This is a genomic window from Clostridium swellfunianum (assembly GCF_023656515.1).
GTDB lineage: Bacteria > Bacillota > Clostridia > Clostridiales > Clostridiaceae > Clostridium_AT > Clostridium_AT swellfunianum.
Genome location: NZ_JAMOFV010000006.1, coordinates 292,672 through 350,342, shown reverse-complemented (window position 1 = coordinate 350,342; position 57,671 = coordinate 292,672). Strand labels below are relative to the sequence as shown.

The window sequence follows — 57,671 nt, the reverse complement described above, 5'->3', positions numbered from 1 at the left end:
CGCAAACTGCGCAGATGAAGTATTGCTTAATTTACGTAGATATGAAAGAGAAGCAGCTGATGGTATCATTACCTATGAGCAATATGAAGAGGTTTTTGAAAAGGTTGTTGAATACTATAAAAATCTATGCCCTAACATCACATACATTGAATGCTGCAATGAGGTTGAGCTAGTTCAATTTGGGAACTTGAATATGAAGGAATATTACAGGCTTTATAAATGCGCTTGCAGAGCAGTCAAAAGATTAAACCAAAAACATGATTATGAAAGACCTCTTAAAATTGGGGGATTTGGGCTATCACATGGGATTACCCATTGGAATTACTGGCAGGAGTTTTTAGAACTGTTGAGCAAGGATGATGGCAGAATTATCGACTTTTATTCTATGCATGAGTATCATACAAACCCATATCGCATAATGGAATTTTACATGCGTCATCAGGAAACTATTAAAGAGCTTAATCTTCCTGAACATCCTCTCTTAATGACTGAATATGGGCTTAGAGTTGGAATTGGAGATGCAGGACGCCCAACTAATATTCAAAACGCATCTGGTGAAATTGCCGGCATGATAATTGGTTCCCATTGCTCTAATTTAAAGATATTTCCTTGGTGCACCTTCCACAATCCCAATCAGCAAATAGGCAGAACCATGTTCATTCTCAACAAAGATGATGAATATATACCAACTCCAAGCGGCCATACAATGACAATGTTTAAAATGCTTGGCAATCATGAGCTTATTATTGAAGAATATCTTGAAAATAAGGCTGTTGCAACTATAGACGATGAAAAAATATGTGTTTTAGTTTCAAACCCTGGACTAGTGGAAGATAAGATAGAACTAGTAGTCAATAATTTAGAAAATAGAAAATACTTAGTTGAGCAGTTCATGGTAGATGATAATACTAATAATTGTTTGACTGATGCTAATTCTAGATTTTTAAAATCTACAAAAAAATTTGATACTTTGGTTGAAAATAACACATTAGTTATAAATGATAGTATGATAGGAAATGCATTTTGCTTATGGATCTTTAAATCAATTATCTAATTCATATTCGCAAAACTGGCGACTCAAGCCTTGTCTTATTGAACTTGGCTAACAGCTATTTATTGTATAAACTTATTAAACAACTATAGATAACATTGAAATGAACTTCTCCCCGTCAGGTAGACGGGGAGAAGTTCACTTTCTTAATTATTATTTATGACTATGATGCTGATCCTTGACTAGTATATGCTCACTTATCCAATCTGAAAGAAAACTCATTATATCCATTATGTACGAATCCTGTCCATTATCAATTCTACGTAGGTCTATATCGTTAAACTTCTTAATAAAATCATCATGCTCTACCTTATGAGCTAGAAATCCTTTATATCCTATCTTTAAAAGGTACTCTTCCTCTGAAGCAAAATGAAACGCAGTATAGTTCTTTAATTCCTGCACGATATCTAAAATTTTATCATATTTATCTGTTACAAAATTATTTTTTAAAAGTTCATAAACTTTGTTGCCAATTTCAAAAAGTTTTTCATGCTGTTCATCAATAAAACCTACTCCAGTTTCAAAATCAGGCTTCCACTTAAACATAAATCCATCCCCCTTGCATTTCTTTTTTGTACGTAAGAATTATCAATTCTTACGCCCCTTGTATTGTTAGCACATAAAGATTATTATTCCTTACGTACCTTAATCTCCAAATTTTCATTACTCTTAAAATACTATATCATAAAACTCTTTTAATTTCAGCAATCTAAATAACAATTATTAGCATGAACTTTATAGAAATAAAAAATAGGCAGCTGCAATTTACTGCATACTCCCTATTCCATAAAAGTACTGATTTTTCACCACAGGGAATCCCTTCCAATCACTGCAGCTACAGGCATCCATAGTGTTAATATCGCAAAACCCGTCATCACAGCCGCACTTCCCCTGTTCATCTCTAGCTTCTATATATTCAAACTCTACGCCTCTTTTACCTTTCCAGTAAATACATGTAGCACATACCTTCTCTTGCTTTCCATAGGTAGACATAATAACCTCCAGCATATTACGTATTGCAGTAAATTATATGCTGAAGATTTCTTAATAATAACCTATTTTTTATTGTTTTCTACTTCATTAAATTTCGAATTCATAATAAGTATGTCTACTCTTCTATTAGAAGCTCTACCAGCCTCCGTATTATTTTCTGCCTTTGGTCTAAACTCACCATAACCTGCTGCTGATATTCTTTCAGGTTTTATGCCAGATTGGTTTATTAATACTTGAGCTACGTTACTAGCCCTGATAACAGATAAGTCCCAATTGGATTTGTATAAATAAGTGTTTATAGGCCTATTATCTGTATGTCCTTCAACTCTAATATAACTTCCATTTATAATAGGCTGATTTAATAGCTTACCTATTTCAACTAGCTTTTTAGCCTGCTCTGGCTTTATATCAGCTTTTCCACTATCAAAAAACAAAGAATCCCTAAAACTTAGTACAAGGCCTCTCTCCTCTACTTTAGTTTCAACGCTCCCACTTAGACCACTATCCTTTAAGTATTTATCGACAACATCCTTAACATGTTCAAGCTTTTGTTCTTCAGTGGTTTCTACTACGCCATTATCAACAGGTGTACTTTGTTGTATATCTACCTTACCATCTACACCTATTATATTTGCGCCTCCACCGCCGCCCATAGCCTTATTAAGGCTAGAAGCAACCTGTTGATACTTTTGTTTATCTAAATTACTCATAGAGTACATTATAATAAAAAATATCATTAAGAGTGTGATAAAATCGGCATAAGAAAGAAGCCAACGTTCATGATTCTCATGAGCTTCCTCGTGTTTTTTCCTTCTACTCATGCTTCCACCTTCTTTTCGGCTTCTTCATATCTAACTAATTCTTGTTTATTTAAAAAGCCTTTAAGCTTTTCAGATAATGTATTAGGGTTTACTCCTTCCTGAATTAAAAGAATTGCTTCAATTATAAGATTCTTTTCTGCTTGTTCATGCTTGTCTATATTTTTGAGTCTAGTTCCTACTGGAAGGAAAATTAAATTAGCACTACCAACGCCATATAAAGTAGCTAAGAAGGCTGCAGCAATACTCTCACCAAGCTGATCTTGACTGCTGGTTGCAAGTCCTCCTAAAACATGGACAAGTCCCATAACTGTACCTATAATACCTAAGGTTGGTGAAAATCCACCAGCTGAATCGAACATAGCTGAACCAGCTCTATGCCTTTCCGATGTCATATCTGCTTCCAATTCAAGAATTTCTCTAACTGCTTGAGGCTCAACACCATCCACAATCATCTGAAGTCCTTTTTTTATAAATGGATCCATATTGCTATCTGCTGATATTTCTCCTTCAATACTTAGCAATCCATTTTTTCTTGTCTTAAATGCTAACTCTTTAAAATAATGAATTAATTCTACAAAATCCTTATTCTTTGCTTTAAAGGCTACTCCCATAATCTTTCCTATTCTTTTCAAATCCTCAATAGGAAAAGACAGCATTACTGCACCTAGTGTTCCTCCAAAAACTATTACTGCTGGAGTCCATTTAAAAAGCGCAACTAAATGTCCACCTTCACCTATGAATGCAATAACTAAAGACGCAAAACCTATTATTATAGCAATTATACCAGTCAACTTTATTTCCTCCTTCGTACATTAGCATATATGTATAATAATCGTATTTAAAATAACTTTCTTTATATGATGGTTTAATGTTATAATTTAAGTATTAGTATATATTTATACCTTTTATGGTCATTTCTGTAAATATAGCACTGTTTTCTATTTGTAAAAATATAATATTAAAAGGTTTTTTATTTCTCAGTGTTTGTAAACGATAACAGGTACTTAATTCTACTTTTAATAAAAGTATATGGGGGTATGGTAAATGATTTATTTAAGTCATGGGTATATTGATATTTTTAACCATGAACTTCGTCAAAAGAACACAAATAATCTTATACTAGTCACAAAACCCAATGGAGTCATTTTTCAGAGCAATAACTCTAACAATTATAATTCTTACGAACTTACAAATAAAGTATTAGAAAAAGTTATACAAGATTTAAAGGTTCAAAAAATTTCTTACAAGAATCTTGAGCTTAGAACTAGCATTTTAAAATTCTCAAATAAAATTCAACCTAATATTTGTGATAACTTCAATGAACACAAGCTTGAAGTAAAGCTTAGACCATCAGAGGATACTGCTCATATATTAATTGAAGGGCTTGATATTGTAGGAGTATTTAAAAATGAATTAAGACTAGTAAGACAAGATTATATTATAAAAAAGAACGTTATCTTGGAAGAAAATTATTCTAAACTTATAACAATTCCTCAACATGGATTTCAGATTTCGTTGAATCATTGCTCTAGTTATAATGAGTTTAAAAGCATACTTCTAGATGCTTTATATGAGGATATTTCAAATCATATAATAAATGAACTTAAAAAAACTACCTTGCAAAAGTGGAACTTAGATTTAGGTAAAACCAATATAGATTTTAAAAATATTGTTAATGATAATATGAAAATACTTATAGCTTAATATATAAAGGCATGCTTGTCAGCATGCCTTATTTTATTTGGCTTTGTAAGTTAAAACTTCATCATTTCCTGCTTTAACAATAGCACCAATGTTTCCTTCTATATCTTTAAATATATCTGGATTAGTTACTAATACAGGAGTTATTAATGAATACCCTTTTGAAGTAATCTCTTCTCTATTTATCTTTATAATAACATCTCCAGCTTTTACTTCCTGACCTTCCTGGGCAATTCTTTCAAATCCGGCTCCCTCAAGGGCAACTGTATCTAAGCCAATGTGAACTAATATCTCTGCTCCATTACTTAAGGTTATGCCAAAGGCATGATTAGTCTTGAATATCATGCTTACTTTACCATCAGCAGGAGCAACTATTGTATCTCCTGTGGTCTCAATAGCAACACCGTCTCCAGCCATCTTTTCTGCAAATACTTGATCTGGGACTTGTGAAAGATCTACTACTTTTCCATCCACTGGAGCAACTAACTTATAATTTTTCTTTAAAAAACCAAACATATTTATCATCCTCCATAATTCTAGGTTATGTATTATTAATTATCAATATACAGCAAAAAAAGCATGAGCGTTTCAAACTCATGCCTGATTTAACAGTAACACGTTACTTTAATATTATAAAGCCTTATAATATTTATGTCAACGATTCATGATTAATTAGCACCTCCATATTTTCCCCCACTAGCCCTAGTTGGTTATTATTATTTATATAGCAGGCTGCTTCTGAATGAGCAATAATCCACTTATTTTTTGAATATAGTAGGGAAGCTTCATTATTTTTTTCACTAAGCGAACTACCAGTACCTTTAGGTTGAATAATTATAGACTTAAACCCTTTTTCCTCCATTTTACATGGTGCAGAACACAGTGCTGTACTATATAGCTCAACAGCAACTCCCTCTGGTATAAAAAAAATTTCTGCCTTACTGCTATCATATTGTTCTTCTTTTATATCCTGAACCCTCCCAATGAAAACTATCAAATCTGTAACAGCAATAAGAATCTGATTAGATTTATGATATTCTAAATAATTAAGCTTTGAATTCCTTCCACTGAGATAGCCTATTTGTATATCTACTTCTCCAAAAATAGTGCGGCTAATCTTCTTTGAAATATCAAGTAACTCCATACTGTTTACTGAATTAACACATAATATACCTTCTTCTGGTATTGGGGTTTTCTTTTCTACATACTTTATCATTTCAGTAAAATCATATCCGGTAACTATTCTTCCATATTTCACAAAAGACTTATTAGTTATGCCTTTAATCTTTATATTCTTATTAATTCTCCTTAGCTGATTTAAGGTCATAGACACCCACCTCACCTAATAACGAAATATATATTTTATTATCTTCAAGTCTTTATCTTTTAATTCTGTTCAAAATAAAAAGACTGCTATAAAGCAGTCTTTTTATATAATATTATTCTGCAACAGGTGCTCCTACTGGGCAAACATTAGCACAATTTCCACAGTCGATACAGCTATCTGCATCAATTACGAATATGCTATCTCCTTCGCTTATACAGCTAACTGGACACTCAGCAGCGCATGCTCCACAGCTGATGCAAGAATCAGTAATTTTGTATGCCATAATCCCACACCTCCTAAAATATTAGACATGATTGTCCATCACTATTTTACCACTTTTCTAAACATTTTCAAATAGTTTTTAAATAGTAGTATAACCTAAGTCTTCTAGGCATTGTATAAGGTCATCTTCATTTAAGAAGTAGCTGTCGTAAATAACATTTACTTCTTGCTTCTCTCTATTAATTTGGCAGGCTATAATCCCCTCATTATTAGATATAGCCTCTCTTATGGTACTAACATCTGCTAAGGTACGCATATTAGCAATTCTGATTACTGATTTCATAATTTTACGTCTCCCTAGTACTTCTTAGTTTTCTTTAAATAATTCCTTTATTTTTTTCACATCTATTTCAGGGTCCTGAATCTCTATTTCAATTTCCTGATCATCAATAGTTCCTTCATAGCCTCCAGAAACTAAGGTAACTTCATCCATATTATATTCTCTTATGGTTTCTTCTCCATCTCTAGTCTTTATTTTCACCTTGACTAGCTCCTTAACCACACTGTTTGCAACAACTTCTCCCTTTCCGTCTGGTGTATTTACTATAGCACCCACTCTCGGAAGTCTCTTTCTAGTGTACTCGTAAGTATCCTGCTCGTAATTTAAGCAGCACATAAGCCTTCCGCATATACCTGAAATCTTAGTCGGATTTAAGGATAAATTTTGTTCCTTCGCCATCTTGATAGAAACAGGCACGAAATCTCCTAAAAAACTTGAACAGCAAAGAGGTCTGCCACAAGGACCAAGACCACCAACCATTTTTGATTCATCACGAACGCCAATTTGCCTAAGCTCAATTCTAGTTCTGAAAATTGTAGCTAAATCCTTTACAAGTTCTCTGAAATCAACTCTTCCATCTGCTGTAAAATAAAATATAACCTTATTGTTGTCAAAGGTATATTCCACATCTATAAGCTTCATAACAAGGTTATGCTCTTGTATCTTTTCAAGGCATACATTAAAAGCTTCCTTTTCTTTTATTTTGTTTTCTTTATGTTGATTTTCATCCTGCTCAGTAGCCTTTCGTATAACGCTTTTAAGAGGAGATACTACATCCTCTTCACTGATACTCTTAATACCTGTAACACACTCGCCAAATTCTACACCTCTAGCTGTCTCAACAATAACATTGTCACCTTTATTTATTGCTAAATTACCTGGGTCAAAATAATATATCTTTCCTGCTTTTTTAAAGCGGATACCTGCAACGTTTATCATAGTGCCTCCTGTAAGAACAACCAATTCTATGTATCTAAAAATTTTAAAAGCATATTGCTGAAGGTCAGTGATGGATTAACATTTCGTTCCAACCTCTGCCTAGTTTCATTTACTATCTCTATAATATCATTTAATCTATTAAAAGAAAACAAGGAAGAAATATCTTTTATCTTATTAGCTTTATCTATATTGACTATAAGCTCTTCAATACCTGTTTCCTTATATACTAAGACATCTCTTATGTACGATAAAAGCCATGTTAGAACTTCTTGCCAATTGTTTTTATGCTTTGTAAAAAAAAGTTCATACTTCAAGAACTCTCTTGGACTCTTAGTTCCTATATCTAAGAGAACACCTATGGCAGTATCTCTAATCTCCTTAAAGGTATCATCCTCAATAAACCTTTCAGCTCTTCCAGGTATTCCATCGCTAAAAGAAGTTATAGTCTTAACTTCTTTTGAGTTTAGATGAGCATATTTGATATTTAAAAATTGCTGAAGCTCATTCATGTTAAGCCTTTGAAGTTTATGAATTTGGCACCTTGACCTTATAGTCTCAAGAATAGACTCCAGTTTTTCACAAAGAAGTAGAATAAAGACGCCCTTTGGTGGTTCTTCTATAGTTTTAAGAAAGGCATTTTGCGCATCAGTAGTCATTTTATGCGCATCATAAATTATAATAACCTTTCTATCTCCTTCATAAGGCTTCTTATTTATTTCATCTATTATTTCTTCTACCACATATTTTATTCCAATTGTCTGTTTATTATCTGGCACCCTAAACTCTATTAAATCTGCATATTCTCTATCTACAGTTTTTCCAAGCAGTTTTAGTCCTATACCCCTAGCTAGAAGACTTTTTCCAATACCATCTTCGCCTATAATAAGATGAGCGTGTGCAAATTTACCAGATTCTATCGAGGCTTCTATCTGTTTTTTTATATTATCATGACCAATTATTCTATCAAAATTCAAAACTATCGCCCACCTTAACTAAATTAAACCGACTACAATTCATGTAGTCGGTTTAATAATAACTTATCATATTTTAATAAATTTATCTACATCTACAACAAATACTGTTGCGCCACCTACTTCAACTTCTATTGGGTAAGGTACATATACTCCTGTAGAACCTGCTACTGGAGAAGGTGAAGTAACGACTTGATCTCTAGTCTTACATACCTCTTCAATGACACCTAAAACTTTATCAACCTTTTCTACCTCAACACCTATCATTAGCGTTGTATTTCCTGCCTTTAAAAATCCACCGGTGGTAGCAAGCTTTGTAACTCTGAATCCCTCATCATTTAATACGTCAATAAGTTCACCTGCGTCATCGTCTTGCACTATAGCTATTATAAGTTTCATGGCAATACCTCCTTGTGTTCCTACAAGCACATAACAATAAATAATTGTTATACTCCTTGTATTTATATTATATTCTCCCCTGTTGATTTTCGTTATGATTATATTTAATTTACAACTATTTCTAAATATTTGCAAGAGAAATATTGTAAATATTTCATTATATTTATAAATACTCTTTATATTAGTTCAATTTATTCTTTTATCTTAAACCCTTTAGCCTTAAAAGTCATCTTGACAGTATCAATATCAATTCCCTTGCTTGCGGCTCCTTTTGTTATAGTCATAAATCTTCCTACAGTATTTAACATGCCTGGCATTACAATTTGATTAAATCCTAATTCTTTCATTATTTCAATAATATCAGGATACTCTTTTGTAAGCTCTAACAAGCTTTTGTTAAGATCAATTACTTTCTCCATAATATTCTCCTTGTAACATGTAAGTATTTATACTTTATTCTCTTATAAAAGACATACTTATAGTCTTAATACTTGATAATTATATTATTTTATTTTTTATAATAAATCACAAATATCTCTATAGTGAATATATTGGAATTAAGATGCTAAGGATGAAATCTTGATTAAACCTATATAATATGAGGAGGTGTGCTTATGAGCAGAAAGCACTATAAATGTGAACAAAATAATTTAGGCGGATTATTTGGTGGTTCCAGAACACCAAGCCTTCCAACACTAATTATCCTTATACTAATACTTTTGCAATTTAATGGAGGAAATTTGTTTGGAAAAGGCGGCTATGGAAAGGGTGGTTTCGAATCAGTTGATAACGGAATACTCTTTATTATAGCTCTATTCTACCTAAGTTGCTGTAATCCATGCAAATCTGAATGCTGCTAATGATTAATTATTAAAAACACTTGGCTTTGCTTGGCACTTATAATGCTAAGCAAAGTCTTTATTTTTTGTGGGAATTTATTGATTTTGTACCATTGATTTTATAGTTTAATTGAAAATAATTCGCACATAATACTAATACAAAAACAAAATTAATTAACAACAAAGGAGGATTTTATTATGGCAAGCAGAAGTAACAGAGTATTAGTACCAGAAGCAAAGGAAGGACTAAACAGATTTAAAATGGAAAGCGCTAAGGAAGTAGGCGTTAACCTAAAAGAAGGCTATAATGGAGATCTTACTTCTAGAGAAGCTGGGTCAATAGGCGGCCAAATGGTTAAGAAAATGGTTGAAGCTTACGAAAAGAATTTATAATAAATAAAAACGCCCCTGTAGACAGTTAACCTGTCTACAGGGGATTTATTATTTAAGCATTTCTTCAATTATATTCACAATATCTTTATGTATATTCTCCACTGCTCTATTAGCGTCAACTACCTTAATAAAGTCAGCTGAATCCAACAAACTCATGTACCCATCATAAACTCTTCTATGAAAATCATCTCCGCCATTTTCAAGTCTATCTAACACCTTTTGTTTTGATTTCCTTTCAAGACCTTCTTCAAAAGGTATTGTCAGCATAAAGGTTATATCTGGTTTAAGGCCTTCTGTTGCAGCCTCATTTATACTTCTTATTTTATCTACACCAAGGTTTCTTCCTATGCCTTGGTAAACAATGGAAGATTCGACAAACCTATCCATAACTACAATCTTCCCGTCTAAAAGGGCAGGCTTTATAACTTCATGTACTAGCTGAGCTCTTGAGGAAGCATATAAAAGGGCCTCACACATATCAGACATTTCGCTATTCTTATTATCTAATATAATATCTCTAATTTTCTCGCTTATATTTGTTCCGCCTGGTTCCCTTGTATATATAACTTCTAACCCTTTACTTGATAAATATTGCCTAAGAAGAGATATCTGAGTAGTCTTTCCTGAGCCGTCAGGACCTTCGAAGGTTATAAGTAATCCTTTCTTCATCATAGTATTCCTTTCATTCCACCACTGTTATTTTTCTGTTTTCTATCCCAAGTACAGTAACTCCGTAATCCAAATAGTATTTTATCATATTAAGAGATGTATTATCTATAATTTCTCCCAAATTTAAAATAGGAACTCCTGGTGGATAAGGAACTACAGAAGAGGCGCAAATTCTTCCACAAGCTTCTTCTAAGCTTACCCGCACCTTCTTTCTTTCAATCACTTCAAAAGGTAGTAGTTTTGTTTCTGGTATATATGTCTCCATTAAAGAAATACCTTCTTCCCTTAATGTTTCCAAATTGCATTCTTTAATAGCATTATAAAGCTTCTCAAAGTCCTTTTCACTATTAAACGTAGAAAATATAAGTACTACATTTGAACCATCGCTCATCTCACACTGAATTCCTCTGCTCTTTAGATAATCTAGAAGCTTATATCCACTGAGGCCCTCTTTAACGTTAATAACGAATCGACTTAGGTCTATATTAAAATAACTACTCTTATCACTTTCCAACACCTTAAGAAAATCAAATTCTCTAAATTTATATCTGTATTTGTTTGCTCTTTCAATTAAATCTTCATAAGCTTGTACTCCATATTCCTCCAAATAGTATCTAGCGTAATCCATAGAAGCCATAAGCATATAAGAGGGACTTGTACTTAAAAAGCTGCTCACATAAAAATCTACTTTCTCTATATCAGCATTATCTCCGACATGAAGATAAGCAGTTTGGGTAAAACTCGAAAGAGTTTTATGAGAACTCATTACTACCATATCAGCGCCAAGCTTAACTGCACTTTCTGGTAATTTTTCATTTACTCCGAAGTGAGCTCCATGTGCTGAATCTACAAGGACCATCATGTTATATTTTCTGGCACAAGAAATAATAGTTTTTAAGTCACTACATATTCCATAATAGTTTGGATACGTTACAATAATTCCTTTAGCATCTTTATGCTGTTCAAGCAAGCATGAAAAATGCTCCATATCTATGGATATGGGAGCATTATATCTTTTACTTATTTTATTCTTTATATATATAGGCTTTAGTTTTCGCATTATTATTCCATTAAAAATACTTCTATGGCAGTTTCTTTCTACTATTATTTTATCGCCTTCATTAAAGCTCGAAAAGATCATAGCAAGGTTCCCGCTTGTACTTCCGTTTACTAAAAAATATGACTTTCTGCTTTCATAAAACTTGCTTAGTAGTTGTTGTGCTTCTCTAATAATACCCTCAGGGTGATGAAGATTATCTACCCCATCTACCTCCGTTATGTCAATTTTAAATAAGTTTTCATATAGCTTTCGGCCCTCTCTTGTGCTTAAGAAGCCTGCTCCATTCTTATGTCCAGGCATTGTAAACGAAACATTACCTTCCTCTGCATATCTAAGCAGACCTTCTACAAGTGGTAGTTTTGACACCGACTATCCTCTCCCTTAAGTTCTGTATAAACTATAGTTTTTTTAATACAGTTCTTATAATATTCATAGAAATCTGTACCTATCTCTGCATTTATCAATCTTTCCTCGCAGGATTTACAAATTCTTTTACCGTTCACTATTATACCACTATTTAGAGGCTTTCTACATATAATACATGTATGTCTTTTCATATTATCCCCCTACGCATTACTAATAAATCCATGATGATTGCTAATTGCCATGCCTTATGCATTATTTACAAGGTTGTATTGATTTATAATCACTACGTTTACCTTGATTCTTGCCTCATATGATATATTTTATTCACCTATCCTCTGATATTTATTTTGTCCACTCAAATATTTAAATTTTGTTCAAATATATAATTCAGTATTTGGAAACACTACTATATATGGTTTGTTTTATCACACGATTGATATTAAAACCTTAAGTATATTTTAGCAAACAGAAGCAAATATTCTTTAGTTGCTTTGTATCCCGACTAAAAGGAGGAATTTTTATGAAACAAGAAATGATAAGCTATCTTCATACTATAAAAGACGATATATTTAACCTATCAAAATATCTTTATGAAAATCCCGAAGAAAGCTTTTATGAATATAAAGCCTGTAATTACATAGTCAATATGCTTAAAAACAATAATTTTAAAGTTACTGAAAAATACCTAGATATCCCGACTGCCTTTTACGCTGAATACGGAAGCGGTCATCCAAAGATTTGTCTTATTTGCGAGTATGATGCTGCTGTAAAGGAAGGTCATATTACAGGTCATAATTTAATTTCTTCAATATCCATGGGCGCAGCTTTATCTATTTCAAAGGTGTTAGATAACTTTAAAAATGGCACTGTGATTGTTCTAGGATGCCCAGGTGAGTTTGCAAGCGGGGCAAAGGTTACAATGGCAAAGCAAGGAACCTTTAATGATATTGATTCTGTTTTAATGGTTCACCCTGACATAGAATACTATGAAACCGGAACCTCAATGGCTCTTTTACCTATCAAAATAAAATATACAAGTGAAGGCTCTCATTCTTGTTTGGATGCGGCTATTTTTACTTTTAACGCTTTAAGCTCTTTAAAAAATAATTTTGACCTCAACTGCTCACTAGATAGCATAAATATTAAACATTGTGATTCCTCCAGTCTTTATTTAAAAGAAGCAGAATTATCTCTGTACATAAAAGCACCTAAAATGATTCAAGCTTGTAAAATTGAGAAGAAAATTAAAATACTATGTAAAGCTACAGAAGATTTAACTGAGGTAGCTTGTGAAATGTCAATGCATGAACTTCCGTATGATGAACTTATTCCCAACCATGCACTTTCAAGAATTTTCTCTCATAACCTTAAGGAAATTGGAATAATAGATACTGTAGAACCCAAAAATATTTTTACTGGATTAAGTCTTGGAACTGTAAGTCATCTTGTGCCCTGCCTTCACCATTACCTAAAAATTACAGATGATAGTTCTATAAAGTATGGTACTTTAGCCTTTGCCAAAGCAACAATCTCTAAATTTGCTGAGGAAAGCGTCTTAAAAGCTGCTATAGCACTTGCTAGCACTGCTATTGATTTGATTGAAAAAGAAGAACTTCTTCAAGAAATAAAGGTGGAATTTTACGAAACAATTAAAAATCACCAAGAAAAGCCTTGCGAAGCTTAAGTTTGGGTAGACAATAACCCCTAATAGTTTATAATAAGAATTAAGAATATAAAATGAAGGATAAAGAGTTTTTTAAGAAAATCCCGTAAGGGATTTTCTTAAATTTAAATTAATTGAAGCCCCAAAGAACTTTTTCCACTCATTATAAGTTCTTCATTTTTAATTCTTCATTTCATTCACTTGGAGGGTTATATCATGATTTCAATTTACAAACATTTAGACGAATCATCCACACAGCTGCAAAAACTCGATACTGTTGAACCTGGCTGTTGGATTAATATAATTGCACCATCCGATCAAGAACTTTTACTTGTATCCAAGAAAACAGGAGTTCCTATAGAATTTTTAAGAGCTGCCCTTGACGAAGAAGAAACTTCACGTATTGATATTGAAGGAAGTAACCTGCTTTTTGTTATGGATATTCCATTCAGTGAAATGGAGGAAAATTCCTTGACCTATGATACATATCCATTAGCAATCATACATACAGAAAAAGAAATAATAACGGTATGCTTAAAAAATAGCAAAATACTTTCAGATTTTATTGAAAGTAAAGTTAAGTCGTTCTTTACCTTTAAACGTTCAAGATTCATTCTTCAAATCCTATATAAAATATCAACCTACTATCTTCTATATTTAAGACAGATAGACAAAAAGAGTTTAATGATTGAGAGAAGATTGCATAAGTCAATGAAAAACAAAGAACTTATTCAGCTATTATCTCTTGAAAAATCTCTAGTATATTTTTCAACCTCATTAAAGTCTAATGAAATTACACTCGAAAAAATGCTTAAGCTGGAAATAATGCAAAAGTATCCCGAAGATACAGATGTGCTTGAGGATGTTATTATAGAAAATAAACAAGCAATTGAGATGGCTAATATATACAGCAACATTTTAAGTGGAACAATGGATGCTTTTGCTTCGATTATTTCAAATAACTTGAATATAGTTATGAAATTTTTAGCATCTACAACAATAGTTATGGCTATACCTACCATGATAAGTGGTCTGTTTGGTATGAATGTACTTGTGCCTTGGAATGAAGCTGCAACTCCTTATGGGTTTTGGTATATACTAGCGACAATAGTAGCTGCTTCAGTTGTAGCTATTATAGTATTAAAAAGAAAAGACTTATTCTAACAAGGTGGTGAAAGGCTTGGGACGAAAAGCCTCCATATTTACTCACCCGTTTGATTATTTCACTAAACATCATATAAAGTCTTATGCCAAGGAAAAAGATATTATCTACAAAGATAATCTTGAATCTCATATTTGGATATACGAGCTTCATTCTCAAATTCAAAAACGCTGCGGGGATAGAGTTGTTTTAAAGGGCGGGGCCTCCGCCCAGATTCATCTACCAGTTAATCTCCAAAGACTTTCTAATGATATTGACTGTGCTACGGATCTTTCAAGAAGAGATTTATTTGATGTTATGAAGGATATTAGAGAATCCTATATTAAAGCAAAATTTTATACAAGCTATGAGGAATACATACCCAAATCTATTAGGAGAGATGGTAGGACTATCCCCATGATGACCTTTATATATGATGTGCCCTTTGTTTATCAAACTAAAATGCGCCAAAGGTACCCTGGAATGAAGCTAGATTTCTTATTTCTTGACACAAAAGCTCTTCATGCAGTTACCTTGAAATCTGCTGAAACTATTGGCTTAAAACTAAAATATAATCCTATATGTATAGACAAATATTCAACAACCAGTGATAAACTACTTACTCTAGCTACCCATACACTAGGACTTGAGGCCAATAAATTAGATGCACTTTATAAAAATATTTATGATTTATCCTGCCTCCTAAAGGTTGTTGATGATATTGAAAGCTTTAAAATCATTGCAGAGAGGCTTAAAGAAAGTATTCAACATGAAATTGAAGTTAAAAATGCTCACAATGTTACCACCGAGGATTTTTTTAAGGATTTGCTTAGTTCTATCTTTTATCTTTCATTAACAAATATGAGTACAGAATATAACCGAATTCTTCTTAACCTTGCATGGTTTAGCCAGCAGACTCTTCCTGGTGAAACTCGCTCAATACTTTCTGCAGATTTATGGAGTATACTTTCTCTACATTTATATGTATGGATTTATTCACTTGGGAACTATATACTGTCAAAAGATTACTCACGGCTTATTGGAATCGATGTTATATTATCTGAATATGAATATTATATTACATTATTTAAAAAAGAAAGACGCAAATACAAAGCTGAACTAAAAAGAAGAATCCTTGAAAAGGAACCATCTTTGAACGTTGACGCAACTGGTAATCCACTAAGATTGATGTATCTTGATTATATACTAACTTACTGTGATATTCGATTAGGCTATTAGCACTTAAAAATAAAGTTTAGTTATAAAAATAAGCACTGAGAAAATCTCAGTGCTTTATTATTTAATTATATATTGTTTATTGGGGTCATCTACAATGTGTCTTTTCTTACCTGTCACATTAATTTTACCACTAACAGAAACCTACTATAAATAAAAAAACGCTAAGTGATAAACTTAGCGTTTTNCTTCAAAAGAATTGCTGGTCATTTACCTTTATATTCTCTGTTTAATTTTCAAAGACCAATTTGTTCGCCGTCATCTGACAGCTTTTATAGTTTATCACTTAGTTTTGTCATTGTCAACAACTTTTTTGTTGATAATTTATTTTTCTAAGTGATTGCTACCGTTTGTTCTGGCAACGTGTTATATAATATCACATATATTCGCCCATAATACACAGTATTTAACCGCTATAATTGATTAAATCGTTTTTTCTCTAAATATCTCCTATTTATTCTAAATACCACATACAGACACACCAGGGTGAGTATGTGGTTATATACTCTAGTAAACTTATATTTAATAAAAAAAGTATAGCTTTAAATCTTCAAGCTATACCTTAAATTTACCTATTTCTATTAACCTTATAAAATATTTTATGATCTCGCCATTTACCGTTGATATACAAATATTCCTTACTTATTCCTATCTCTTCAAAACCACAAGCCGAAAGCACAGCTTGTGACTTAACATTGTCCACTAATGTAGTTGCCTCAATTCTATGGAGCTCCAAATCCTCAAAGGAATATTCTAAAACAAGCTTTAGGGCTTCCTTCATATATCCTTTGCCTTGTTCATCCTTATCCATTGAATACCCTACAAAAGCATTTTTAAATACTCCCATAATTACATTGGATATTCTTATCTTTCCTATAAATTTATCTTCTTTAAATATACCCAGATTTACTACAGCACCATTCAAAAACTGTCTATAATTTTCGGTTAAGTCTCTTTTCTGAACCTCTAAAGTATAAAAATTTTCATCCCTCATAGGTTCATAGGCTCTTAAGTGTTCCCTATTTCTTTTATAGTAGTCTAAAAGATCCTTTGCATTTTCAGGCGTTAGAAGTCTAAGTTCAATTCTTTTGCCCCTTAGCACAACGTTTCTTTTTATTGTTCCAGTTTCATAAGTATCCTTATCTAACCCAAATATAAACTCATGCTTGAGATGATTATTAACAATTATGCTGTTGGATATAGTACCTTCAAGTTGATAACCAAGCTCTGTAAAAGCTCTTGTATTTATATCTTCATTAGTTATGGTACTAACCTTTAACATATTCATATTTCTAAAAAGAGTGTTTAAAATCAATTTCAATGCTGCTTTTAAAAGCTTATAGTCTTCCCCTTCATGCCTATAAAACTTAACTCTAAAGCTACAGTACCTGTTTTCCTTTGAAAGTTCTACTATATAAAACCTTCCCATAGTAATTCCAGCTGAGTCTCTTATAATATACTCCCTATCATTCCCATTAACAGGTATCATACTTATATTTTGATTTTTATCCATAGAAGTGCCCCCTAACATTTCAATTCACCTATCTAGTTGTACTGCTCACATTTTTGTATATAGCAAAGATGAAGAAAAATGACACAGCTAGCCCTAATGGAATTAGATAAAAGGAATTATAAACTCCGATAGTATCATTTAAGTATCCCATAACCATGTTTAAAACCATATTAAAAGTCGAGCTTGCTGTAACAATTATTCCTGTTGCATACGCCCCGTGATCTTTAAAAACCTTGCTTATCGTTACAACAACTGTAGGAAAGGTAACGGCAAAGAATAAACCAGAGATAGAAATTATAACTAACCCACTTTCACCTATGCTGATTCCTATTGCAAATAATAATGCAGCTGCTGAAAGAGATATTAAAACCAGCTTAAGATATCCAACCTTTTCTGCTATAAAGCCTCCTATAAGTCTTCCAACAGTTAAAAGTCCAAAAAATAACGCTAAGTAGAAGGAACTCCTGCTCTTATCATAAGCATAAGTTTTCTCTATAAAGTTAACAAACCAACTTGCAGTTCCCATCTCTGCAAAAACATAAAAGCCTAATCCGAGCATATAAAAATAGACTAGCTTATTTTTAAGCAAATGAGAATTTTTAGTCTGCTCACCATTATTAGCCTTGCTTTTATGGGTGTTAGGTATTTTAATCGGCAGAAAAAATAAAAGCACTAATAAAAATAAAATTGCTTCTCCTAAGTATATTGTTCTCCAGGCTACCCCATTAAATAAAAGCACCCCGGATAATCTTTGAACTACTGTGGATCCCAACCCATAGCAAAAATGAGTTAGGTTCATAAGGACAGCCTGAAAGCTAATGAACAGTACTGGTATTATAGTGTTTATTGCTATAGAAATAAGTGCCAAGCCAATATTCATAATAAACATGCAAGACAACAGTATAATATAGCTTTTTGTAGCCCATAAGCCGCTTAAAGAAATTATTATAGCTATAAAGCCTGATATAAATACCTTCTTTTGTCCTATTTTCTCGCAAAGGATTCCGCCTATATATGTAAATATTAAATAGCCCATAGATGATACTGTGAGCATAAGTCCTATCTCTGTATCATTGACTGAAAAATCGCTTTTAAACATAGGTATGAATATACCTCTAACATTTTCAGCCGCCGCATTTAAAATCATCATCATAAAAATAAATATTATGGGCAGTATGTGACTCTTGTTTTTAATGCTGTTTTCCATTATGCATCTCTCCTAACCACCATACATTATACCATATACGACCATTAAAAAATATTGATATTGATAAATAGATTTGTTTATATTATTCTTATATAAACATACACATATGAATAAAGGAAGTGTAAAAATGAACAAGCAAAACATAAGCAAATTGACATTATTTCTAATGGGCTTGCAAAACAGATTTACAGAAAACAATTTAATCTTTAAAGGAATATATGTAACCTTCACTACAGGCTTAAAAGAGTTTAGGGGAGTAGGCAGCCTTGATGAAGACAAGATAAAATATAACTTTAACGGTAGAACTCAAACCTATGATATAGCTAGCTTATTTGAAAAAATTGCTGATGATGCTCAAAGCTATGAAACATTATCTTTAATATATAAAGAACGTGGAACTGACATATTAATTTCTGCGGATAATAAGAATGTAAAGATGACTAATACTGAAGTTAAAGATGTAGAGGAAGAAGTAAGCATTTCAACAAACACTACTTCTAAAGCCGTTCACAGCCTTGGAGAAACCTCTACACTGCTAAATAGGGATTACTATATAAAGGTTGGCAAGGCTGATGCTCTTCTTAAGGAAATAGGCATTATGTCTAAGGAAGGCAAAATTAAGAATGATAAGATTAGAAAGTACAATCAAATTGACCACTATGTAGAACTTTTGGAAGGAATCCTCGATAAACTTCCTAAAAATGAAACTATCAATATCTTAGACTGCGGCTGTGGGAAATCCTACTTAACCTTTGTTCTTAATTACTATCTCACAGAAGTTAAAAAGAAGAAATGTCATTTCATTGGGCTTGATTATTCCGAAGGTGTTATAGAAGCTTCTAAAAAAATGGCTAAAAATCTTGGTTATAGAAATATGGAGTTTCATGCACTAGATATAAATGATTATGTACCAGACAAGAAGATACATGTTGTTATATCTCTTCACGCCTGTGATACTGCTACAGATATGGCTCTGGCTCTTGGGATAAGGGTTAATTCCGATGTTATAATAGCTGTTCCTTGCTGCCACAGAGAATTGTTAAACAGCTATAATTATGAGCCTTTTAAGGGAATACTTAAGCATGGAATTTTCAAAGCTAGAATGGCTGACATATTGACCGATGGCATGAGATCATTATTGCTGGAAGCTAAAGGCTATGAAGTTTCTGTAGTTGAGTATATTTCACCTCTTGAGACACCTAAAAACCTTATGATAAGGGCTATTAAAACAAAAGAAGAAAATGACAAAGCTATGGATGAATATATGAAGCTTATGAGCAGCCTTAATGTGTATCCTGCTTTATATGCTTATTTGAATAGATATTAATCAAAATTATGGGGGTAGTTAAACACATGAGAATAGTTAAGAGGAGGACTATTTTACTTATTGCCCTTTGTGTTTCCTTAGGCTTCTTTTTGGGCTACAAGGCTTTTGTAAAACCAGAAAAATCTAAGGAAACCTGGGTCGTTCCAAACATTCAGAATATCTCTAAAAAGTTTATAACTGAAGAAACATTAGTTAATGAAATACATCAAAAGCAGGAGCTTATTACTTTAGAAATTGATATGACTGAAAAAGTAATCTTAGACGATAGCTGGGGAAGCCTTGGCATATTTAAAAAGGTGCAAAGTGTAAATTATGCCGGTACTGGTATTTACACTGTAGATTTATCAAATTTGAAGGCTGAGAATATTAATATTGATGACAAAGCAAAAAATGTTATGGTTAATGTAGCTCCCCCTGCCGTTAAAACTGTTTCAATTGCCGAAGACAAAACAGAATATCAAACTCCTGAAAATGGTCTGCTTCGCTTTGGTGAAATAAAACTTACCCTAGAAGAAAACCAAATGCTTTTAAGCAATGTAAAAGACAAGATGCTGAAGAAAATGTCAGAGCAGGACTTTACTTCACAAGCTAGAAATTCTTCTGAGAAGACCATTAATACTCTAATTCAATCTATAATCGCTAATAAAACCTCTGAGCCATATACTATACAAATCCAATTCCAATAAAAAAAGCTGTGTTGATAGATAAATTAATCAACGCAGCTATTTAAGAAGATATCTTGATAAGAAGATATCTTCTTTTCTTCTTATATTCTTTTATTGTTATATTCCTAATCTTTTCTTAAGACTGCTAATTATTAGCTCCTAAAAGATCTTTTATAACTTCTCCACCAATAATCATCCCTGCAACTGGAGGAACAAATGAAATACTTCCTGGTATTTGTCTCTTTATAGAGCATCTCTTACTGCTTTCTGCAGTACAGATGCAGCCCTCCTTACAAGTTATAACCTCATCTATCCTTGGTTTCATTGGCTTTTCCTCAGAGTACAGCACCTTAAGGCTCTTAACTCCCTTTCTCTTAAGCTCATATCTCATAACCTTGGCCAAAGGACATACCTTTGTATCATATACATCAGCTATTTTGAATTGAGTCGGGTCAAGCTTGTTTCCTGTACCCATACAGCTTATAAGCTTCTTGTTGTTCTGTTCACACCAAACAGCAAGAGCAATCTTTGAAGACACTGTATCTATTGCATCAATAACATAGTCTACATCATCAGTTATAATTTCTGCGATGTTTTCCTCAGTGACAAATGTGTTGTGAACTATAACATTACACTTTCTATTTATATCGTAAACTCTTTCTTTCATAACTTCGACCTTAGGCTTGCCTACGGTTTTTAGAGTAGCAATAATCTGCCTATTTATATTAGTTAAACAAACAGCATCGTCATCTACAACAACTATTGTTCCAACTCCAGCTCTTGCAAGTGCCTCCACTGTAAAGCTTCCAACTCCGCCGATACCTAAAACTACAACCTTGCTATTTCTAAGCTTATCTAAGCCCTCTTTGCCGATTAAAAGCTCTGTTCTTGACAATGAATGCTGTGCCATATAATTCTCTCCTTTGTATTCTAATCGGTATATATTATATATCAAGCTAGAAAATATTTAAATATAAAAATATTACTAAAATAAAAACAGCAGGTACGTGCTTACTTTTATAACACAACCTGCTTAATAAATTATTATATCTGCTTATATAAATTTCTTGATTTCTTCTGGAGATAAAACACGTCCAAAGGATTTTACCTTTTCATCAACTACTAGTGCCGGAGTTTTCATAACCCCATACTTCATAATATCCTTAATACCTTCTACTTTCTCAACTGTTGCATCAATTCCAAGCTCTGCTACAGCCTTCCTTGCATTTTCCTCAAGTTGATGGCATTTTGTACATCCTGTTCCCAATACTTTAATTACCATGGTAAGCCTCCTTCTCTAAATTAAATAAATATATACCTTAACCCAATAATTTCCTTAATATTTTTTCAAATGAATCGTAGTTGAATTCCTTCATATGAGACATCATAACCATATTTGAAACAATAAATCTAGCAAAATCATTCACTTCTGATTCTTCTATTTTACTACTTGGAAAGTGATTTATCAGCATAATTTCTACTTTTTTTATAAGTTTTTCAGTAAAGCTTTTCTTCCTTTCTTTATTGTCTCGTTTAGGACCTCTAGCTCTTTCTGAATTTATTCTTGCCAGCATTTCCATAAAGAGATTTACAAAATTCTCAAGCTCATTATACATAAGCTGAAATTTCACATAAATATCTTTCTCCTGCATATCAATTTTATCAACTATTATAAGATAGTCGTCCCAGAACTCTTCCATCAAATTATAAACAATAGCTTTTTTATCAGGAAAGTAATTATAAACCGTGCCTAAACCAATGCCGCATTCTTTAGAGATATTTCTCATAGTAAGTCCATCATAACCTTCACTATGGAGTATATTTTTAGCAGTATCTAAAATTATAGAGCGTGGGTTCTCAATTATCTTTGGCATAAAGTATCCTTCCTTTCAGAACACCGTTCATTGTATATTATTAACCTTAATTTGTCAATTGTATCCAAAGTTAATTTTAATAAATTTAAAGAGAGGACTATGCCTCTCTCTGTATATAAACTTTTATTTTTTCAATTCTTTTTTCTTTAACTTCTTCAATCTTAAACACAAAGTTTTCATATTCAAGACTCTTTTCTTCAGCATTTCTAGGAATACGTCCAAGAAGATCTATTATAAACCCACCTATTGTATCATAATCATCACTTTTAAGATTCACATGGAAATTCTCATTGAAATCATCAATTGAAAGCATTCCTTCTATTATGAAAGTATTATTATCCAATTTGCTTATCTCTGGTTCTTCATCATCATACTCATCCTCTATCTCACCCATAACCTCTTCTATAAGATCCTCTATAGATACTATACCAGAAAAGCCTCCATATTCATCTATTAATACTGCTAAATGCTTTTTAGATGTTTGAAGTTCCTTAAATAGTTCATCTATGTTCTTAGTCTCTGGTACAAAATATGGTTGGTTTAGGATAGCTCTAATGTTTACATTTTCAAAACCGTGTTTTCTAGCTTCAGTAAAGAAGTCTTTCATATAAAGAATACCTATAATATTATCTATGTCCCTTTCATAAACAGGCACTCTTGAATATCTTTCATCAATTAATTCATCTAGATATTCACTTAATGGTTTATCTATATCAATAAGGTATACATCAGTTCTTGGAGTCATGACCTCATAGGCTAATTTGTCATCGAACTCAAATATACTGTTTATCATTTCTTTTTCAGTTTCATTTATTACTCCATGCTCTTGCCCAACTTCTACCATGGATTTAATTTCTTCCTTTGACACCTTCTCATCTAAACCTTCTTTATCTAGCCCAGCTAAACTTACTAAGACATTTGTTGATGCTGAAAGAAGTTTTACAAAAGGCACTGTTACTTTTGATATATATAATATGGGCCTTACAGAAAACATAGCAATAGTTTCAGATTTCTGAAGTGCAACTCTCTTTGGAAATAATTCTCCAAACACTAGAGTTATATAAGATAAAATAATAGTAACAAGTATTAATGCTATTTGAGAGCTATATGGTATACCCAAATTATTAAGATACTGCGCTAAGTCATCTGATAAACCAGTAGCAGCTGAAGCACTAGAGAAAAACCCTGCAAGGGTTATACCAACTTGTATAGTAGATAAAAACTTTGTTGGCTCTTCCATAAGCTTTAACAAAAGCTGTGCTTTTTTATTTCCGTCTTCTGCAAGAAGTTTTATCTTATTCTTATTTAGTGATACTATAGCCATCTCTGCTGATGCGAAAAAGGCATTAAGCATTGTTAAAATGACTATTAAAATTACTTGCGAAGTTACATTCGCAGGCTCAGGTTCTGATTGCATTACTAATTCCTCCTAAATACAAAAAATATTTCATTATAATGATAGCATAAATTTCTGCTAATTTATCCTTATTTCGATATTTTAACTATTTATTAATATTTAAACTGTTCATTACAATAAACTTTATAAGAAACTATGTTGAAAGAAAGACCTGAGAAAAGGGATAAGAACTCTCCATATCTTATTTCAACACACTTTCATGCCATGAAAATCGATACTTTAGCCTTATCCCTTACTCTTAATCCCTATTTGACAATAGCCCTCTTTTTACTAAATCCCCATTAGATTTTCAGTAACTTTATCCTCTCTTTATTCAATCTTTTTATAGTGTATTAAAAGATTGTTGTGGAAGATATTTATTTAAGCTTGTGAACGAATAATCCACTTCTAAGCTTTGGCTCAAACCAAGTGGATTTGGGAGGCATTACCTTCCCTGCATCAGCAATATCCATTAAATCCTGAATAGTTGTTGGATACATTGAGAAGGCAACCTTCATCCCTTGCTCTACTCTTCTCTCGAGTTCCCCAAGACCTCTTATACCGCCTACAAAGTCTATCCTCTTGTCGGTTCTAGGATCTTCAATCCCCAGGATAGGTCTTAATAGGTTGTTTTGAAGAATAGAAACATCTAACCTATCAACAGGGTCTTCTGGATTATAAGTTCCTTCCTTTGCCTCAAGCATATACCATTTTCTATCTAAATACATTCCGTAGGTATGCTTGCTGGAAGGCTTATAAGGTCCATCCCCTTCATATGTGCTTACATTAAATTTTTCCGAAACCTTAAGCATATATTCTTCGGCTGAAAGTCCATTTAAGTCCTTAACAACCCTGTTATAGTCCATAACATATAAATCCCTATCTGGGAATAATACTGACAAGAAGAAATTAAATTCTTCTTCTCCAGTATAGCTTGGATTCTCATTTCTTCTCATTTGACCAACCTTCACAGCTGAAGCTGCTCTGTGGTGTCCATCTGCAATATATAAATAATCTACAGTTTTAAATAGAGAAGTTAGTTTTTCAATGTCCTTATCACATTCTATTATCCAAACTATGTGAGATATTCCATCTTCAGAAACAAAATTATAAACTGGCTCATTATCTGTCCACTTCTTAATAATAGAATCGATTTCATCTTGAGCCTTATAAGTTAAAAATATAGGACCAGTATTAGCGTTACAGTAGTCAACATGGTTTATTCTGTCCTGCTCCTTATCAGCTCTTGTGTGCTCATGCTTTTTAATTATATTGTTCATGTAATCGTCTATAGAAGTACACCCAACTAAACCAGTTTGAGTTCTTCCATCCATTACTTGTCTATATATATATAGTTGTGGCTTGTCATCCTCAATAAAAACATCATCATCAATCATCTTATATAGGTTTTCTCTAGCTTTTTCATAAACCTTTTTATCATATAAATCTATACTTTTATCTAAATCTATCTCTGCCTTATCTACATGAAGAAAAGAATATGGATTATCTTTAACCATTTCTCTTGCCTCATCGCTGTTCATAACATCATAAGGAAGTGCGGCAACCTTATCTGCCAAATCTTTAGCTGGTCTAACAGCTTTAAAAGGTCTAACTACTGCCATGTTTGTTTCCTCCTGTACTTCTGTATCGAACATAAAGGTTGTTAATCCTTATTTCTTAGCATTTTAGCAAAGACTTTCAACCTTTATGCTTCAATTACAATTATATCTATTCTGCTTTAAAGTGTTCAGTTATTATTGATACTATTTCTTCACCTATTCTAGTTTGAGCTTCAACAGTTGCTGCTCCTATATGAGGTGTAACAGAAACTCTAGGATGCTTCAAAAGTTCTTCGTTCTTTGTTGGCTCCTCTTCAAAAACATCTACAGCTGCTCCAGCAAGTTTACCACTATTCAGTGCTTCAAGCATTGCCTTTTCGCAAACTACCCCGCCTCTTGCACAGTTAACAAGGTAAGCGCCATCCTTCATCATAGCAAACTGCTCTGATCCAATTGTTGCTCCCTTTTCTTTATCGAAAGGAATATGAAGAGATATAAAATCTGAGCGCTTTAAAAGCTCATTCATATCTACAAATTCATAATGCTCAAAGCCTTCAGCCTTTCCTATAACATCAGTATATATTACCTTCATGCCAAGTACGTAAGCTCTTTTAGCAACTTCTCTTGAAATTCTTCCAAAACCAATAAGTCCTAAAGTTTTTCCATTAAGCTCAATACCTTCGTAATGTTTCTTTTCCCACTTACCTTCTCTCATCGTAACGTTTGCAATATTTATAAATCTTGCAACTGCAAACATATGGCCTATTGTAAGTTCAGCCACAGATGCACTGCTTGCATTTGGAGTATTTGTAACCTTAATTCCCTTTTCAATTGCATAAGCTACATCTATGTTGTCAACTCCAACCCCTCCGCGGATAACCATTTTTAATCTTCCGCCTTCTGCAGCCTTGTCTATTATAGGTTTTCTAACCTTAGTAGCAGACCTTACAACTAAAACATCAAATTCCTTTAAAGCTTCACCGAGTTCTTCTGGCTGATAAAATTTTTCTACAACCTCAAAGCCTTTTGCTCTAAGCTCGTCTATTCCTGACTGCTCCATACCATCAGTAACTAGAATTCTTACCATAAATAAATCCTCCTCAAAATAGCATTAAAAAATGCTGGCTTGTAACTTTAACCACAACAAGATAACTAGTTTGCTAGTTATCTTGTTGCGCTGTAGTAAAATCACAAAATTATTCAAGCTCTAATATTTCATTAATAACATTTAACAATTCTTTAATCTCTTCAACTGTGCAGTCAGCCATGTGAGCTATTCTAAAGGTTTTGTCTTTAAGCTTTCCGTAACCATTAGAAATTTGATAACCTCTTGCACCAAGCTTTTTGTTTAAATCAGATACATCTATGTTTCTTGTATTAGCAATATTAGTTAATGTATTTGAAAGATATCTTTCATCTGGGAATATAGCAAAATGCTTTCTCGCCCAATTTCTAACTATTTCAGCCATCTCTATATGTCTTGCAAATCTATTTTCAAGCCCTTCTTCCATTATTCTGTCTAACTGATAATCAAGAGCATACATATGAGAAAGTGATGGAGTTGAAGGATATTGATAATCTTTCTTTTGTATGTATTCATAAAGTGAAAGTAAATCTAAATATAAGCCTCTATGTGGAACTTGTTTAGCTCTTTCTACAGCTTTCTTTGAGAAAGTGCAGATAGCCATTCCAGGAGGAAGTCCTATAGCTTTCTGAGTAGAAGTTATGCATATGTCCACTCCAAGCTTATCAACTTCTATTTTGCTACCAGCAGCTGAACTTACTGTATCTAAGCAGAATATAACATCAGGATACTTCCTTATAACGTCTGCAATTTCATCAACAGGATTCATAAGCCCTGCAGAAGTTTCATTATGTGTTATTGTAACTAAGTCGTACTTTCCTGTGCTTAAAGCTTCTTCAACCATTTCTGGTGTTGTTGGTTTTCCATCTTCAGACCTGAATAAATCTGCTGGAACATTGTTAGCTACAGCCATGTCATACCATCTGTCACCAAAGGCTCCTACTGAAAATACAGCTGCCCTTTTAGCAGTACAGGAGCGTACAGCACCTTCCATAAGACCGCTACCAGATGTAGTTGAAAGAAGTATCTCTTCTTCGGTGTAAAATAGTTTTTTTAGCTTGTCACTAATTCTTCTTTGAAGAGCTGAAGCATCTTTGCTTCTGTGACCTATCATAGGTGTTGCCATTTTTTCTAGTACATCTGGTCTAACTTCTACTGGACCTGGAATAAATAGTTTCTTATGCATAGTAAACCTCCATTTATTTTTATTATGTAATTAATCTTTCACTTTTTATAATTTTTGAATTATTATCATCATTTTAATTTTATCACCTATATCGAAAATTCTCAATACAAATATGCATATTTATTTCAATAATTTCTTTAAATAGAATACCCTATATGAGCTAAATTGATATTATTTATCCAATGATATAAAAGGATAGCAGCTTTACTATCCTTTTACACAATAGCTATTAAATGATTCTTGGTCTAAGCTAGTTAAAACTGGATCAAAAAGATTGATATTGCAATGATGTTCTTCCCAGTGAGTACAATTATCGCAGCTTTTTGAGTTTTCAACTCCTATTGTATTAGTTAAGTCCTTACAAGTTGGTTTATAGCCTGGGCAATTAACTGCTACCATCATCATTTGATTTTGACTTGCTGTATTATCCATTTTCATTCCTCCTGTACTTCTCAGGGTACATAAAGATTACTAATCCATGTGCATCCTTAATTTATGCTTAAAACTTCATAAACCTTATTGAATAAGCCCTTTGAGCACTGACCACTTACATAGTTTGTGCAGTTTATACAGCTCTGAGCAAGATGAGTCATATTGCCTTTAGTCAAAATAAACCTTGAATCAAATTCTAAGCAGTTTTCTCCAACTAAACTTCTACTATCATTAAACATAACCATGGTTCACTCCTCTTAGCTCATATATAAGTAGTGTTCCCAAAAATTTATGTTTAATTATAAAAATAATGAAGAATGAAAAGCTTTTTTTCCACTCTTCATTCCTCATTTTTAAAGCTTATATATTTCACTGTATTTTTTATTTAAATACTCGATAAAGTATTTTGCAGTAAGCTCCTCACCGGTTACCATTCTAATTAGTTTTGATGGCTCATAAGCTGCTCCATGCTTATGGATATTTTCCTTAAGCCACTCATGTATCTGCGAAAACTCTCCATTTTCAATTTGTTTATAATAATCAGGAATATCTTTAAGCATTTTTTGAAGGAATTGCGCACCATAAAGATTTCCAAGAGCATAGCTTGGGAAGTAGCCAAAGCTTCCATCTGACCAGTGCATATCCTGAAGAACTCCTTCTGCATCATTTGAAGGCTCTATTCCTAAGTATTCCTTATATTTTTCGTTCCATATCTTTGGAAGCTCTTCAACAGTTACTTCACCATTGAATAAAGCCTTTTCTATTTCGTATCTTATAATAACATGAAGACTGTAAGTTAGCTCATCTGCTTCTGTCCTTATAAGTGAAGGCTCAACAATATTTACAGCTTTATAGAAATCTTCTAATGAGATTTCTTTAAACTGCTCAAATCTTTTTTGCGCTTCTGGATAGAAATAACTCCAGAATTCCTTGCTTCTTCCTAATATATTTTCATAAAATCTTGATTGGGATTCATGAATTCCCATGGACACTCCAGTTGCAAGGCCTGTTCCTTTTAGCTCATCTGGGATATCCTGCTCATATATTGCGTGACCGCCCTCATGTATTGAACTAAATAGTGCTCCTCTAAATTCATTTAAGTCATATCTTGTAGTTATTCTAACGTCCTTATTATCAAAGGTTGTTGTAAATGGATGTGTACTTATATCTATTTTTCCTGCATCAAAATCATAGCCTATTTTATCAAGCATAAATATTCCAAAGGCTTCCTGATCTACCTTTGCATAGTGCTTGTTAAAGAAGGAAGCATCAATTTTAATTCCGCTGCTTTTAATCTTATTTAAAAGAGCTACTATTCCTTCTCGCAATTCACCAAACACCTTATCGAGCCTTTCTACAGTTATGCCAGGCTCATAAAAATCCAGCAAAGTATTGTACTTATTGCCTTCATAACCCCAATACTCTACAAATTCCTTCATAAACTCAACTATCTTTTCAAGGTAAGGCTTGAATATGCTGAAATCAGACTTAGCTCTAGCCTCTTCCCAATAAGCGAAGGAATTAGAAGCTAAAACAATATATTCCCTATATCTATCTTCTGGTATCTTCTTGGTTTGGTTATAATTTTTCTCGGCATTATGTACCATAGCCTTTGTAACATCATCCAAGTTCTCCTGAGATTTAAAGTAATCTATAAAAACCTTCATCTCATCTGAAGTCTGCAGCTTATAGGACTCGCCGGAAAGATATCCAAGCACTTCGCTCCTATAAGCCTTGCCCTTCTTAGGAATACCAACCATCATATCCCAAGAAAGTACACTAGTAGCACTGTTTAAGTACTCCATCTTTGTCATATACTCTTTAAACTCTTTTAATTTAGTCTCAAAATTCTCACCCATGTTTTTTATACCTCTTTCTTATATATAAAGTACGGATTCAGTTTCCGTACAATATTTAGTAGTTATGCATTTTCCCAAGCTTCTTGGACATCTTCTGCACATACAGTCTGTTGCATTGCCGTCACATTTCTCTTCTAAAAAGTCTGGACAGCTTTTGCAGTTGTCTCCACCTGTTGCCATTGTTATGTTCACCTACTTTAATTCTAAATATTTTATTAAACTCTTTTGATTTTGTGTTATCTTTTTACCCTTATATCTTATAGCATTAACTGGGCATATATGTATACATCTTGTACACATAATACACTGACTATGAAAAGTAGCATGTCCTTCTTCTATTGTTATGTTATTTTTAGGACAATTTCTTAAACACAAGCCACACTTCATACATTGCTCTGTAGACGTTAAGACAGAAGAAAGCTTTGGAAGCATTCTATGAAATCCATTAGCCATAACTTTGCCAATAAAGACCCTTATACCCAAAGCTCCCTCCTTATGTCTTTCGTCCTTAAGCAGCTTTTGAACTATAAGCTTAGCCTTTTCTTCTACCTTCCTGCTGTAAGCTGCTATCTCCTCATCAGTTCTTTCAACTCCAAAACCAAAATAATAATTGTTAGCCATTCTAAAACAGGTCTGAATTAAAACCTCATAACCCTTTTTATTAAGTATTCTTTTTAAGAACTCAACAGCAGCAGTTCCATTTGCACCTTGAGTAGAATAAACCATACATTTTAACTTACGGTTTCCCTCTGGGAGATTGTTAATAAAATCAGTTATTATCCTTGGAGGCATTTCAGAGTGAACTGGAGTACCTATAATTAAGTATTCACAATCAGTTAAGTCTACCTTATCTACATTCTCTATATTTATTAATTCTAAATCTTTTCCGTATTTCTTAAATTGTTCCTGAAGTTTATCAGCAGCAAATTTGGTATTTCCAGTTGCGCTGAAATAATATAAATTTGATTTCATGGTTCCCCCCATATAATCACTCTATAATTGGAACATGCTGCTCATATCTATCTCTATAATTAACCATTATATCTCCTAAGATATCTGAAACCATTGGAGGTGTATAGGTTATAGCATTAGCTCCTGCCTCTATTGTAGCCCTAATCGTCTCTTCTGTTGGTCCTCCAGTCGCTATTATAGGAAAGGTAGGATGCTTTTCTCTTATCTTTCTAACGATCTCAGCAGTTCTTTTCGCACCTGAAACATTTAAAATCGTAGCTCCTGCCTCAATTCTTGCCTCTATATCCTCAAATTCTGATACAACAGTAACCATTATTGGAATATCTATTGTGGCTCTCATTTCTCTAATAACTTCATTAGGAGTAGGATTATTAACAACAACTCCCATGGCACCTTTAAACTCTGCATCAAGCGCAAGATTTACTACTCTTAAGCCTCCTGTAATACCACCACCAACTCCGCAGAATACAGGTATATCTGAAGCGAGCACTAGAGCTTGCGTAATGACCGGCTGCGGCGTAAAAGGATACACAGCTATAACAGCATCTGCATTCGTGTTTCTTATCACCGCAACATCAGTAGAAAAAACAAAAGATTTTAGTCTTTTTCCAAAAATTCTTATACCGCTAGCATCACTGATACACTTGGGGAGTTCAATCATATGATTTCTAAGAGTCCCCCTAATTTCCGGTACATGCTTACCCATAATGTTCACCAACCTTTTCAAAATTGTTTTATTTATATCATATCACTATAGCCAAGCAGTTTCACGCGGCTATTGTAAATATAATGTAAATTTAATCTCTATTAAACTCACAACCCTCCACATCACATCTATAGGGTTCATCAACCTTATAACCGATTTCCTTAAAAACCTTTCTTACTACCCGCTTGCCTATTTCATCTTCTTTCATTTCACATAACGCATCCTGAAGATTACCCCACTCTACCCATTCAACCTCAGCTGATTTATTGATTTCACCCTCAACATAATCAGCCATAAAAGTGAGCATGATAATGTCCTTGGAAGCTAAGAATTCACTTCCTAAATATTTAATATTAGTGACAGTGATGCCTGTTTCTTCCTTGACCTCTCTTGCTACAGTATCCTCCACAGTTTCCCCGCTGGTTACATAGCCAGACACAAGTACCTTGGAATCCTTAAAAATATAGCTCTGCTTCAGAAGAAGAATCTTATCTCCATTAATAACAGCCACATTAATACATGGCTTAGGAGTATCAAAAAACATCATATTATCCTCAGAGCAATAAGGCACTCCACCCTCATCCCAGCTGTATTTTATATCTAATTTCTTGCCGCAATTGGGACAGTACTTGAATTTCATAGCTCCCCCACCTTTCAGTATATATGTAGTATTATATGACATTTACAACCTAACTTCCACAGGTTTATTTAAGGTTATAAAGTTATCTGAAAGCTTACAGTCATAAGCAAAGATATCCACACCGCTGTGATAGGCATACCTTAAAGCTTCACCAAATAATTTATCCATTTCATCGTGCGGAGTAAAATAATCCACAGTATCCATTTGAATTAAAAATAAAACTCCCGCTCCTCTTCCAGATTCTAAAACCTCCACAAGCTCTAAAAGATGCTTCCTCCCTCGTTCTGTTGGAGCATCTGGAAAAGCAGTTTTGCCTCTATCCTCGTAAGTTACTCCCTTGACCTCAAGATAATATTCTTTGCCATTTTCATCTTCAAGTTTAAAATCAAATCGGCTATTTCCAAAGGTTTTTTCTCTTTTTATATTAGTATACTGCTTAAGCTTATTTATATTACCCAGCTTTAAAGCCTCGTCCACAACCTTATTAGGAATTTGCGAGTCAATATTTATAAGCCTTTCGCCCTTATAGCCTGCTATTAAGTCATATTTTGTTTTTCTATTAGGATTATTTTCTTCTCTTAAAACAACAGTATAACCAGGCACTAAAATTTCTCTGTTTCTTCCTGTATTAGGCACATGAACCATAAGTTCTTCACCATCAAGCTCCACATAGCCTTGAAATCTATTAGGCCTTCTAATAAATTTTGCATGTCTTATATTATTAGTTATTAACAACTTATCATCTCCAACTTATAAACTTATACACAGATATGCTTTATTTATGCACATTATCCACAAAAATATGCTCGCTTTTTATTATAAACTGTTAACTAAAATAAAAAAAGCCCCTACTGAGGCTTTTAAAGTTCAACTCTACTATAATAAAAATTTAGGCGGAGAAGTGCAACACTTCTCCACCTAAATTTTTATTTAAACTCTAATTCCATTTTTACCTGACAACTTATTTACAATTAAAAGAGATATTATAGTTGTAAAGGTCAATATAGAGGCTAGTGCAGCTCCAGTACCAAAATTACTTGCAAAAACCTCTGAATAAACTGCTGTTGTAATGGTTGCTGTTTTACCTGAATAAAGAATAACTGTTGAGCTTAATTCATTTATAGTTGTAATCCAGCTTATAACAGACCCTGATGCAACCCCAGTTGCAATTATTGGTGCAGTTACCTTAAAGAAAGTCTTAAGTGGAGGTACGCCAAGGTTTATTGATGCTTCCTCAACACTCTTATCCACCTGGTAAAGTATAGCCACACTTGAACGTATAGTATATGGAAGTTTTCTTAATACATAAGCTATAACAAGAATTACCCAAGTACCAGTTAATATTAACGGTTTCTTGTTAAAGGATACTATAAGCGCAATACCCATTACAGTACCTGGTATTACATATGGAAGCATTATAAATACATCAAGCAAATCACTAACCCTGTTTCTTCTTCTAACAAGGATGTAAGATATAAGCATTCCGCCAAATACCATTATAACTATAGCGACAGTTGAATAAGCAAAAGTATTTACTATAGCTCTTGGAACCTTAAACATAACTGTTTGGTAATTCATTAAGCTGAACTTTTTGTAGAATATAGGCCCCTTTGTTTCAAGGAAGGAGGAAATTATAACTATAAGCTGTGGAAGTATTGAAACAAATACTACTACTGCACAGAATAGAGTAGCTAAAAATTTCTTTCCTGGAGTAAGCTTTTTAACTTGTGGTGGTCTTAAAAAGCTCATTGTGTAATTCTTCTTTGTAAGCACTCCTCTTTGAATAAGTAAAAGTGCAGAAGAAACTAGTATCATTATTATACTTAGGGTTGATGCAAGACCTGCATTACCACCCATTTCATTTATAAATTCATTATAAGCAAGTACAGGTATAACATTATATCCCTGTCCTATTAGCATAGGTGTCCCAAAGTCAGCAAAGGCTGAAAGAAATACAACAAGTGCTCCTGCTAGTATTGTCGGAAGTACTAGAGGGAAAGTTATTGTCATAAGTCTCTTAAATTTTGAAACCCCAAGGCTTTCTGCCGCTTCTTCAAGTGAAGCATCCATAGTACTTAAGGCTCCCTGAACATACATAAATATATGCGGATAGAACTGAAGTGTAAATACAAGCACCACACCTCTCCATCCATATATAGATGGAATGGTTATCCCAAAGTTCTTTAAGAAGTTTACTATAATTCCGTTATTACCAAGAAGGATAATCCAAGAATAAGCACCTATAAAAGGTGGCGCTAAAAGTGACATTATTATAAGAACATAAAATATTCCTTTTGCTGGGATATTGTATCTTGTAATTATATATGCCATTGGTACACCAATTATTGTTGAAAAAATAGTTGCCAAGGTACATACAACCATACTGTTTATAAGTGAAGTAAAGTAATACTTCTTTCTAAAGAAAAACGAATAGTTTTCCATGCTGAATCCATTATCTGCTCCAAGGAAGCTTGCCTTAAGAATATTAAACAACGGATACAATAAAAATAGTATAAGTAGAATAAAGCTCACAAGCGTTATGGTATTCCATACATCAAATTTAATTTTTTTCTTCATTAGGAGATAACCTCCTCACCACTTTCATTAAATATTACAGCCTTCGAAGGTGAAAGCTTTACCCCTACAGTTTCACCAACACTCTTAACTCTAACATTTTGAGCTGAATACTCATTAACTTCTATTACCTGCTTACTTGTTAACTCAACTTCATAGCTTGTAAAGTCTCCAAGGAAAGTAGCATTTATTATCTTTCCTTCAACAACATCATCAGCTTTGTCGTCTACCAGAAATACACCCTCCGGTCTTATGGAGTAACTTACTTTTCCTGTATAACCACTATTCAAATCTAATGGGATTTCCTTTTCACTTATAGTTATATAGGACTTTCCATCTCTCTTTGTTATTTCCCCGGTAATAAAATTTGTAGTTCCAATAAAGTTAGCAACAAACTTATTTGCCGGATACATGTATATCTCCTGTGGAGTTCCTATCTGCTGTATAATCCCTTTGTCCATAACAGCTATTCTGTCTGAAACTGCGAGAGCTTCCTGCTGATCATGTGTAACATATATTGTAGTTATTCCAAGTCTTGACTGCAGTTTTTTAATGTCATTTCTCATTTTAAGCCTAAGCTTTGCATCAAGGTTTGATAACGGCTCATCCATTAGAAGAATACCTGGTTCTATAACTATAGCTCTAGCAAGAGCAACTCTCTGCTGCTGACCTCCACTCATATCTGAAGGCTGCCTGTCTTTCAAATGTCCAAGCTGAACCATATCAAGTGCAGCAGACACTCTTTTTTCAATTTCGTTCTTTGACACATTTCTAGCCTTAAGACCATAGGCAACATTTTCGGCAACAGTCATGTGAGGGAATATAGCATAGTTTTGAAAAACCATACCTATATTTCTTTTATGAGCAGGAACATCATCAATTTTTTGCTCGCCAAAAAATATGCTTCCTTCTTCTTGATTATAAAACCCTGCTATGGTTCTAAGTAGAGTAGTCTTTCCGCATCCTGAGGAACCTAGCAGAGTAAAAAACTCACCCTTTTTAATTTCTATATTCGCATTATTAACAGCTTTTACTTCGCCGAACATTTTTGTTACGTTCTTTATACTTACTGAACTGCTCATCACAAATCTCCTTTTGCTTTGCTAAAATTTATAAAAAAGGGGTTTTTACAAACCCCTTTATTCACTTATTTACTTTATAAAGAATTCTTTCCACTTAGCTAAGTTGTCTGCCTTCTTGTTAGCAGCCATATCAAAGTCGTAGTTAACCATCTTTATATCCTTAAGTGGCTTTAAGCCTGATGGAGAAGCAACATCTGTTCTAACTGGTCTTCTTTGAAGATCCTTAGCAACAACCTCTTGAGCTTCTTTGCTTTGTAGGAAATCTAAGAACTTTTTAGCAGCATTAACATTCTTTGCTCCCTTTATTAAGGCCATACCATCTGGAACTGCTGAAGTTCCTTCCTTTGGATAAACTATGTCAACCTTTGAACCATTTATCATATATCTATAGGCATTATCCTCAAGAGTTATTCCGATTGGAAGTTCCTTGTCGGATACCTTTTTAACAACGTGAGTTGAACTGCTCTCTGCTTTTCCATCTAGCTGAGCAACAAACTTTTGAACGTAGTCCCAGCCACCCATTGCTGCGTACATTGTAAGCATTTGAGTGTAGGAAGAACCTGACTTATTAGGATCTGTGAAGGATATTTTACCTTTCCACTCAGGATTTAGTAAATCTGCCCATCCTTGTGGAACCTTATCTGCAGGAACCATTTCTTTGTTGTAAACTATAACCATTGGAAGTGCAGCAAATCCACTCCAGAAGTTTCCCTTTCCTTGGTATTCTGCTGGTATATTCTTTGCTTCTGCTGTTGCATATGCTTCAAAATACTGCTTGTAAGCTTCTAGAGACTCAGCTCCACCTGCCCAAAAAACATCTCCCTGTGGGTTATCTTTTTCTGATTGAACTCTCTTTAAAAGTTCTCCAGTACCACCAGTTATAACTTGAATTTCAACACCAGTCTTTTCCTTAAACATATTAACCATTTTATTAGTTAACTCTGGTTGGTTTGGTGAATAGAGAACCATAGTTTTTTCTAATTGTCCGCTGTTTTTTGCAGGCTCTATTTGTTGATTTTGCTTTGTTCCACAACCTGCTAAAACAGTGGCACTCAAAGCTAATGCAAGAGTAGTAGCTAAAAATCTTCTTTTCATTTTTACCCCTCCGTATTTAAATAATAATATGCCTATTAATAGCTTATTCGACATTTATTAATAGTATGTAAACATTCATACGTTTTCATTCTATAATATTTGACATCTAAAATCAATACATATGCTGATTTTCCTTATTTTCTTATATATTGCACTGTTAAATATTTATTAATAATTGTTCCTAAATATATGAGTTAGGACAGCGAAACAGTATGAATAAAATAACGAGAAATAATCAAAAAAGGACGGTTAAACACCGCCCTCTTGCATCTTGTAATTCAATACATATATTATTATTTTATTATTATTTCCTGCTCTTGTATAAGCTTAATATTAAGCTTCACCACCATTTTTTCAGTTAAGGTTTCGAAAAACCTTTCACATTCAGGTACTTCCTTCTCTTCTTCAACTTCATCTAGTATATCAAGTTCTTTTATCTCAGAACTAACAAGTTTGCAGTAAATGTTTTCGTTAAAACTTTCTCTATTTATATACGTTTTTTCTGACAAGTCTGTTTCCATGTTATCAGGCCTTAAAGTTTCTATCTCAAACTGCTCGCACTCCGGACTTATAACAGGCGGAGTAAAGTATTCAACTTCTGTTGCACACTTAAATGGGACCTCTAACGTCATATGTCTTATATTCTCCTCTGTTCCATATTCAATACTTTTTCTAATTATCCCACCTATAAATAACTTTTTTACCTTTGGCAAAAGTCTGCACTGACCTAAAAAGACATTTTTCTTAATTCGTTTTATGTCTGTGGCAGGCTGTTCTAGGTTTATTACTGCTTCACATGCAAATTCAACTTCGAATTGGGTTAGTACAACTGGTACAGTAATTGTTACCTGATTACAGTCCCCCTCAGGCAATATAAGCTTACTTGGATACTCCGGAACTACCTCACTCTCCACAACAGCACCACAGCCATTATCCTCTGCTATACATTTTTCCAAACCATAGTTGTACTCTTCATTATAACCTGCTTTATCCTGTGAATTACTATTTTTACTAAGTACTTCCCCTGTATAACCAGGATTTCTTGATTCCTCAGCATCCTTTTTGGATACCTTACTATGTTTAATATTTTGCAGTTCATCATCAAAGCCATACATAGGCTCTTGATTACCAAAGTAGCCTAAAATAAGCATCAAAATTGATAACATATTTAGGTTAGAAAACGGGTTTCCTCTATCCTCCTCATGATTGTGTCTGTGTTTATGCTTGCTCAATATACCTTCCCCCTGCTTTATTATTAAAAGTCAGGACCTTTATAGACCTAACTTAACAATCATAACCCTTACAAGTTTTGCGTACACGATTACCTTGCACAAACTATAAGACTAAAGCTAGCTTAAGAAAATATTTCTGCTCTCTTGTTATAATATGAAGAAAATGTCTTTTGTGCTACAAATAATTTTACATTATCGTTTAAAATATTTTATTATCGATTGATAATAAAATATAATTAAACTTAATTTTTTATATCATTAAAACCATTTAAATACGACAATGTTTCAAATTTTAAATCATGTTTATTAATATCAATTGATAATGCGTAATATAATATATTATATTATTAAGAGACTATAGAAAATAACACATATACTATAGATGGCTTTTATCTTATGGAGGAAATAATATGGATAATAGATATAATTGCTTCTGTTGCAGTTTTTATCGGCTTAAAAATTTCAAGAAAGCCTGCTGATGATGATCATGCTTATGGCCGCTGCAAAAGATAATCTTACAGATGGGTTTAACCGTGAAAAGCTTAATGACATAACTCAGGCAATAAAAAAAGTTTCAGGTGTAGAAAAGGTAAAGGATATTAGGGTTCGCGTTCATGGAAACAATATTTTAGTTGATGTAATTGTAGGCATTAGTTCTGACTTAACTGTTGCAGAAGGTCATACCATTACAGAGGACATGGAAAAAGACTTAAGAAAAGAATTTAACATTACAGAAGTTATTGTACACGTTGAACCGCTAATCAGTTAATTTGTTATAGACTAAATATCTATTATAAAAATCCAGAGACATAATGCTAAATCCTGAAAACACATAAGCTCACCTTGGCACTACTTGATAGCCTATGGTGAGCTTATATTTACAAGGTATCTCCATATTATCTTATGAATCTGAAGATAAAATACATTAATTAAATAAAAATATATGAAAATGCATTAAATAGATAACCCATAATTATAATACCAACTGCTACTATACCAACAAATATTGTTAAGAGCTTTGGCTTAACAACCTTGCTAAGCATTATTATTGAAGGAAATGAAAGTGCAGTTACTGCCATCATAAAGGCTAATACTGTACCAATTCCTGCACCTTTGCTAACTAAAGCTTCAGAAATTGGCAAAGTTCCAAATATATCCGCATACATAGGTATTCCAATAATAGTAGCTAATAGCACTGCAAAAGGATTATTGCTGCCAACAACTTTTTCAACTATTGACTGAGGTATCCAGTTGTGAATCCCTGCTCCAATTGCCACACCAATTAAAACATAAAGCCAAACTCTTTTTATAATGTCTTTAACCTGCTCCTTTGAAAAAGCAATTCTCTCTTGATGACTCATTTCAATGTTGTCGATGTCAACATTTTCTATTTCACGCACATAACCTTGTACCTGATCTTCTAACCCTAACTTGTCAATTAGAGTTCCCCCTGCAACTGCCAACACTAAACCTACAACTACATAGGCTACAGCAATCTTAGCTCCAAAGAAGGACATCAATATAAGCAGGGAAGCCAAATCAACAAGAGGCGATGAAATTAAAAAAGAAAAAGTTACTCCTATCGGCAGACCTGCCGATGTGAATCCTATAAAAATAGGAATACTTGAGCAGCTTCAGAATGGGGTTATTGTACCAAGCAGAGCTCCAAGTATATTTCCTTTAATGCCTTTAATTCCACCAAGAATTTTCTTTGTTCTTTCAGGCGGAAAGTAGCTTTGAATATAAGAAATTCCAAATATTAATACTGACAGCAGAATAAAAATTTTTATTGTATCATAAATAAAGAAATGTATGCTGCCTCCTAGCCTATCTTTTATAGATAATCCAAAGACCTTTTCTGTAAGTAATCTTATAAGTTCAGAAAGCCAGGTCATTTTTAACAGTTGGTCATTAAAAAAACTTAATATATTGCTAGTTATGCTCATTTTACTCTCCTTAAACTACTTATTAATCCTATACTGTCTAGCCTGGAAACCAATTCCTTGTTCTATTTGCTATCCTAACTAAAGTAAGCATTACAGGAACTTCTACTAACACTCCAACAACAGTAGCAAGAGCTGCTCCGGATTTTAGTCCAAATAGTGCTATGGCAACAGCAACAGCCAATTCAAAGAAATTGCTTGCACCTATCATTCCAGCTGGTGCAGCAATAGCATGTGGAAGCTTCCAAGCTCTAGACCAGCTATATGCCAGGAAGAATATAAAGAAGGTTTGTATTGTTAAAGGTATTGCTATTAAAAGAATGTGTAATGGATTATTAAGTATTATATCCCCCTGGAAGGAGAATATAATAACCAAAGTTAGTAATAAACCCACTATTGTTATATGGTCAAATTTCTTTAAGAACACATTATTAAAGTAGTCCACACCTCTGTTTTTTATAATAGTACTCCTAGTTATAAAACCAGAGACTAAAGGTATTACGACAAACAATACAGTTGACAGTATAAGCGTGCCATAGGATAGAGGAACATCACTAACTCCAAGCAAAAATGCTACTATGGGCGTAAATGCTATTAATATGATTAAATCATTTACTGCAACTTGAACTAAAGTATATGCTGCATCTCCTTTAGTTAAATAGCTCCATACAAAAACCATTGCTGTACATGGCGCCGCTCCTAAAAGCACTGCTCCTGCTAAATAGTCTGTTGCTAAGTTTTCTGGTATAAAAGCTTTAAACACAACCTTAAAGAAGAAGGCTGCTATAAGATACATTGTAAAAGGCTTTATAACCCAATTTGTAACACAGGTTACTATTAACCCCTTAGGCTTCTTTGTTGCTCTAACAATGCTGGAAAAATCTATCTTAAGCATCATTGGATAAATCATAAGCCAAATAAGTATTGCAACAGGTATTGATACATTATAATACTCAAACTTGCTAAGTGTCTTTGGAATGACTGGCAGGATTTGACCAATAAGTATTCCTGCAACTATACACAGCGCTACCCATATTGTAAGATATCTTTCAAAAACCCCTAGTCCTTTTCCTTCCTGTTTATTTTCTGCTGACATACTACTTTCCCCCTATCTAATATCTCTTTTTACAGTTAAATCAATTTCATTATTTTGGATTCTTCTTGCAAGGTCCTTTATTTTTTCCTCTATTGTCTTTGCAGTTTTTATAAACTCTTCATCATTTCTCCCTGATGGGTCATCTAAGCCCCAATCCTCCATGTGCTTTGAAGGAAGAAATGGACAGGATACATTACAACCCATCTTCACAACTACGTCTACATCTGGAATATCATTTAAAAGCTTTGATTTTTGTGTTTCGTTCATATCCACTTTGTATAAATCTTTAATAATTTTTACTGCATCCTGATTTATATGTGGCCTTAGCTCTGTGCCTGCAGAATATGACTCAAAAACCTCTGAGGCAAATAGCTTTCCTAATGCTTCAGCCATTTGAGATCTGCAAGAGTTGTGTACACATATAAAAGCTACTTTTGGTTTCATTGTTTTGCTTCCTCCTTATCACAATCACAGCTTAATTTATCTTTGCAGATACAATCATCAGTATCCGTAAGGATATTCATAAGAAATATTATGAGGTTGTTGCAGTTCTTCATATTAAGGGAATAGTGATTCCACTGCCCTTCTTTTCTTGAATTAACTAGACCGCAATCACCTAAAACCTTCATATGATGTGAAAGTGTTGGCTGCGTAAAATCAAAGTGTTCCAATATGTCACAGGCACATCTCTCTCCACATGATAATATGTCTATTATTTTCAGCCTGCTTGGGTCTGATAGTGCTTTAATAACTTTAGCTTGCTCTTCGTAGTTCAGTTTCATATACCCTCCACATTTGTAGTTATTTATTTAACACTTCATCTTCCTAAGTTATCTTATATGAATATATATAGATACTCATCTATATATATTGTAGTTTCATTTATAATAACTGTCAATATATAATACTTATAGCATTGATATATTAGTACCTATATATACGATATCCTATATATACCAATACTTTAAACTTATACCTAAAAAAATTTAACTAATAACAAAGTTAACTTTTTATAAATATAAGAATATAAGAAGTTAACAATATAAAAAGTTAACTTTTCACATCTATTATAATTAATAAAAACATGCTTTATGTTGACAAAGTAAAGCCAGGATTATCACTAATCCTGGCCTTCTTAATTTTTATAAGCAGTCTTTCCCATGGTCATCATAGCATGGATATTTTGGATGATACTCCTTGTAAATCTGTTGATTCTGAAGAAGCTTAATAGTTAGATAAAGAACTTCCTTTTCAATAAAGCTTTGGAATACAATTTCATTTGTCATGCAACCAAGCTTTTCACATTCATGTACGATATCTGCTTCATAAATGCTTGCATGAACAAGCTCGCAGTACACCTTTTCGTTGAAGTGTTCTTCGCTGTGCATGTCAACTTCCTTCATGTTTCTGCCCATACATTTGTCATCTAAATAAAACAATTCTTCAGTTGGCGGATTGTATTCAAACTGTGGGTTTCTCATACCCTTTAACTCAGTCATGCATTGGAAAGGCACATGAACAGTTGTGTGTTTTATGTCTCCGCAAATTCCAGAGTTGTTGTAGCAGTCCATTGTGGAGTACTCAATATTCTTTCTAACGTAGCCACTGATAAAAACCTTACAGGTTCCCGGAATAAATCTGCACTGAGTTAAAAATACATTCTTTTTAATCCTTTTAATATCAATTGCTGGTTCACATAGTCTAATCTTTGATTCTGTGTCAATTTGTACTGTAAATTCTGAAAGAACAACTGGAACCTTATAGTTTGGATAGTTCTGTGGGCAGGTATTGGAGCATTCACTTAATGTGTAGGAATCAATAACAGCTCCTTTGCATTCTTTTTCCTTACTGTGTCCTTTGTCATTACATTTACACTCGCTTTGATAACCATATTTTCCTTTGTTCATTTCTTTGTAATCCATATAAAAGCCTCCTAATTTCTAAAATTTGCTTGTTACCTTCAACAAGCTAAGTACACATTTCCTTTATGTTTAATCTTCAGTTCTATAAATCTTGATTATTCCCTCAATGTTATAGTATGAAAATTTTTAGATAGTGCCACCTCTAAAACTTACATTCTTTTCAATGCTTTATCACATATAAAGCCTCCTTGAATAAGATAAATTAGGACAAGCGGAGGTGTTTTTTTATGTTGTTTCAAGAAGTAAACTGGATACGTTCAAATTTAAACAAATTTTGTCCAACCCTAAGAAATCAAGCGCTAGAGTGGTACAGGCCCTTTAGATTTATTCCCTGCTTCCTTCAAAAGTATTTTAAGGGAGCCCGTCAACGCTTTAAAAAACTCAGTGTTATAGTTCAAATGGATTCTAAACAGGAGTTTAATACTTGTTTAAGCTCTACTGCTAAAGTTTCTGGCTGCAAGGTAAATTGCGAGCTACCTTTAATTAATTCCTTCTCTACAAAGGTAAATGCAAAAACATTGGAAAAAATAATAAAAAATAATTCTGTTAAAAAAGTTTGGTATGATGGTACAGTAAAGACCGTTCTAGATGTAGCCTCTAAAGCTGTTAAGGCTACTACTGTATGGAACGCTGAAGGTGTCACAGGCAAAGGTATAGGCGTTGCAGTAATCGATACAGGAGTATATCTCCATGATGATCTTTTAGGCAGAATTATCGGATTCAAAGATTTCGTCGGCAATAAAACCTCTCCGTACGATGATAATGGACATGGTACCCATGTTGCTGGAGATATAGCTTCTGACGGAAATCTTTCCAACGGTCTTTATAAAGGTACTGCTCCTGGAGCTAATATCATAGGTGTAAAAGTACTAAATAAGTCTGGCTCCGGTTCACTTTCAACAGTTATTCAAGGGGTTCAATGGTGTATAGATAACAAGAACATTTATAACATTAGAGTAATAAACATGTCTTTAGGAAGCTCTGCAACACAGCCTTCAAATGAAGACCCTGTATGTGCAGCTGTAGAAAAAGCGTGGAAAAATGGCATAGTTGTTTGCGTTGCTGCCGGTAATGAAGGACCAGAGGCTAGAACAATATCTTCTCCTGGAATAGACCCTATAGTTATTACTGTAGGAGCTATGAATGACAACAATTCATTAAGCCCTAATGATTATAAAATTGCGGAGTTTTCAAGCCGCGGACCAACTATAGATAATCTTATAAAACCAGATGTTATATGCCCTGGTACAAATATAATTTCCCTGCGCTCACCTAACTCAACTTTAGACAAGCAAAACAAAAGTTCAAGAGTTGGCACTGGATATATATCACTTTCAGGAACCTCAATGGCTACTCCAGTTTGCGCTGGAATAGTTGCATTAATGCTTGAAGCTAAAAAATCACTAACTCCCCTAGAAGTGAAAAACCTATTAAAATCAACTTCCACTCCTCTTCCTAATCTAAACGAAAATATTCAAGGAAAAGGTTTAGTTGATGCAAGTAAAGCTGTAAATCATCTATAAGAAAAAGAGCCTCATTTAGCTTTACAATTAATCTTAATAAAGCTAAATGAGGTTCTTTTGCACTATTAACCAATTACCTATAAATTAGTTTATGAGATATAAACTTCTAACACTCCTGCTGTTCCATCCAATCATAGTAGCTTGGGCACTTTGGCTCTCTTTCTTCACAAATTTGCTGGTTTTGCAGAAGCTTTATTGTCAGATATATTACTTCTTTTTCAATAAAGTTTTGGAATGTATGCTCCCTCAGAGCAGAGCTTATATTTTTACAATCTTCTATTATATCAGCTTCATAAATTTTTGCACTTACAAGCTCACAATATACCTTTTCATTGAAAATTTCCTCGCTAAACATATCAATTTCCTTCATACTGCTTCCCATATTATTTTCATCATAATAATTCAACATTTTAGAAGGCTCATTAGGATGAATTTCTGGTTCTCTCATCTTCATAATTTCAGTTACACACTTGAAAGGTACATGAACTGTTGTATGCTTTATATCTCCACATATTGCCGAGTTATTATAGCAGTTCATTGTGGCATACTCAATATTTTTTCTAACATATCCACTTATAAAAACCTTTCTTGTTCCAGCAACAAGCCTGCATTGAGTTAAAAATACATTCTTTTTAATTCTCTTAATTTCAATCGCCGGTTCACACAGCTTAATCCTCGATTCTAAGTCAATCTGTGCTGTAAACTCTGAGATAATAACTGGTACCTTATAGTGTGGGAATTTTTCAGAAGATGTACTTATGCATTCGTTAATTGTATAGGAATCAATAACTTCACCCTTGCATTCCTCTTTATCATTGCTGCATTCGCAGTTATTTTGTTTAATACTGCTTGCTTGGTTTATTTTTTTGTTATCCATGTAAAGGCCTCCTTATTTGTACTTACTCTTCATCACATTCACAGCTTCCTGTATATTCTAAAACAACTCCAATCTTCACTTGTATATAACAACCACATTCATCCTCAACCACCGAAGCACAGAACCAGGAGTAAGTCCAATCTATGCAAGGCTCACTGCAGGAGCATGGCTTTGGGCAGCAGGTATGAGATATGACTTTATTTACTGGCACTGTAGCTGAACTTGAGACATAGGAACTTTTAGGGAAACAATAACCTCTTATAGGCTTGATAGGGATGCTTACAGAGAAATTAATGTCACCCACTGCCCTTATCTCATAGCCTGCTACTACATCACACTTTCTAGGATGCTCACACTCACAGGCTGGCAACTTCACCTTTTGTACTATTGGGTTTTTAAGACAGGTCAACCCTGCTAGGTTAAAACACATTCCTGGTGTGCACTTTGCGAGCTTGAAGCCTCTCGGAACGTGCAGACGGCAGCAGGTTTCTATAAAGGTTTTGCAGCCATGATGCACCGTGTGTGCATCATGTTCATCAATTGGCATTCCAGACTTGTCAAAGTAATATACTTTTCCATACTGAAAACTGTCTTCATGTGTATTGTCCATAGTTTATCTATCCTCCTTATTTTCCCTCATTTATCAAGTAAACTTGGTTTAATATTTATTACTTGTATCCCAGGAAGCAAAGTTTGTAAGGCTTGCAGCATACTCAATTGGCCTCCTTAGGCACCTAGCCATAATTTCAGGATTGTTTAAGCGCTTCAAGCTAACCATTAACGGTTTTCCATTTACTTCAATAATCCATATTTTATGATTTATATCTATAGCCATATCAAGTCCCAGTTCAACACAATCTCCAAACGCCTTTTCTATAGAGCTGCAAATTTCTCTACCGAAATAAACAAGTCTTTCATATATTCCTCCTTTTGAAGAAGGCTCTTGTCCAAACACTTCCTTTAGGATAATTGAAAAATCTTCAACTACTCCGCCGCTTCTTGGACTTGTTATTATACTTCCTTCAGCTGCAATACGAGCGGCTATGCCACTAAGCTTCCAAGTGCCGCTGTAGTCCTTTTGAAACAGAACCCTTAAATCGAAGGTATTTCCTCTAAACAAAGCTTTGTTTATTTCCTTTTGTATAATATATCCCCCGCCATTCTCGCTGTACTGCTCTAACAGTATATCTATTTCCTCAATATCATTTAATGTAACCACGTGATTTCTCTCTGCTGTCCTATATTCTACTTTATAATGGTTATCAGATTTTTTAGTAATCTTGTACACACCTTTTCCCTTGCTAAGGCTATCTGGCTTTAGATAAACACTACGGTAACTTTCCATAACCCGCTCTATATCTTTACATGAATTGCATTTTACAGTTTGAGGTATAAGATTAACTAACTTCTCATTTTTTTCTAATACTTTTATTGTAGATAGTTTAGTTAGTTTAGCAATACTGTTTATAATTTTACATCTGCCGCATAATCTTTCGCGAAGCTCAAAGCTTTCAATGCGGCTGTTATTTTCTACATTCCTATCATAAATAACCTTAGGAAATAAACATGTTTTAAAAATCCACCTGCCGTTTATATTTACTACCCCTTTAATTAGACACTTATCCCAATCAATACCTTCAATAGAGAAAAAATAGCTATAACCATATAAGTGTTTGGAAGTTTTATCAAACCAAGTATATTCATATATCTCATTGCCTTCTGTCAGCATTTCAATTTTAGACTGGTTAATAAATATACCTATATATGGTCCTATCTCTAATATTCCATCCTCAGCAGCTGAAATTTGCATTATGGTTCCTTCATCTATATATAATTTTTCTTTAATATCGCTGGATAAGCAGAGTGTTTCTATCCCTTTTTCAGTATCTCTTAATATGTGCTTTTTTAACTTAATACTGCATATTCCTATATTTATAATAACGTATTCATTTCTATCCTCTAGGTTATATTTATAGGCTTGTTCTTTCGTTAAGTAACATGATTGTATATCCTGAGAGTCAACATAAGTTATCTTAATTCTATTAACCAATTAGCTTCCCCCGGAAACTTAGTATATTCTAATTCAATATATGGTATAAATTTCATAGTGTTACTGATTATACTGAACCACAATAAAATTCTGATAGTAACTATCACTATATAGATCTTTCGGAATAATATAGTACTAGAAAATGGTACTAGCTATATTGGAGGCGAATATTGTGCATGTTATCACTAAAAAACTCTCTATAAATACACATTTAAATACCTGTCTACTACCTAGGAATATATTTAATTCCTTAAATTTATCTACAGAAACCATATATACTTTTCACTTTGGACTCTCAATATCAACCTGTTCAATAGGCTTTTTAGAAACTGATGATAACATTATGTATGTTTCTGAGGGTTTACTTAACTCATTAAACCTTTTTCAGGGTGCTGCAACGAATATCTGGCGGAAAGATACAAGTATCTATCTAGGACCTGTTATTGGGATACTCTTTCATAGAGAATATATAAGATCATTATTAAAAGGGAGCTTTAATTATTTTGCAGTAGAGCATACTAATGCCAGCTTGTCGGAGAATTGTATATGTTACTATTTTTCCCCACTTGATATTGATTGGAAAAACAAAAGAGTTAAGGGAATTGTCTATACGCCTGAACTAAAGAAGTGTGATACTTACTGGCTGCCTTTACCTAATATCTTGTATGATAGAATATCATCTATTAATAGGAATAGAAATTCCTTAATCGCTAGAACTAGAAGAAAGTTTAAAAACACACCAGGTGTAAAACTAATAAATAGTTTGAATGTGCTGGGAAAACTTGAAACATATGAAGCACTTGTAAAGTATACAAAAACAAAAGACTATTTACCTGAAACAATTATTTACTCTAGCTTTAATGATGCTATACGCATGCTAAATAAAAATAATCTTATATTCATAAAATCCTGTTATGGGTTCGGCGGTAGAGAAGTTCTTTCCATAGAGAAGGCTTGCGACAAATACAAACTCAATTATTATCATAGGGGGCCACAGGAGATTATTTCAAATAATATAAATGAAGTGCAGGAACTAGTTACAAAATTTGTGAGTAACAAAAAATTTATCATTCAGAGAGGTATAAATTTACTAAAATATAAGGGATCTAATATGGATATACGAATATTTGTTATGAAAAATCAGTTTGGCAGCTGGGAGTCCATTTTTAAAGGAGCGCGTATAGCAAAGCAAGATTTTAGGATGACTAATACTCATGCCGGTGGCGTATACGCTATGTATGAACAAATATACGATGAGTTGGTAGAGCATTATGAGCTTACCAGAATACCTAGCCCTGAAAAACTTAATTTGATTTCTACTATGCTTGCATCCTATATTGAAAAGAAAATGGGTAAGTTTGGAGAGATAGGACTTGATATTGGAATTGATTTAGATGGAGCCGTGTGGTTAATTGAAGCTAATTCTAAGCCGGATAAGGAATTAGAACATGATATATTGGATATTAACGGAAGCCCTTGGGTTAAGCTGGTACCAAAATTTTACACAGGAACTATGAATAATGAAAATATTCAGCCTCAAGCACTTGGAATATTTAAATATGCCAAGTTTCTTTCAGGCACATATGAAGAGTAAATGAATAAATTTTTAAGTTACAATAATTTTGAGGTGAAAAATGTGGTAGTATGCATCAAACGGCTTTCTGGTGATACTGATTCCAATTTGTGCATCATTTCTAACAGTATATTTTATAAACTAAAACTCACTGAGCATAAATTGTATACTGTTCACGTTGGCTTAGTAACACAAGATACTCTTATACAGCCTTCTAAGGATGAAAATAAAAATATATACTTATCAGAAAACTTATTTAACAAACTATCTCTCTTAGAAAATCTAAATCTTAATATATGGAAAAGTGATGAAGATATTTATATAGGGCCTGTAGTTGGAATCCTCTTTCCTATAGGCAAAAATAATACAGATTCAAGTAAACTAAGTCCATTTATAAAGGAGCATATTAAAGCTAGCCAAGTTGAAAATTGTATCGGCTATTTATTTTCATCAAGGCATATTGATTGGATAAATAAAAGAATAAAAGGTTTTACCTATATCCCCGATTTAAACAAATGTGATTATTGCTGGCTTCCCCTGCCAAATGTCTTATATGACAGAGTAGTTGGTGATAATAAAAGAAAAGGCTGTGCAATTATGCGAGCAAGGGAAAAATTTAAAACTTTTTCGGATGCAAAATTTATAAACAACTTGAACATGATTGGAAAATGGGAGGCATATAAGGTTCTTGCAAAGTATGAAGAACCAAAAGAGTATCTTCCTGAAACAATTGCCTATAGCAGCTTCGAAGATGTTATTTACATGATAAATAAATATAACTTTATATTTATGAAATCTCAATATGGCTGTGGTGGAAAAGAGGTTTTTTCGTTAGAAAGAGTGGATAACAGATATAAACTTAGCTATTTTAAACGCAGACAAAGAGAATTATTTTTGGATGATTTAGATGAGGTTTGCAAGTTTACTACAAAATTTGTAGGCAATAAACATTTTATTATTCAGCACGGTATAAGGCTGCTAACCTTTAATGGATGCAATATGGATATACGCATGTATATTGTAAAGAATGAACTGGGAGTTTGGGAGTCTGTGTTTAATGGTGCGCGTGTTTCAAAAGGGAATTTTAAGCTAACTAATGCTAATGCAGGAGGTACTTATGCTGCGTATGAGCAATTATACCCATTGCTAAAAGAACAACATGGCCTTATTGAAGTCCCCAGTACTAAAAAATTGAGTAAAGTAACAATTCTGCTTGCACATTATTTAGAACAAGAGTTAGGAAGTTTTGGAGAGATAGGCTTCGATATTGGAATTGATGTTAATGGCCGAATTTGGATGCTTGAAGCAAACTCTAAACCATCTAAAAAGGTTAGTCCTAAATCAGTAGATATAAATGGAAACCCCCTTGTTGAAGTTATAAATAGTTTATACGAAGGCACTATGAAAAATGATACGGTATTACCTCAAGCGCTTGCTATTTTCAAATATGGTAAATTTCTCTCAGGTATTAATAGCAGCCAAGTTAATTTCAGTCATCACTAATCACACACCTCAGCATAATATATTACTGAAAAGGTAGCAGTAAATAAAGGGGTGAAACTATGAAAGTTTGTGTAAAAAAACTTTCTTTTAATAATAATGAAAATTTATGTATAATTCCTAAAAGCATATTTGACAAGCTTGAAATGTCTACTGAAGAACCATATTGCATTAACTTTGGTTTATCAAAAGAAACCTTATCAATAACTTTGTCCGATACTGAAGAAGAAAACATATATTTATCTGAAAATATATTTAATAGCCTTCATCTCATTGAAGATATAAAGCTTAATATATGGAAAGTTAGCAACAACTTATTTTTAGGCCCTGTAGTTGGTATATTTGTCAATGAACGAAGAATGAACCGCTTTAAAAATAGTACAGGCTATTTTGTAAAACAACACATTCGCGCTGCAATATCTGAAAATTGTACTGGCTATTTTTTCTCAGCCTATGATATTGATTGGTTAGGAAACAGGATTAAAGGATTGACGTATATTCCAGGATTAAAAAGTTATGCTTGTTGTTGGCTTCCCTTTCCAAATATTTCCTATGATAGAGCTACAAATCGTATAAGAAAAGAAAGAACAGCTGTAATAAGCATTAGGAATAAATTCAGATCAAATCCCGATATAAAACTAATAAATAGCCCCAATCCACTTGGTAAATGGAGCTCCTATGAGGCTCTTTCTAAATACCCCGAAGCAAAAGAACATTTACCAGAGACTATTATCTACACATGCTTTGAAGATGTACTTAGTATGTTAGACAAAAATAATTTAATGTTTCTAAAATCCTTCTATGGAACACAAGGCAGCGAAGTTCTATCAATAGAAAAGCTTGAATTAAAATATAAGCTTAACTATTATAAACGAGGTGCTAAAGAACTCATAATAGACAGTTTAGATGAACTAAGGAGTTTTATATCTAAGTTTGTTCGTAATAAGAAATTTATAATTCAACAGGGATTAAGGCTACTAACCTATAACGGACGTAGTCTTGATATACGAATGTTTCTTATGAAAAATGAAACTGGTAACTGGGAATCTATTTTCAAAGGTGCACGAATTGCTAAAGGAAATTTTTTGCTAACTAATATTCATGCTGGAGGAGTTTATGGCTTCTATGAACAGTTATACCCAAAATTAAAGCGGCAATACGAATCTGTAAATCTTCCTAGTCCTAAAGACTTAGATGATACAAGTATAAAACTAGTAAGCTGTCTTGAAAAGGAATTTGGTCCTTACGGTGAGTTAGGTGTTGACATAGGTGTTGATATCCACGGGAAAATATGGTTTATTGAAGCTAATATAACTCCAGGAAAGAGACTTAGCCCTTTTTCAGTAGATATAAATGGAAGGCGAACAAAAAAAGTAATAGTTCAATTATACAAAGGTTCTATGAAACACAAGAAAATACTGCCACAAGCTATCGGAATATTTAAGTATGCCAAGTTTCTAACAGGCACAAATGAAGTTTAGATATATTAAAGTAATAAAATAGCTAGATAAAATCACTGCTTTAATAACCAAGGTTATATTTGTTTCATATATTAAACTATGGATTTATGGGTGTTATACAAATATCCTTTCTTCAGTCCATAGAAAACCTGTACTAAGCAGTTAGATAAATCCATAATACTCCTGGAGGTATAAAAATATATGGAGCTAATCAAAGTAGTTTATCGTGAATCAGATCTAAAAAACACATGTTACCTCACACAATATCAAGAAAAAATATACGGTCTAAACTCTAATGAAAACCAAATAAACATTAAATTTGGATCGCTTTTTCAGCATGTAAATAAGGTTATTATTGATAGGAATGAGAATCTCGACACTATATATATGTCTAAAGATTTAGCGTCTAATATACTTATTCCTTCTAATACCTTACTGCAATTAAAAACAGGAGATGATTTCATAGAATTAGGGCCTTTAGTTGGGGTTTTTGTAAACTCTAAAAAAGTAGCAGCCTTAAGCGAAGGTAGAACAGATAGCGTTTACGAGTGCATTTCATCTGCTGCAGATAAATTATACGGTATAGTAGAGTTTTTTTCTTTTGGTGATATTGATTGGGAAAAAAGATTAGTAAAAGCCAAACTATTTGAGAACACACAGTGGATAAGCCGTATCCTTCCGTTACCTACTATAATCTATGACCGCTGCTTTGGAAGCTATGGACGTGGTATTGCATTAAAGTTCCGAGATATGTTGGGAAGCGGCTACAAAGTTGTAAATTCCTTTCCAAAGCTCGGTAAACTAGAGACTATTACCACATTAAGTAAAAATAGTAGTCTGTTAGGTTCTATTCCTGAAACGTCTATATATCGTTCAAGTAAAGATATAGAAAGAATGATGTTAAGGCATCCTAGTGTTTATTTAAAACCAGATGCACTTTATAAAGGAAAAGGAGTTTTCAGACTTAGCAAAGCTAAAGATGGTGGTTATAAGCTTGAGCATAGGTCAGATGATAAGAATGATATAGTATATATATCTACCTTAGATTATATCGATGATTTTATTAATGACTATTCTATTTTAGGGGGAGGATATTTAATACAGCAGGAAATATATAAAGCCTCATATCATGATTATCCTTTTGACTTTAGGCTTTTATACCAAAAGAATTGGAAAGGCGTTTGGCAGCCAAGTGGAATGTCAGTTCGAATGGGTGCTCCCGGTAGTATTATTACAAGCCCACGGAGCGGAGGAGCAGTTGCGGAGTTTACAAACGTTCTACAGGATACGTTTAATGAAGATATATATACTGAAAATGGTATTTATGAAGATGTTATACGTACTGGCCGAGAAGTTGTAGAAACAATTGAACGGGAATTTGGAGATTGTGTTGAACTTGGATTAGATATGACAATTGATATAAATCGAAAGGTGTGGATTATTGAGGTTAATGGGAAGCCATTAAAAGTGAGCTTAAAATGGCTTAATGATAAGTCGTTAATGACTCGATGCTATTGCAGACCATTGGAGTATGCTGTTTTTTTAAGCGGTTTTACCTCTGCTGATACCGAGTCAGGAGGCATTTGATTATGATTTTAGGAATGTTTTTTGACCGGAGATATTTTAAACGGCTATGTAAGGGAGAACTCCAGTGGAAAATAGTACATTTTTGTGAGGCTTGCGCTAGAGAAAATGTTGATATTCTGGTGTTTTCGCCAGAATCTATTGATTGGTATGATAAAAAAATAAATGGCTTGACTTATAACGCTTCAAGTAAAGTATGGAATATGAACATCTACCCTTTCCCAGATTTAATTTACGATCGTGCAACCTTCACTGAAAAAGATAAGTCTATAGGTAAATTTGTACGAGAGCGTTTTATAAAGGATTATTATATTCCTTTTATTAATACCAAATCTTATTTTAACAAGTGGGAAACTCATAATATATTATCTAAAGAACCAATGTTTCACAAGTATTTACCAAAAACTCAGAAATATGTTCATCCATTTCAGATATCAGAGTTTCTAAGTATATATAAATCAATTTATATAAAAGACTCTTCTGGAAAGCTTGGAAAAAGCATTTTTAAAATACAAAAGGCTGACAATGAATTATATTGTGTTAAGTACCAAACTAATAAAGAAAACCACTCCGATGTGCTGCCACTTGAGAAAGTCCACACAATGTTAACTTCAGATAAGATGCCTAGAAGAAAAATTATAATTCAACAAGGAATTGAATTGGCACGGCTAAATGATTGCCCCTTTGATATTAGATGCCTTGTACAGAAAAATAGGTCTATGAATTGGGAGGTCGTTGATAAGTCCATTCGCCTCGCCCTGCCTGAAAGCATAGTTACTAATGTTAGTAATGGCGGTCAAATAAAAAGGTTTTCTGAAGTTGTACCTCTTATTTTCTTAAATTTTATAGATATATCTAATGAAATAGATTCTCTTATAATTGCTGCATCCAACTATCTAGAGAAAACCTATGGTGCTTTAGGTGAATTAGGCATAGATATTGCTTTAGATTCTTCAGGCAGAATATGGCTGATAGAAATTAATGGCAAGCCTTCTAAGCTATGTATATACTATTCAGGAAACCAAGAGCTAATTAACAAAACCTGTACAAATATTGTAAGTTACTCAAAAGAATTATTTAATATTCAAAAGTAAAGAAAATAATCATAATAGGAGTAAAAGAAATGGTTGATATAGAAAAGAAATCAAGGCCAATACTTGGAATTTTGATAGATGAGGTACATCATGAAAAGAGGCTAATAAACAAACTCAACAAGAGTGAATTTAAGTACTACTTGGAGGCCTGCAATGATATTGGAGCACTTGCCTATATCTTTACTTTAAATGGAATAGATATAGCTAACAGTAGGGTTAGAGGATATATTCCCTCTATGGATATATATAATAAAATTATAATCAAGGAACGATGGCTCCCTATACCAGACCTGATTCTAAACAGAGCCTTGGTACCTGCTGCTTCCTCAAAATATAAAAAACTAAGTGCTTTACTAAACACCTTTCCTAATATTGAAATAGTAAATAGAATTTCAAGAGTAAATAAGTGGGTAATGCACAAAATATTAATGAATAATACCTTAATTAATAAATATTTGCCAAAGACAGTATTGTTTAGTGGTATAAATTCTTTGGTCAATATGTTAAGAGAATTTCCTTGTGTATATCTAAAGCCTATTGGTAGAAGTCTGGGCTTAGGTATTATAAGGATTTTGAGAGAAAATGAAAATAAATATAAAGCAGAATATAGGCTAAAAAAAGTTAATCATTCTATAAGTGGTTCACTAGATGATATATTGATCAAGCTAAGGCCAATAATGGGTAAATGGACTTATATCGTTCAACAAGGTATTCCATTAGCAAGTTATAAGGGAAGTATCTTTGATATAAGAGTATGCATGCAAAAGGACGAAACTGGGGATTGGAGTGCGCCAAGATGGATGATTAGATCTGCAAAAGCTGAGAATGTAGTAACTAATATTGCAGCTGGTGGCAGAGGCTTGCAGGTAGAATATGTTATAAGCAAACTTTTTGAAGAAAAATCAAGCTTAATTATAGAAGAAATAAAAAACGCTGGTCTTCAAATAAGTAAAATTATTGAAAAGTCCTTTACAGGAATTGCAGACATAGGTATAGATTTAGGTATTACAAAGGATGGAAAACTCTATTTTATTGAAGCTAATCTTCGCCAGTCAAGATTGTCTAGTGTTAATAAAGGCGAATATCCAAAGTGGAGAAATACCTTTAGAAAGCCTATCTACTATCTGAATTACCTTTATGAGCTTAAACAAAATAGTAGGAAACTATAAAATAATAACCCTTTAAATTTGTATCAATTTAAAGGGTTATTATTTTAGTTTTTATCTAATAGTTTTTCTAACTTTTCAGTAGAATAATTGGGATAATCAAAAATCTTCCCTTCCCAAGTTCTTATCTTTATATAATTTTTACCTCTAGATATAATGTACTGAGGTAATATCGGAGTTTTTCCATTTCCATTTGGAGCATTTACAATATAAGCAGGTATAGCCATGCCCGAGGTATAGCCTCTTAAATACTCCATTATTTCAATACCATCATCTACCGAAGTGTTAAAATGCGTAGTTCCAATTACATGCTTAGCGTGAAAAATATAATAGGGTCTTACTCTGCATTTTAGTAGCTGCTGATTTAATAGCCTCATTACATATTTATCGTTGTTTATTCCATTTAGCAGAACTGCCTGATTTCCTAAAGGTATGCCGATATTAACAAGCTTGTCGCAGGCTGCCTTTGCTTCCCTTGTTATTTCAATTGGATGATTAAACTGGGTATTAATGTACAAGGGTGAATACTTTTTAAATATGTTCAATAGATTCTCTGTAATCCTTTGAGGCATAGTTGCAAGCACCCTGGTGCCTATCCTGACATAATCTATTGTTTCTATTGAAAAAAGCTCGCTAAGCAACCAATCTAAGGTTTCATCTGATAGCATTAAAGGATCTCCACCAGTAATTAAAACATCTCTAATTTCTGAATTATCTCTAATATATCTAATAGATTCTTCTAAATCCTCTCGGCACTGATGTCTATCTATGGTACCAATATTTCTTCTCCTTTGACAGTGCCTGCAAAACGACGGACAAACATTAGTAACATTTATTATAAGCCTGTCTGGATATCTTCTAGTTATGCAGCCAGCAGGATTTGTATATTCTTCAGCCATAGGATCTGCCATGCCTTCTTCATTCAATTCGAGTATTGTAGGAACGCACTGAAGCCTTGCTGGGTTAAGCCTATCCTCATCAAGCAAAGAAGCGTAATAAGGAGAAATACCCCACCTATATCTTTGCTGAACCTTTTTAATATCTTCTACTTCATCCTCAGTCAATTCAATTATTTGCGATAGCAAATCTACATCACTTATCCTATTTGCTACTTGCCACTTCCAATTATTCCACTGTTCTTCTGATGCATTAAGTATACCTAAAACTTTACTTTTCTTATCCGCAATCTTTCTTTCCCAAACAGATGACAACCCGCTTAGAATACTATCTTTAATTTTACAATAATCTGCTATCTTTGCTCTTAACTCTTCAGCTCGCTTAAGTGCAATTTCTCTTTTATAGCTTTCACCATTCACTTCCCTACCCCCTTTAAGCAGCTTAGAAATATC

At 33.3% G+C, this 57,671-nt stretch carries 62 protein-coding genes and 1 pseudogene (1 of these 63 running past the window's edge); 18 read left to right on the top strand and 45 right to left on the bottom strand.

Features of this window, described 5'->3' with window-relative positions:
* Positions 1-1,054, top strand: the 3' portion of a protein-coding gene (locus tag NBE98_RS01780) for a glycoside hydrolase family protein (RefSeq protein WP_250811785.1). The gene continues 314 nt to the left of window position 1, outside the view; 1,054 of the gene's 1,368 nt are visible here — the last part of the coding sequence; the start codon falls outside the window, past its left edge; it ends in the stop codon at positions 1,052-1,054.
* Between the two features lie 150 nt (positions 1,055-1,204).
* Here the strand turns inward: NBE98_RS01780 and NBE98_RS01775 are convergent, their stop codons facing one another.
* From NBE98_RS01775 to NBE98_RS01760, 4 genes are all read right to left on the bottom strand, one after another.
* On the bottom strand, positions 1,205-1,597 hold the full coding sequence (locus tag NBE98_RS01775) for a bacteriohemerythrin (protein WP_250811781.1): 393 nt from the start codon (positions 1,595-1,597) through the stop codon (positions 1,205-1,207).
* A 219-nt stretch (positions 1,598-1,816) separates the two neighbouring features.
* Positions 1,817-2,044 (bottom strand): hypothetical protein, encoded by a 228-nt coding sequence (locus tag NBE98_RS01770; RefSeq protein ID WP_250811779.1) that lies wholly within the window; start codon positions 2,042-2,044, stop codon positions 1,817-1,819.
* A gap of 62 nt (positions 2,045-2,106) precedes the next feature.
* Positions 2,107-2,865 carry an OmpA/MotB family protein gene (locus NBE98_RS01765; RefSeq protein WP_250811776.1) on the bottom strand — a complete coding sequence of 253 codons (759 nt, stop codon included), beginning with the start codon at positions 2,863-2,865 and terminating at the stop codon, positions 2,107-2,109.
* Positions 2,862-3,662, bottom strand: a complete 801-nt coding sequence (locus tag NBE98_RS01760) for a flagellar motor protein (RefSeq protein ID WP_250817431.1) — start codon at positions 3,660-3,662, stop codon at positions 2,862-2,864. Before NBE98_RS01760 ends, NBE98_RS01765 begins: the two co-directional genes overlap by 4 nt.
* Positions 3,663-3,909: 247 nt before the next feature.
* Here NBE98_RS01760 and NBE98_RS01755 point away from each other — a divergent pair, with 247 nt between their 5' ends.
* Positions 3,910-4,569, top strand: a complete 660-nt coding sequence (locus NBE98_RS01755) for a hypothetical protein (protein ID WP_250811774.1) — start codon at positions 3,910-3,912, stop codon at positions 4,567-4,569.
* Positions 4,570-4,602: 33 nt separating this feature from the next.
* On the opposite strand, the gene NBE98_RS01750 is transcribed toward NBE98_RS01755, so the two are convergent.
* The 8 genes from NBE98_RS01750 to NBE98_RS01715 form a co-directional block, all read right to left on the bottom strand.
* Positions 4,603-5,082 (bottom strand): PTS sugar transporter subunit IIA, encoded by a 480-nt coding sequence (locus tag NBE98_RS01750; protein WP_250811773.1) that lies wholly within the window; start codon positions 5,080-5,082, stop codon positions 4,603-4,605.
* 133 nt (positions 5,083-5,215) lie between these two features.
* Complete coding sequence (locus NBE98_RS01745; protein ID WP_250811772.1) at positions 5,216-5,893, bottom strand: DUF4867 family protein; 678 nt, start codon at positions 5,891-5,893, stop codon at positions 5,216-5,218.
* Positions 5,894-6,005: 112 nt separating this feature from the next.
* Entirely contained in the window at positions 6,006-6,176 is a 171-nt protein-coding gene (gene fdxA, locus NBE98_RS01740; protein ID WP_250811771.1) for a 4Fe-4S ferredoxin, read from the bottom strand.
* A 78-nt stretch (positions 6,177-6,254) separates the two neighbouring features.
* The gene (locus NBE98_RS01735) at positions 6,255-6,458 is read right to left on the bottom strand and encodes a cation transporter (protein WP_250811770.1); all 204 of its coding nucleotides are present in this window, start codon (positions 6,456-6,458) and stop codon (positions 6,255-6,257) included.
* Positions 6,459-6,482: 24 nt separating this feature from the next.
* Positions 6,483-7,394 (bottom strand): PSP1 domain-containing protein, encoded by a 912-nt coding sequence (locus NBE98_RS01730; RefSeq protein ID WP_250811769.1) that lies wholly within the window; start codon positions 7,392-7,394, stop codon positions 6,483-6,485.
* Between the two features lie 26 nt (positions 7,395-7,420).
* Complete coding sequence (locus NBE98_RS01725) at positions 7,421-8,368, bottom strand: DNA polymerase III subunit delta' (RefSeq protein ID WP_250811764.1); 948 nt, start codon at positions 8,366-8,368, stop codon at positions 7,421-7,423.
* Between the two features lie 66 nt (positions 8,369-8,434).
* The gene (gene darA, locus NBE98_RS01720; RefSeq protein ID WP_250811763.1) at positions 8,435-8,764 is read right to left on the bottom strand and encodes a cyclic di-AMP receptor DarA; all 330 of its coding nucleotides are present in this window, start codon (positions 8,762-8,764) and stop codon (positions 8,435-8,437) included.
* A 191-nt stretch (positions 8,765-8,955) separates the two neighbouring features.
* Positions 8,956-9,183: a DUF1858 domain-containing protein gene (locus tag NBE98_RS01715; protein WP_250811761.1), complete on the bottom strand. Its 228-nt coding sequence runs from the start codon at positions 9,181-9,183 to the stop codon at positions 8,956-8,958.
* A 195-nt stretch (positions 9,184-9,378) separates the two neighbouring features.
* Between NBE98_RS01715 and NBE98_RS01710 the strand changes: the two genes are divergently transcribed.
* The gene (locus NBE98_RS01710) at positions 9,379-9,624 is read left to right on the top strand and encodes a hypothetical protein (protein ID WP_250811759.1); all 246 of its coding nucleotides are present in this window, start codon (positions 9,379-9,381) and stop codon (positions 9,622-9,624) included.
* A gap of 177 nt (positions 9,625-9,801) precedes the next feature.
* Positions 9,802-9,996: an alpha/beta-type small acid-soluble spore protein gene (locus NBE98_RS01705; RefSeq protein ID WP_250811752.1), complete on the top strand. Its 195-nt coding sequence runs from the start codon at positions 9,802-9,804 to the stop codon at positions 9,994-9,996.
* Between the two features lie 48 nt (positions 9,997-10,044).
* Here NBE98_RS01705 and tmk read toward each other — a convergent pair whose 3' ends face one another.
* The 3 genes from tmk to NBE98_RS01690 are packed head-to-tail and all read right to left on the bottom strand — an operon-like array spanning position 10,045 to position 12,282.
* Complete coding sequence (tmk, locus tag NBE98_RS01700; RefSeq protein WP_250811749.1) at positions 10,045-10,665, bottom strand: dTMP kinase; 621 nt, start codon at positions 10,663-10,665, stop codon at positions 10,045-10,047.
* Between the two features lie 13 nt (positions 10,666-10,678).
* Entirely contained in the window at positions 10,679-12,091 is a 1,413-nt protein-coding gene (locus NBE98_RS01695; protein ID WP_250811746.1) for an aminotransferase class I/II-fold pyridoxal phosphate-dependent enzyme, read from the bottom strand.
* Positions 12,070-12,282 (bottom strand): sigma factor G inhibitor Gin, encoded by a 213-nt coding sequence (locus NBE98_RS01690; RefSeq protein ID WP_250811735.1) that lies wholly within the window; start codon positions 12,280-12,282, stop codon positions 12,070-12,072. Before NBE98_RS01690 ends, NBE98_RS01695 begins: the two co-directional genes overlap by 22 nt.
* 329 nt (positions 12,283-12,611) lie before the next feature.
* Here NBE98_RS01690 and NBE98_RS01685 point away from each other — a divergent pair, with 329 nt between their 5' ends.
* The 3 genes from NBE98_RS01685 to NBE98_RS01675 all read left to right on the top strand — a co-directional run bounded on the left by NBE98_RS01685 (position 12,612) and on the right by NBE98_RS01675 (position 16,134).
* Complete coding sequence (locus NBE98_RS01685) at positions 12,612-13,775, top strand: zinc-binding metallopeptidase family protein (protein WP_250811730.1); 1,164 nt, start codon at positions 12,612-12,614, stop codon at positions 13,773-13,775.
* 195 nt (positions 13,776-13,970) lie between these two features.
* Positions 13,971-14,918 carry a magnesium transporter CorA family protein gene (locus NBE98_RS01680; protein WP_250811728.1) on the top strand — a complete coding sequence of 316 codons (948 nt, stop codon included), beginning with the start codon at positions 13,971-13,973 and terminating at the stop codon, positions 14,916-14,918.
* Between the two features lie 16 nt (positions 14,919-14,934).
* Entirely contained in the window at positions 14,935-16,134 is a 1,200-nt protein-coding gene (locus tag NBE98_RS01675; protein ID WP_250811726.1) for a nucleotidyl transferase AbiEii/AbiGii toxin family protein, read from the top strand.
* A 565-nt stretch (positions 16,135-16,699) separates the two neighbouring features.
* Here NBE98_RS01675 and NBE98_RS01670 read toward each other — a convergent pair.
* Positions 16,700-17,644, bottom strand: coding sequence for a GNAT family N-acetyltransferase (locus NBE98_RS01670; protein ID WP_250811725.1), 945 nt, complete (start codon positions 17,642-17,644; stop codon positions 16,700-16,702).
* Positions 17,645-17,672: 28 nt separating this feature from the next.
* Positions 17,673-18,791 carry an MFS transporter gene (locus NBE98_RS01665; protein ID WP_250817429.1) on the bottom strand — a complete coding sequence of 373 codons (1,119 nt, stop codon included), beginning with the start codon at positions 18,789-18,791 and terminating at the stop codon, positions 17,673-17,675.
* A gap of 187 nt (positions 18,792-18,978) precedes the next feature.
* On the opposite strand from NBE98_RS01665, the gene NBE98_RS01660 reads away from it, so the two are divergent.
* Positions 18,979-20,178 (top strand): class I SAM-dependent methyltransferase, encoded by a 1,200-nt coding sequence (locus tag NBE98_RS01660; protein WP_250811717.1) that lies wholly within the window; start codon positions 18,979-18,981, stop codon positions 20,176-20,178.
* A gap of 26 nt (positions 20,179-20,204) precedes the next feature.
* Positions 20,205-20,864, top strand: coding sequence for a DUF4230 domain-containing protein (locus NBE98_RS01655; RefSeq protein WP_250811715.1), 660 nt, complete (start codon positions 20,205-20,207; stop codon positions 20,862-20,864).
* 124 nt (positions 20,865-20,988) lie between these two features.
* Here NBE98_RS01655 and NBE98_RS01650 read toward each other — a convergent pair whose 3' ends face one another.
* From NBE98_RS01650 to NBE98_RS01560, 19 genes are all read right to left on the bottom strand, one after another.
* Complete coding sequence (locus tag NBE98_RS01650; protein ID WP_250811713.1) at positions 20,989-21,753, bottom strand: tRNA threonylcarbamoyladenosine dehydratase; 765 nt, start codon at positions 21,751-21,753, stop codon at positions 20,989-20,991.
* Between the two features lie 144 nt (positions 21,754-21,897).
* Positions 21,898-22,125 carry a thioredoxin family protein gene (locus NBE98_RS01645; protein WP_250811710.1) on the bottom strand — a complete coding sequence of 76 codons (228 nt, stop codon included), beginning with the start codon at positions 22,123-22,125 and terminating at the stop codon, positions 21,898-21,900.
* Between the two features lie 37 nt (positions 22,126-22,162).
* Positions 22,163-22,717, bottom strand: a complete 555-nt coding sequence (locus tag NBE98_RS01640) for a TetR/AcrR family transcriptional regulator (RefSeq protein WP_250811708.1) — start codon at positions 22,715-22,717, stop codon at positions 22,163-22,165.
* 97 nt (positions 22,718-22,814) lie between these two features.
* Positions 22,815-24,134 carry a hemolysin family protein gene (locus NBE98_RS01635; protein ID WP_250811706.1) on the bottom strand — a complete coding sequence of 440 codons (1,320 nt, stop codon included), beginning with the start codon at positions 24,132-24,134 and terminating at the stop codon, positions 22,815-22,817.
* Between the two features lie 356 nt (positions 24,135-24,490).
* Positions 24,491-25,735, bottom strand: coding sequence for a DUF1015 domain-containing protein (locus NBE98_RS01630; RefSeq protein ID WP_250811698.1), 1,245 nt, complete (start codon positions 25,733-25,735; stop codon positions 24,491-24,493).
* 106 nt (positions 25,736-25,841) lie between these two features.
* Complete coding sequence (locus NBE98_RS01625; RefSeq protein ID WP_250811696.1) at positions 25,842-26,759, bottom strand: D-2-hydroxyacid dehydrogenase; 918 nt, start codon at positions 26,757-26,759, stop codon at positions 25,842-25,844.
* A gap of 109 nt (positions 26,760-26,868) precedes the next feature.
* The gene (locus NBE98_RS01620) at positions 26,869-27,942 is read right to left on the bottom strand and encodes a pyridoxal-phosphate-dependent aminotransferase family protein (protein ID WP_250811694.1); all 1,074 of its coding nucleotides are present in this window, start codon (positions 27,940-27,942) and stop codon (positions 26,869-26,871) included.
* 207 nt (positions 27,943-28,149) lie between these two features.
* Complete coding sequence (locus NBE98_RS01615; protein WP_250811693.1) at positions 28,150-28,374, bottom strand: hypothetical protein; 225 nt, start codon at positions 28,372-28,374, stop codon at positions 28,150-28,152.
* Between the two features lie 56 nt (positions 28,375-28,430).
* Complete coding sequence (locus NBE98_RS01610) at positions 28,431-28,613, bottom strand: hypothetical protein (RefSeq protein WP_250811692.1); 183 nt, start codon at positions 28,611-28,613, stop codon at positions 28,431-28,433.
* A gap of 114 nt (positions 28,614-28,727) precedes the next feature.
* Complete coding sequence (locus tag NBE98_RS01605; RefSeq protein WP_250811691.1) at positions 28,728-30,233, bottom strand: carboxypeptidase M32; 1,506 nt, start codon at positions 30,231-30,233, stop codon at positions 28,728-28,730.
* Between the two features lie 18 nt (positions 30,234-30,251).
* The gene (locus NBE98_RS01600) at positions 30,252-30,413 is read right to left on the bottom strand and encodes a hypothetical protein (protein ID WP_250811690.1); all 162 of its coding nucleotides are present in this window, start codon (positions 30,411-30,413) and stop codon (positions 30,252-30,254) included.
* 12 nt (positions 30,414-30,425) lie between these two features.
* Positions 30,426-31,205, bottom strand: a complete 780-nt coding sequence (locus NBE98_RS01595) for an EFR1 family ferrodoxin (protein ID WP_250811689.1) — start codon at positions 31,203-31,205, stop codon at positions 30,426-30,428.
* A gap of 16 nt (positions 31,206-31,221) precedes the next feature.
* Complete coding sequence (locus NBE98_RS01590; RefSeq protein ID WP_250811687.1) at positions 31,222-31,911, bottom strand: beta/alpha barrel domain-containing protein; 690 nt, start codon at positions 31,909-31,911, stop codon at positions 31,222-31,224.
* A gap of 91 nt (positions 31,912-32,002) precedes the next feature.
* The gene (locus tag NBE98_RS01585; protein ID WP_250811685.1) at positions 32,003-32,551 is read right to left on the bottom strand and encodes an NAD(+) diphosphatase; all 549 of its coding nucleotides are present in this window, start codon (positions 32,549-32,551) and stop codon (positions 32,003-32,005) included.
* Positions 32,552-32,593: 42 nt separating this feature from the next.
* Positions 32,594-33,286 carry a DNA/RNA nuclease SfsA gene (sfsA, locus tag NBE98_RS01580; protein WP_250811683.1) on the bottom strand — a complete coding sequence of 231 codons (693 nt, stop codon included), beginning with the start codon at positions 33,284-33,286 and terminating at the stop codon, positions 32,594-32,596.
* Between the two features lie 195 nt (positions 33,287-33,481).
* Positions 33,482-35,128: an ABC transporter permease gene (locus NBE98_RS01575; protein ID WP_250811681.1), complete on the bottom strand. Its 1,647-nt coding sequence runs from the start codon at positions 35,126-35,128 to the stop codon at positions 33,482-33,484.
* The gene (locus NBE98_RS01570) at positions 35,128-36,207 is read right to left on the bottom strand and encodes an ABC transporter ATP-binding protein (protein WP_250811679.1); all 1,080 of its coding nucleotides are present in this window, start codon (positions 36,205-36,207) and stop codon (positions 35,128-35,130) included. The genes NBE98_RS01575 and NBE98_RS01570 overlap by 1 nt, the downstream gene beginning before the upstream one ends.
* Before the next feature lie 69 nt (positions 36,208-36,276).
* Complete coding sequence (locus NBE98_RS01565; RefSeq protein WP_250811678.1) at positions 36,277-37,302, bottom strand: ABC transporter substrate-binding protein; 1,026 nt, start codon at positions 37,300-37,302, stop codon at positions 36,277-36,279.
* A 293-nt stretch (positions 37,303-37,595) separates the two neighbouring features.
* Entirely contained in the window at positions 37,596-38,534 is a 939-nt protein-coding gene (locus tag NBE98_RS01560; protein WP_250811677.1) for a CsxC family protein, read from the bottom strand.
* A 396-nt stretch (positions 38,535-38,930) separates the two neighbouring features.
* On the opposite strand from NBE98_RS01560, the gene NBE98_RS22505 reads away from it, so the two are divergent.
* Positions 38,931-39,047, top strand: coding sequence for a cation efflux transmembrane domain-containing protein (locus tag NBE98_RS22505; RefSeq protein ID WP_349305883.1), 117 nt, complete (start codon positions 38,931-38,933; stop codon positions 39,045-39,047).
* Complete coding sequence (locus NBE98_RS01555; RefSeq protein ID WP_250811676.1) at positions 39,013-39,303, top strand: cation transporter dimerization domain-containing protein; 291 nt, start codon at positions 39,013-39,015, stop codon at positions 39,301-39,303. Before NBE98_RS22505 ends, NBE98_RS01555 begins: the two co-directional genes overlap by 35 nt.
* Positions 39,304-39,463: 160 nt before the next feature.
* Here NBE98_RS01555 and NBE98_RS01550 read toward each other — a convergent pair.
* The 5 genes and pseudogenes from NBE98_RS01550 to NBE98_RS01530 form a co-directional block, all read right to left on the bottom strand.
* Positions 39,464-40,480, bottom strand: a pseudogene (locus tag NBE98_RS01550) (permease).
* 37 nt (positions 40,481-40,517) lie between these two features.
* Positions 40,518-41,573, bottom strand: a complete 1,056-nt coding sequence (gene arsB / locus NBE98_RS01545; RefSeq protein WP_250811675.1) for an ACR3 family arsenite efflux transporter — start codon at positions 41,571-41,573, stop codon at positions 40,518-40,520.
* A 12-nt stretch (positions 41,574-41,585) separates the two neighbouring features.
* Complete coding sequence (locus NBE98_RS01540) at positions 41,586-42,017, bottom strand: arsenate reductase/protein-tyrosine-phosphatase family protein (RefSeq protein WP_250811673.1); 432 nt, start codon at positions 42,015-42,017, stop codon at positions 41,586-41,588.
* On the bottom strand, positions 42,014-42,355 hold the full coding sequence (locus tag NBE98_RS01535) for an ArsR/SmtB family transcription factor (RefSeq protein WP_284703586.1): 342 nt from the start codon (positions 42,353-42,355) through the stop codon (positions 42,014-42,016). The genes NBE98_RS01540 and NBE98_RS01535 overlap by 4 nt, the downstream gene beginning before the upstream one ends.
* Before the next feature lie 360 nt (positions 42,356-42,715).
* Positions 42,716-43,495, bottom strand: coding sequence for a CsxC family protein (locus NBE98_RS01530; protein WP_250811669.1), 780 nt, complete (start codon positions 43,493-43,495; stop codon positions 42,716-42,718).
* 227 nt (positions 43,496-43,722) lie between these two features.
* On the opposite strand from NBE98_RS01530, the gene NBE98_RS01525 reads away from it, so the two are divergent.
* On the top strand, positions 43,723-45,018 hold the full coding sequence (locus NBE98_RS01525; protein ID WP_250811666.1) for a S8 family peptidase: 1,296 nt from the start codon (positions 43,723-43,725) through the stop codon (positions 45,016-45,018).
* Positions 45,019-45,124: 106 nt separating this feature from the next.
* Here the strand turns inward: NBE98_RS01525 and NBE98_RS01520 are convergent, their stop codons facing one another.
* The 3 genes from NBE98_RS01520 to NBE98_RS01510 are packed head-to-tail and all read right to left on the bottom strand — an operon-like array spanning position 45,125 to position 47,945.
* Positions 45,125-45,895, bottom strand: a complete 771-nt coding sequence (locus NBE98_RS01520; protein WP_250811665.1) for a CsxC family protein — start codon at positions 45,893-45,895, stop codon at positions 45,125-45,127.
* A gap of 22 nt (positions 45,896-45,917) precedes the next feature.
* Positions 45,918-46,505, bottom strand: coding sequence for a hypothetical protein (locus NBE98_RS01515; protein ID WP_250811664.1), 588 nt, complete (start codon positions 46,503-46,505; stop codon positions 45,918-45,920).
* Positions 46,506-46,553: 48 nt separating this feature from the next.
* Positions 46,554-47,945 carry a YheC/YheD family endospore coat-associated protein gene (locus tag NBE98_RS01510; RefSeq protein WP_250811663.1) on the bottom strand — a complete coding sequence of 464 codons (1,392 nt, stop codon included), beginning with the start codon at positions 47,943-47,945 and terminating at the stop codon, positions 46,554-46,556.
* A gap of 172 nt (positions 47,946-48,117) precedes the next feature.
* Between NBE98_RS01510 and NBE98_RS01505 the strand changes: the two genes are divergently transcribed.
* The 6 genes from NBE98_RS01505 to NBE98_RS01480 all read left to right on the top strand — a co-directional run bounded on the left by NBE98_RS01505 (position 48,118) and on the right by NBE98_RS01480 (position 56,325).
* Positions 48,118-49,539, top strand: coding sequence for a YheC/YheD family endospore coat-associated protein (locus NBE98_RS01505; protein ID WP_250811662.1), 1,422 nt, complete (start codon positions 48,118-48,120; stop codon positions 49,537-49,539).
* A complete protein-coding gene (locus NBE98_RS01500; RefSeq protein ID WP_250811660.1) occupies positions 49,540-51,021 on the top strand; it encodes a YheC/YheD family endospore coat-associated protein in 1,482 nt (493 codons plus the stop codon).
* 59 nt (positions 51,022-51,080) lie between these two features.
* Entirely contained in the window at positions 51,081-52,499 is a 1,419-nt protein-coding gene (locus tag NBE98_RS01495) for a YheC/YheD family endospore coat-associated protein (RefSeq protein ID WP_250811658.1), read from the top strand.
* Between the two features lie 180 nt (positions 52,500-52,679).
* Positions 52,680-54,065, top strand: coding sequence for a YheC/YheD family endospore coat-associated protein (locus NBE98_RS01490; protein WP_250811656.1), 1,386 nt, complete (start codon positions 52,680-52,682; stop codon positions 54,063-54,065).
* 2 nt (positions 54,066-54,067) lie between these two features.
* Positions 54,068-55,156 carry a YheC/YheD family endospore coat-associated protein gene (locus NBE98_RS01485; RefSeq protein WP_250811651.1) on the top strand — a complete coding sequence of 363 codons (1,089 nt, stop codon included), beginning with the start codon at positions 54,068-54,070 and terminating at the stop codon, positions 55,154-55,156.
* Between the two features lie 29 nt (positions 55,157-55,185).
* Positions 55,186-56,325, top strand: coding sequence for a YheC/YheD family endospore coat-associated protein (locus NBE98_RS01480; protein WP_250811649.1), 1,140 nt, complete (start codon positions 55,186-55,188; stop codon positions 56,323-56,325).
* 44 nt (positions 56,326-56,369) lie between these two features.
* Here the strand turns inward: NBE98_RS01480 and eam are convergent, their stop codons facing one another.
* On the bottom strand, positions 56,370-57,638 hold the full coding sequence (gene eam, locus NBE98_RS01475; protein WP_250811647.1) for a glutamate 2,3-aminomutase: 1,269 nt from the start codon (positions 57,636-57,638) through the stop codon (positions 56,370-56,372).
* Positions 57,639-57,671: the final 33 nt, after the last annotated feature.

Coding starts and splice junctions, on each gene's coding strand:
- NBE98_RS01775 (WP_250811781.1), bottom strand. CDS start 1,597: ATGTTTAAGTGGAAGCCTGATTTTGAAACTGGAGTAGGTTTTATTGAT.
- NBE98_RS01770 (WP_250811779.1), bottom strand. CDS start 2,044: ATGTCTACCTATGGAAAGCAAGAGAAGGTATGTGCTACATGTATTTAC.
- NBE98_RS01765 (WP_250811776.1), bottom strand. CDS start 2,865: ATGAGTAGAAGGAAAAAACACGAGGAAGCTCATGAGAATCATGAACGT.
- NBE98_RS01755 (WP_250811774.1), top strand. CDS start 3,910: ATGATTTATTTAAGTCATGGGTATATTGATATTTTTAACCATGAACTT.
- NBE98_RS01750 (WP_250811773.1), bottom strand. CDS start 5,082: ATGTTTGGTTTTTTAAAGAAAAATTATAAGTTAGTTGCTCCAGTGGAT.
- NBE98_RS01745 (WP_250811772.1), bottom strand. CDS start 5,893: ATGACCTTAAATCAGCTAAGGAGAATTAATAAGAATATAAAGATTAAA.
- fdxA (WP_250811771.1), bottom strand. CDS start 6,176: ATGGCATACAAAATTACTGATTCTTGCATCAGCTGTGGAGCATGCGCT.
- NBE98_RS01735 (WP_250811770.1), bottom strand. CDS start 6,458: ATGAAATCAGTAATCAGAATTGCTAATATGCGTACCTTAGCAGATGTT.
- NBE98_RS01730 (WP_250811769.1), bottom strand. CDS start 7,394: ATGATAAACGTTGCAGGTATCCGCTTTAAAAAAGCAGGAAAGATATAT.
- darA (WP_250811763.1), bottom strand. CDS start 8,764: ATGAAACTTATAATAGCTATAGTGCAAGACGATGACGCAGGTGAACTT.
- NBE98_RS01715 (WP_250811761.1), bottom strand. CDS start 9,183: ATGGAGAAAGTAATTGATCTTAACAAAAGCTTGTTAGAGCTTACAAAA.
- NBE98_RS01710 (WP_250811759.1), top strand. CDS start 9,379: ATGAGCAGAAAGCACTATAAATGTGAACAAAATAATTTAGGCGGATTA.
- NBE98_RS01705 (WP_250811752.1), top strand. CDS start 9,802: ATGGCAAGCAGAAGTAACAGAGTATTAGTACCAGAAGCAAAGGAAGGA.
- tmk (WP_250811749.1), bottom strand. CDS start 10,665: ATGAAGAAAGGATTACTTATAACCTTCGAAGGTCCTGACGGCTCAGGA.
- NBE98_RS01690 (WP_250811735.1), bottom strand. CDS start 12,282: ATGAAAAGACATACATGTATTATATGTAGAAAGCCTCTAAATAGTGGT.
- NBE98_RS01685 (WP_250811730.1), top strand. CDS start 12,612: ATGAAACAAGAAATGATAAGCTATCTTCATACTATAAAAGACGATATA.
- NBE98_RS01680 (WP_250811728.1), top strand. CDS start 13,971: ATGATTTCAATTTACAAACATTTAGACGAATCATCCACACAGCTGCAA.
- NBE98_RS01670 (WP_250811725.1), bottom strand. CDS start 17,644: ATGGATAAAAATCAAAATATAAGTATGATACCTGTTAATGGGAATGAT.
- NBE98_RS01665 (WP_250817429.1), bottom strand. CDS start 18,791: ATGATTTTAAATGCGGCGGCTGAAAATGTTAGAGGTATATTCATACCT.
- NBE98_RS01660 (WP_250811717.1), top strand. CDS start 18,979: ATGAACAAGCAAAACATAAGCAAATTGACATTATTTCTAATGGGCTTG.
- NBE98_RS01655 (WP_250811715.1), top strand. CDS start 20,205: ATGAGAATAGTTAAGAGGAGGACTATTTTACTTATTGCCCTTTGTGTT.
- NBE98_RS01650 (WP_250811713.1), bottom strand. CDS start 21,753: ATGGCACAGCATTCATTGTCAAGAACAGAGCTTTTAATCGGCAAAGAG.
- NBE98_RS01645 (WP_250811710.1), bottom strand. CDS start 22,125: ATGGTAATTAAAGTATTGGGAACAGGATGTACAAAATGCCATCAACTT.
- NBE98_RS01640 (WP_250811708.1), bottom strand. CDS start 22,717: ATGCCAAAGATAATTGAGAACCCACGCTCTATAATTTTAGATACTGCT.
- NBE98_RS01635 (WP_250811706.1), bottom strand. CDS start 24,134: ATGCAATCAGAACCTGAGCCTGCGAATGTAACTTCGCAAGTAATTTTA.
- NBE98_RS01630 (WP_250811698.1), bottom strand. CDS start 25,735: ATGGCAGTAGTTAGACCTTTTAAAGCTGTTAGACCAGCTAAAGATTTG.
- NBE98_RS01625 (WP_250811696.1), bottom strand. CDS start 26,759: ATGGTAAGAATTCTAGTTACTGATGGTATGGAGCAGTCAGGAATAGAC.
- NBE98_RS01620 (WP_250811694.1), bottom strand. CDS start 27,942: ATGCATAAGAAACTATTTATTCCAGGTCCAGTAGAAGTTAGACCAGAT.
- NBE98_RS01615 (WP_250811693.1), bottom strand. CDS start 28,374: ATGGATAATACAGCAAGTCAAAATCAAATGATGATGGTAGCAGTTAAT.
- NBE98_RS01610 (WP_250811692.1), bottom strand. CDS start 28,613: ATGTTTAATGATAGTAGAAGTTTAGTTGGAGAAAACTGCTTAGAATTT.
- NBE98_RS01605 (WP_250811691.1), bottom strand. CDS start 30,233: ATGGGTGAGAATTTTGAGACTAAATTAAAAGAGTTTAAAGAGTATATG.
- NBE98_RS01600 (WP_250811690.1), bottom strand. CDS start 30,413: ATGGCAACAGGTGGAGACAACTGCAAAAGCTGTCCAGACTTTTTAGAA.
- NBE98_RS01595 (WP_250811689.1), bottom strand. CDS start 31,205: ATGAAATCAAATTTATATTATTTCAGCGCAACTGGAAATACCAAATTT.
- NBE98_RS01590 (WP_250811687.1), bottom strand. CDS start 31,911: ATGGGTAAGCATGTACCGGAAATTAGGGGGACTCTTAGAAATCATATG.
- NBE98_RS01585 (WP_250811685.1), bottom strand. CDS start 32,551: ATGAAATTCAAGTACTGTCCCAATTGCGGCAAGAAATTAGATATAAAA.
- NBE98_RS01575 (WP_250811681.1), bottom strand. CDS start 35,128: ATGAAGAAAAAAATTAAATTTGATGTATGGAATACCATAACGCTTGTG.
- NBE98_RS01570 (WP_250811679.1), bottom strand. CDS start 36,207: ATGAGCAGTTCAGTAAGTATAAAGAACGTAACAAAAATGTTCGGCGAA.
- NBE98_RS01565 (WP_250811678.1), bottom strand. CDS start 37,302: ATGAAAAGAAGATTTTTAGCTACTACTCTTGCATTAGCTTTGAGTGCC.
- NBE98_RS22505 (WP_349305883.1), top strand. CDS start 38,931: ATGGAGGAAATAATATGGATAATAGATATAATTGCTTCTGTTGCAGTT.
- NBE98_RS01555 (WP_250811676.1), top strand. CDS start 39,013: ATGATGATCATGCTTATGGCCGCTGCAAAAGATAATCTTACAGATGGG.
- arsB (WP_250811675.1), bottom strand. CDS start 41,573: ATGTCAGCAGAAAATAAACAGGAAGGAAAAGGACTAGGGGTTTTTGAA.
- NBE98_RS01540 (WP_250811673.1), bottom strand. CDS start 42,017: ATGAAACCAAAAGTAGCTTTTATATGTGTACACAACTCTTGCAGATCT.
- NBE98_RS01535 (WP_284703586.1), bottom strand. CDS start 42,355: ATGAAACTGAACTACGAAGAGCAAGCTAAAGTTATTAAAGCACTATCA.
- NBE98_RS01530 (WP_250811669.1), bottom strand. CDS start 43,495: ATGGATTACAAAGAAATGAACAAAGGAAAATATGGTTATCAAAGCGAG.
- NBE98_RS01525 (WP_250811666.1), top strand. CDS start 43,723: ATGTTGTTTCAAGAAGTAAACTGGATACGTTCAAATTTAAACAAATTT.
- NBE98_RS01520 (WP_250811665.1), bottom strand. CDS start 45,895: ATGGATAACAAAAAAATAAACCAAGCAAGCAGTATTAAACAAAATAAC.
- NBE98_RS01515 (WP_250811664.1), bottom strand. CDS start 46,505: ATGGACAATACACATGAAGACAGTTTTCAGTATGGAAAAGTATATTAC.
- NBE98_RS01500 (WP_250811660.1), top strand. CDS start 49,540: ATGAATAAATTTTTAAGTTACAATAATTTTGAGGTGAAAAATGTGGTA.
- NBE98_RS01495 (WP_250811658.1), top strand. CDS start 51,081: ATGAAAGTTTGTGTAAAAAAACTTTCTTTTAATAATAATGAAAATTTA.
- NBE98_RS01490 (WP_250811656.1), top strand. CDS start 52,680: ATGGAGCTAATCAAAGTAGTTTATCGTGAATCAGATCTAAAAAACACA.
- NBE98_RS01485 (WP_250811651.1), top strand. CDS start 54,068: ATGATTTTAGGAATGTTTTTTGACCGGAGATATTTTAAACGGCTATGT.
- NBE98_RS01480 (WP_250811649.1), top strand. CDS start 55,186: ATGGTTGATATAGAAAAGAAATCAAGGCCAATACTTGGAATTTTGATA.